Origin of the sequence: Oceanipulchritudo coccoides (genome assembly GCF_010500615.1) — a bacterium.
Classification (GTDB): domain Bacteria; phylum Verrucomicrobiota; class Verrucomicrobiia; order Opitutales; family Oceanipulchritudinaceae; genus Oceanipulchritudo; species Oceanipulchritudo coccoides.
This window is the reverse complement of sequence record NZ_JAAGNX010000002.1, coordinates 2,490-57,886: the sequence shown is the minus strand read 5'-3', so window position 1 is coordinate 57,886 and position 55,397 is coordinate 2,490. Positions and strand designations below refer to the sequence as shown.

The window sequence follows — 55,397 nt, the reverse complement described above, 5'->3', positions numbered from 1 at the left end:
CTCGTTGCCGGATAATTTCCAGCCCCTCAACAAGATCCTCGCGATCCTCAGGCTCCGGGTCGTCGATTGCTGCGACTCGCTGGAGGCTTTCGGAAAGCGACCGGATCGGGGCCATGGAATTGTTCAGCTCATGGCCGAGGACGCGGATAAGGCGTTTCCAGGCAAGGAGCTCCTCCTCGCGCAGGTTCCGGCTCACATCGATGAGAATGAGGAGCTCGTGTGGTTGGCCAGCGACGCGATAAGTTCCCCTGCGCACAGTAAAACGGCCCGAGCGGTCCGGGTTGGGATGCGGAATGATGGCGTTTGGAGGGCTCTCCAAGGCCTTGTCGAGGTTGAGCTCGGCGGCATAGCGATGGGTGATCTGCTCCTTGCCGATTCCGAGGAGTCTGCGAGCCGCCTCATTGGCCAGTTTTACACAGCACTCCGGATCAAAAGTGATGACGGCGGCGTCTATTTCCTGAATGACCTTGTCCATGAGCGCATGTGCTTCCATGGCATCCATCCGGTGTTCTGAGAGGACATCAGTGAGCATGTTGATCTCCATCATCAACTGGCCCAGCGCATCTTCGTCATTGAGGTAATTCGCCTTCAGGGAGAAGTCGCCCTCGCGCAGGGCCGAAAGCATGTTGGAGGCGGTCTGCAGGGGAAGGATGATGTTGGATTGAATCCGGATGCTGAAGTAAAACCAGGCCGAGCCGACAAGGATGAAAACCGTCAGGTAGACCTTGAGGCCGTAGTCTCCCACGATGAGAAGAATGAGCGCCGCGAGGAGTCCCGGGGCGCCACAAAGGAAGGCCAGCAGCTGGATGCGGTGCTGGTGGCTTAATCGCCGTTTTCCTTTGGAACCCATTTTAAAAAGGACAGTTTAGAGCCCGAAGCGCTGAAGCCGGCGATAGAAAGCGGAGCGGGAGAGCCCCAGATCCTCGGCCGTCTTGGTGGCATTGCCGCCATTGCGCTTGAGGGTGCGTTGAATAAGGTATTTCTCCACGTCCTCGAGGCTCATGTCATCGAGGCTGGGCGTATTCATAGCGGAGTCGTCGCTCGTGGCAGCAGTGGAGACCAGTCCGAGGTCGGAAACCTTGATCTTGTCACCCCCGGCGAGAAGAACGGCTCGCTCGATCGTGTGGTCCAGCTCGCGGACATTACCGGGCCAGCCGTAACGCTTCAGTGTTTCAAGCGCTTGATCGAGGAAGCCGTCGATAGCCTTGTTATAGCGCTTCAAGTGCTGTTTCAGGAATGCATTTGCCAGCAGGGGAATATCCCCTTCGCGCTCGCGCAGCGGCGGCAGGTGAACCGGGATGGTGTTGAGACGGTAAAGCAAATCCTCACGGAACAGGCCCTCCTTGACGGACTTTTGCAGGTCGGAATTGGTCGCACTGACGATGCGGACATTGACCTTGAGGGTACGGGATGAGCCAACGCGCTCAAATTCCCCGGTTTCCAGCACGCGCAGGAGCTTTTGTTGCTGTTCCATCGGGAGGTTTCCGATTTCATCCATGAACAGTGTTCCGCCATCGGCCATTTCAAAGCGTCCGGCCCGATCGGATTTGGCGTCCGTGAAGGCCCCCTTGACATGGCCGAAGAGCTCACTCTCGGCCACTCCGGTTGCCAGGCCGCCCATGTTGATCGAGACAAAAGGTTCGGTCGCGCGTGCCGATAGGCTGTGGATGTAGCGGGCCGCCACGCCTTTGCCAGTGCCGTTTTCCCCGGTGATGAGAATGTTGGCATCAGACGGTGCCACCTTGTGCATAATCTCAAGGACCGGCTTCATGACGTCGGATTTTGCGAGGAAGTCGCGAGACTTGCTCTCCTTCAGGGCCCGGTTCTCATCCGCAAGGACGGTTGCCCGGTGCTTCGCACGATACAATTCAGCCTGGTTGAAAATGGTCGCGATGACACGCGCGTTCTCCCATGGCTTCTGCATGAAATCGGCCGCGCCACGCCGCATGCATTCCACGGCAAGGTCGATGGTCGCCCAGGCGGTCATGACGACCACCGGCAGGTCCGGATCAAGCTTCTGGATCTCTCCGATCAGGTCGAGTCCCTCGTCGCCACTGGTGGTGTCGCGTGCGTAGTTGAGATCGATCAGGGCGACATCAAAAGGGTTATGGGCCAGCGCATCCAGCGCTTCATCGGGGGTGTTGACCGTCTTCACCTTGCATCCTTCCCCACGGAGAAGGACTCGCAAGGCATGGAGAATGTCGCGCTGGTCGTCGGCGACGAGAACGGATGGCGGTTTTTCGAGAGACATGGTAAGAGATCAAAAAGAGGATTTGCTTGATCAATGAATCCGTTTACGGTGGCGGTTTCAAGGATCATTATGCCTGAGCTTCCTGATTTAAACCCCTTTGTTGATCGTCTCGCCGATCTGGATCGCCAGATGGCCGAGCCTGATTTCTTTTCGGATCCCCGTAAATCGGCGGATCTGTCCCGTGAGCACCAGAAACTGACGCGCCTCCTTGAGTTGCGCGATCGCTTCATGGCGGCCGGAAAACAGCTGGAGGAAAACAAGGAGCTGATGGCCGATACCGAAGCCGATGAGGAGCTGCGTGAAATGGCCGCGGAGGAAGTGCCGCAACTCGAGGAGCAACTGGAGAAACTCTATGAAGAGGTCCTTGAGTCGATGCTTCCGCCCGATCCGAGCGATTCCCGCAATACGATCATGGAAATCCGTGCCGGCACGGGTGGCGACGAGGCGTCCCTCTTTGCGGGTGACCTTTTTCGCATGTATTCACGCTTTGCCGAGCGGCAGGGCTGGCGGATCGAGGAACTGAGTTCCAACGAATCGGAAGTGGGCGGCTTCAAGGAAATTATTTTCTCGGTCAGCGGCGATTCGGTCTACCGCGACCTCAAGTGGGAGAGCGGAGTCCACCGGGTGCAACGCGTTCCGACAACTGAGGCCGGTGGTCGCATCCATACCTCTGCCGCGACGGTGGCCGTGCTTCCGGAAGCTGAGGAAGTGGATGTGCAGATTGATCCGTCCGAGCTGGAGATTACAGTTGCCCGGGCCAGCGGTCCGGGAGGGCAGGGTGTCAATACCACGGATTCCGCCGTGCAGATTCTGCACAAGCCAACGGGAATGATCGTGAAGTGTGCCGATGAGCGTTCCCAGTTGAAGAACAAGAACAAGGCGATGAAGGTGCTCCGTTCGCGCCTGCTCGAACAGAAGGAACGTGAGGAACAGGAAAAGTATGCCGCCAACCGGAAAAGCCAGGTTGGTAGCGGTGACCGGTCCGAGCGGATCCGTACCTACAATTTCCCGCAGGGCCGCATGACGGACCACCGGATCAATCTCACCCTGTACAGCCTGGATGAGCTGATGGAAGGCGGCCTGAGCCCGGTGGTTGAAGGCCTTCAGGAGGCGGATAAAAAACAGCGGATTGAAGCAATTCTGGATACAAGTTCTGCCAACTGAGGAGGTGTCTGATGCAGCAGGTTGTCGAGGTTCTCAAGAAGACGGAGTCATTTTTTGACCGGTCGGGAATTGAATCGCCGAAAGTGGAGGCAGAGTGGCTTCTCGCTTCCGTTCTGGACTGTAAACGTCTTGAGTTGTACCTGCAATGGGACAAGCCGTTGCAGGAGGATCTTCTTGAGCAGTTGCGGCCGCTTGTAAAGCGGAGGGCTTCTGGTGAACCGCTTCAGTATGTTCTCGGGTATTCAGAATTTCATGACATCCGCATAGCGGTAGCGCCCGGGGTCTTGATTCCCCGGCCGGAGACCGAGTTGCTGGTGGAGTTTATTCTAGCCCATCTCAGGGAGATTGATTCACCCCGGATTGTTGACCTTGGGACCGGTAGCGGAGCTATTGCTCTTGCGTTGGCAAAAGCCCTTCCAAGGGCGAGAATTCTCGCGGTTGAGAAGAGCTCCGACGCGTTGGTGCAAGCGCGCCAGAATGCCGAGACACTAGGCCTTCGTGAGCGGGTCGCCTTTCGCAGCGGTGACTGGTTGAAGGATTTGTCCTTCGAGGCGGACTGCATTGTCTCCAACCCGCCGTACCTGACCGAAGAGGAATGGCAGGCCGCGCGGCCTGAAGTTAAAGAGTATGAACCGAAGGATGCCTTGGTTGCCGCAGACGGGGGCACTGGCGATTTGCGAAAGATTGTTCGCGATGCGGGAGACCGGCTTGCCCCAAATGGCCTCCTCGCCCTCGAGATGGGGATTGATCATGGGCCAACAATGAGCGCGCTTGCCCGCGATTACGGGTACGGCGAGGTCCTCGTGAAAAACGACGACAGTGGTCGGGAACGCTTTCTCTTTGCCCGCAAGGGATAAAGTGACAAGGAGTCGGGCCTTCAGGCCTGGTTATAGTCACTTTCCCTGCGCCGGAACCGGGCCTGAAGGCCCGACTCCCGGTCGCATGGGATGTGAAAATGAATTTGCCTAGAACTTCCCGCCATAGATGGCGCGGGAGCCCAGCATTTCCTCGATACGGAGGAGCTGGTTGTACTTGGCGATACGGTCGGAACGGCTCAGCGAACCGGTCTTGATCTGGCCACAGTTGGTAGCCACGGCAATGTCCGCAATGGTCGTGTCTTCCGTTTCACCGGAGCGGTGCGAAAGGACAGATGTGTAGCTGTGCTCCTTGGCCAGTTCGACGGCGTCGAGGGTTTCGGTGAGCGAGCCGATCTGGTTGACCTTCACGAGGATCGAGTTGGCCACGCCAAGGTCGATACCCTTCTGGAGGAACTTGGTGTTGGTCACGAAGAGGTCGTCGCCGACGAGCTGGACGCGATCGCCGATTGCTTCGGTGAGCATCTTCCAACCGTCCCAGTCGTTCTCATCACAACCATCCTCGATCGAGACGATCGGGTAGCGGTCGCAGAGGTCCTTTAGGAAGGCCACCATTTCCTTGCTAGAGCGCTTGGATCCATCGGATTTGCTGAAGACGTACTTCTTGCTCTTCGCATCGTAGAATTCGGAGGAAGCCACATCGAGGGCGATGAAGATTTCCTTGCCGAGCTTGTAACCGGCGCTCTTGACGGCCTTGGCAATCACTTCGAGGGCAGCCTCGTTGGAAGCCAGAACCGGGGCGAAGCCGCCTTCATCACCGACTGCGGTGGAAAGGCCCTTGGCCTTGAGTTCCTTCTTCAGGCTGTGGAAACATTCCGCACCCATGCGCAGCGCTTCCGAGAAAGACTTGGCGCCCTTGGGCATGATCATGAATTCCTGGATGTCGATCGGGGCATCCGAGTGGGCACCGCCGTTCATGATGTTCATCATTGGAACAGGCAGAACCTTGGCGTTGGTACCGCCGATGTAGCGGAAAAGTGGCAATTCGAGGGCCAGTGCGGCTGCCTTGGCGGTCGCCAGGGAGACGCCGAGGATGGCGTTGGCACCGAGGTTTTTCTTGGTCGCTGTTCCGTCGAGGTCGAGCATCCGTGTGTCGATGTCAACCTGGTCTGCGGAGTCGCGTCCAATCAGCTCGGGGGCGATGACTTCATCGACATTCTTGACGGCCTTGAGCACGCCTTTGCCGAGGTAGCGTTTGCCGTCAATGCCGCTCTTTTGCTTGGGCTTGAGGTCTCCGTCACGAAGCTCGAGGGCTTCATTTTCGCCTGTGCTGGCTCCGGAAGGAACCGCGGCGCGGCCGATCACTCCTGATTCGAGCTCGACGTCGACTTCGACTGTTGGGTTTCCGCGTGAATCAATGATTTCGCGCGCGCGTATATCTACGATTGTGGTCATATGTTTTTTGATTAAAGGTGAATGCTTCTGCTGCCCCGTCGCGGGGAAGCCCAGACTGATAGAGCGTCATGTACGATTAGGCGTGGATGTCAATAAATTAGGACTGCTTATCGGTTTATCGAGTGCTTATTAATGTTCCTTCTCGCTCACTCGAGCTCTTCCAGTGCCTCGCTGGCAATCTCGGCTGCACGTGTCATGCTTTTGGCTTCCTTGATAAAAAACTGCTGTGCGCAGAAGGGCTCCTCGTTCTTAAGTGGTTGGATCCGCCGGTAGGAGCCATTTGGATAGAGACGGGTTGCCGTCATCGTATCGTTCAGGCAGTTGCCGAGAATAGTGTCTATGATGTAATTCCGCAAATCTTCCTGTTCGACAGGGAAGACCACTTCAATCCGGCGATAGAAATTTCGGGCCATCCAGTCAGCTGAACCGGCGAAAATGAGGGGCTGTTCGGCATGGCCATTCTGAAAGTAGAAAATCCGGCTGTGTTCAAGGTATCGGCCGAGGATGCTGCGCACGCGGATGTTTTCACTGATTCCCTTGAGTCCGGGAACCAGGCTGCAGATCCCGCGGATGATCAAGTCAATTTCCACGCCCGCCTTGGAGGCCTCGTAGAGGTTGTCGATCGTTTCCTTGTCAACCAGGGAATTGCATTTGACGATGATCCGGGCTGGCAGCCCTTTTCGTGCATTCCGCGCCTCACGCCGGATAAAATCGTTCATGCGCCGGTGAAGGGTGTAAGGGGCGACCAGGAGATGGTGGAATTCCGGGGCCTTGGCAAAACCGGTCAGGGTATTGAACACTTCCGCTACTTCATCGGTGATGCTGTCGCGGCAGGTGAAGAAACTGAGATCAGTGTAGAGGCGGGCCGTCTTGGTGTGGTAATTGCCGGTTCCAAGGTGCGCGTAGCGTCGCAAGGTGTCGCCCTCTCGCCGGACGATGAGACAGCACTTGCAATGGGTCTTCAAGCCGACAAAGCCATACACGACATGGATCCCGGCATCCTCCATCATCTTGGCCCAGTTGATGTTGTTGGCCTCGTCGAAGCGGGCTTTCAACTCGATGAGGACAGTGACCTGCTTGTTGTTGTGTGCCGCCTCCATGAGAGACTTCACAATCGGAGAGTCGGAGCTTGTCCGGTAAAGGGTGATCTTGATCGCGAGGACGTTGGGATCCGTTGCGGCCTGTCGTGTAAATTCCACTACAGGATCAAATGAGTCATATGGATGATGAAGAAGGAGGTCCTGCTGCTTGATGGCATCGTAGACAAAGCGGTGTTGCCGGAAAACCGGTGGGGCATGTGCATGAAAGGCCGGGAATTTTAATTCCGGCCGTTCGATCATGTCGTAGACACTCATTAAGCGAAGGAGGTTGATCGGGCCGTTGATGCGGAACACGTGCTGTCGGCCGAGTCGGATGGATTGGAGGAGCTCGCTGAGAAGATCTTCCGGGACATCCGATTCAATTTCCAGGCGGACCGCCGATCCCTTGCGCAGGTTATAGAGCTCCTCCTCGATCGTCTGGAGGAGGTTCTCCACTTCTTCCTCGTCGATGTAGAGGTCACTGTTGCGCGTAATCCGGAAGGCGTGCACCGACATGACCTTGTATCCATGAAATAACTTCTTGGCGAAAATTTTCAGGACATCGCTCAGGAAGATATAGCAATCCGGCACGCGCTTCGTTCCGGGTATTCGCACGACCCGCGGAAGGATCCGAGGGACGGGAATAAAGGCCATCATGCGCTCGGTGGCAGGGGTATCGGGATCATCCAGCCAGAGAAGAATATTGAGCGACTTGTTCCCGAACTGTGGAAAGGGATGGGCAGGATCGATGGCCAATGGCGTGAGGACTGGAAGGACCTGATCCTCAAAATATTCCCTGAGCCACTTCAATTCGCGTCGGTTGAGTTGCTGCCGTGACTTGAAGGGAATGCCATTGTCGGTCAAGTCCGGGACAATCTGTTCATGCCAGCATTTGTACTGTTCCTGAACAAGGGAAGCGACGACTGAGTGAACCCGGCGAAGCTGCTCCTTCGGACCAAGGCCGTCCATGCCCGACTTGGTGAGCCCGGATTCCACTTGCTGGATGAGGCCGGCCACGCGGATTTCAAAAAACTCATCCAGATTGGAGGAGACAAATGAAAGATACTTCAGTCGCTCAAGAAGTGGATTTCGTGCGTCTTCCGCCTGTTCCAAAACCCGGCGGTTAAACGCCAGCCAGCTTAGCTCCCGGTTGAAGTAAGCGGCCTTGTTTTTCTGGGTTCTCTTCTTTTGCGGCATAAACCTTATATAATGGGGCATTTTGAAGGAAGGGCAAGCGCCGACCTCAACCCCTAATCATAGGCATCCGTCGATGTGTTGCCCAATATTTATCCAAATTATTTGTCGATGTGTTGCATTACATCCACCCAGGTATCGGGCTCCGGCTTGCGGAACCCTCAACCTGGGCTATTTACGCCGGCCCTTCGGGCAGCCGGACTGAAAAATGGCCCAACGGGCCGGAAGATCTAGGCCAGGGTGCCGGACCCGCAACGCGGGGACGGATGCCTGGGTGTCGTTACAGTTTTTCCAGCAAGTCGTAGATCCGCTTCACCATGGAGCGTGGATCCTCAACAAAGCCGGCGGCAATCATGGAATTGTCATAGATTTGTTCCGCGACGAGCGTGGCAATTTCGGGATTACCCTCCTTGAGGCCGTGGAGTTTCTGCATGAGTGCATGGCTGGGATTGATCTCCAGTTGGACGGCATTGGGTCCGCCGGCGTCCTGATTCATGGCTTTCATGATGCGCCTCATTGAAGGCGTCATCATCTTGTCGGAATTGAGTGCGGCGGCCGGGCTGTCGACGAGTCGTTTGGAGACGACAACGTCCGTGACCTTGTCCCCGAGAGTTTCCTTGAGCCACTTTGAGAGGTCTTTCTGCTCGTCCTCGGTCAGCTTGTGTTCCGGAGAGCTGTCCGTGTCCTCAAGGGAGACATCCGCACTGTCGGCGGCGACAAGCTTCTTCCCCTCAAACTCATTGAGGTGATTCATGACAAACTCGTCGATCGGCTCGTAAAGGAAGATCACCTCGAGGTTGCGCGCGGTAAAGGCTTCCAGATAGGGACCGCTTTCGATCGAGTCACGTGAAGGCGCATAGAGGAAATAGATTTCCTTCTGCTCCTCTTTCATGCGGCTCACATAGTCGGCCAGGCTGGTGCGCTTGCCCGGCTCGGAGAGGCTGCTCTCGTAGCGGAGGAGCTTGGCAAGCTTGTCCTTGTGCGTGAAGTCGGTGGTGATGCCTTCCTTCAGGTAGATACCGAACTGGTCGTAGAATTCAGTGTAGGCATCCGGATTCTTATCTGCCTCGGTGGCGAGGTGCTTGAGGAAGCGGCCGGTAAGGATCTTGTTTAGTTTCTGAACAAGGGCGGAATCCTGCATGGACTCGCGGGAAATGTTCAGGGGCAGGTCCGCCGAATCGACAACGCCGCGCAGGAAGCGCAGCCACTCGGGCAACAGGCCTTCCGGCTTGTCATCAATGAGGACCTTTTTGCAGTACAGGGAAACGCCCGGTTCCGTGCGGCCAAAGCCAAAACGCTCGATGTTTTCCTTCGGGGAAAAGAGCAGGGCGTTGATGAGCAACGGGGCGTCGGCGGAGAAGTGAAGGGTATGGCGCGGCTCGTCGAAGGCGTTTGCCTGGAACTTGTAGAATTCCGTGTACTCTTCCGGCTTGATCTCGTTCTTGTTTTTCAACCAGAGCGCTTCGATGGTGTTGACGCGGTCACCGTTCAGGTTGATCGGGAACTGCACAAAGCTGCTGTAGCGCTTGATGATTTCCTCAATCTTGGATTTCTGGGCAAACTCCTTCGCATCCTCCTTCAGCTTGACGACAATCTTGGAACCGCGCCGCTGGCTGTCTTCGGTCTGTTCGATGCGGTATTCACCCATTCCATCACTGATCCAAACGAGGTTTTCGCCGTCTTCCTTGTAGGAATGCGTGTAGACGCGAACCTCATCGGCCACCATGAAGGCTGAATAGAATCCGACCCCGAACTGCCCGATCAGGTTGAGGGGATCGCTCCCGGATTCCTTGGCCTCTTTCAGGGCCGAGGCGAAGGCCTTTGAGCCGGACTTCGCAATGGTGCCGATATTCTCAACCAGCTCATCGTGGGTCATTCCGATACCGTAATCCTGGATGGTGATCGTCCCCGCGGTGTCATCGGTGCTGATGTTAACTTCAAGGGGAAGTTTTTCATCGTAAATGGATTCCCCGGTGAGCTGCGTGTGGCGCAGCTTTTCGAGGGCGTCGCTGGCATTGGAAACAAGCTCCCGGACAAAAATATCCCTGTCCGTGTAGAGTGAGTGAATGACGATATCCAATAATTGGCGGGTTTCCGCTTGGAAGGTATGGGTCTCGGTCTTTTTCGTGCTCATGTCTGTCTTCTGATGGTTCTTGTTATTCAAATTGGAAAAAACCGCCTAATGTAGGCCTCGTCTGGCTAAAATCAAGTGCTGATCGAACCCTTTGCGAGAACCACGAGAACAAGGAGGTGCGGGAGGAGGTAAGTGATCCCGGGCAGGGAACGCCCGGACATGCGGAGGCGCTGAAGGAACCATGCGAGGAGGAGCATGCCGACGAGGAGCAATGTCCCGGCTTGAGGCCAGTTCCATGCGCGCTCCCCAACGGCCCCGGGAATGCCCAGACACGCATGGAGAAGCCACTCGATTCCCCGGATGCAGGGCCATGTCGCGACAGCGATCGTTCCGGCTCCGAGCGGTCCGATCAGGGGTGCGGAAACCAGACTGAGGCAACCGGCCATGACGACCAGGGTGACCAGCGGATTCAAGAGGATCCCAAACAGGACTCCACCAGGCGTGAAAAGGCCGAAGTGCTGGACGATCAAGGGCATGCTGGCCAATCCAGCGCTGATTGAGACACAGGCAATGTCACTGCCCCCGCAAAGTAGCTTGAGGAACCGGTCGACGGGCTTGGAGGAAAGGAAGTGTCTTCCGGCGTAGTCGCTCATGAGGATTCGCAAATGCTGTGCCAGGGGGAGGCCCACCAGAATGATTGACAACACCACACCATAGGAGAGCTGGAACCCCAATTGAAACAGCTCCAGAGGGTCGAGGATCAGCACCAGCCAGGCTGACAGGATAAGGGCTGGAAAGAGCTGTGGTTGGCGAAAGACCACTCGCGCGAGCCCGAGGCAACTGATCATGATTCCGGCACGAACGGCAGAGGTGCTGCTTCCGGTCAGCCACACGTAGCTCCATGTTCCGAGAAGCGGAAGGATCTGATGGATCAGGGCGGGGAGGGGAATCCAGCGGACAAGAAGGAAGAGACAGAGGAAGACACTGCCCACGTGAAGGCCACTCACAGCAAACAAGTGGTAGGTGCCTGTCTTGCGATAGAGGGTGATCCGTTCGTCGCTCAACAGGGAACGGTTGCCAAGGAGCATGCTTGCCAGAACGGTTCCCGGATCATCCGGAGATCGGCATCCACTCGTCAGGAGAGCTTGGCTCGAGCTAAAGATTTCCTGTCGGAAGCGTTCCGCTGTCGGGGCTTTGGAAATTGATTGAGTAAGCCATCCTTGGTTCAGCGACAGATGAATGTCGCGATTTTTTAGATACATCTGGTAATTATCCAGGTGTTCAAGGTGTGGCAGGTAGCGCAGGACGGCTTTGCAGGAAAGGGTTTCCCCGGGCGTTGGCTTGGTTGAAGACGGCTGGTCCGTCTCGAGGTAAAAGGCGGCTTGCCGGCCAGTCACCGTATCAACAGGCAGGTCGGTGGAAAGGATTGTCCCGATTCCTGAAACGCGTGCGGGCTTCCGGGCGTTGAAGAGCTCATCAATCCTGAGGACCGCCTGGACTTCCCGAGGAGGCCGCTTCTCCCACGACTCATCCGGCCCCGGGTGGCGTATTGCAAACAGGGACATGCCGGCCAGCAGGCTCAGGCAGGCGACAAGCCGCCGGCTTCGATGAATGCCGGGAAGGAGGGAAACAGGTAGGCAGAGAAGGAGGGCGGCGACCAGCAAGGACAAGTTACCGGACCGGACCACGAAGATACCTCCAGCGAGGGGAACTAGGCTCCAGAGGAGGGGAGCGACGGCACATTGCGGCGGTCGCCGGGCTGCGGATTGATTGTCGGATGCGGGGCTGATCATTGGGGATACTGCTTGCCTCGACGATGATCGACTCACGGCTTGCCAGCAAGCGATGATCAGCGGAGACTCGGAGAAAGAATGCCTGAAAGAGACCAAAAAGAATTCTTTACAGCAGATGCTCCCAAGGCTTCGGCATCCTCCGAATCCCCGGGTTACCGTCCGCTGGCAGCGCGGATGCGCCCGCGCAACCTGAAGGAGGTTGTCGGGCAGGACCACATCCTCGGTGAGGGCTGCCTTCTGCCAAAACTGGTCAAGGCGGATCGCTTTGGAAGCCTGCTTTTCTACGGCCCGCCGGGCACGGGCAAAACTTCCCTTGCACAGGCCATCGCTGACGAAACCGGAAGCCGCTTTGTCCAAGTCAACGCAGTTCTTTCCAACACTGCTGAGATGCGCGATATCCTGCGCATGGCGCGTTACCGTCCGGAGGAGCGGACGATTCTTTTCATTGATGAAATCCACCGCTTCAACAAGGCGCAACAGGACCTTCTCCTGCCCGATGTCGAGGCAGGCCACATTCGTCTGATCGGCGCGACAACGCACAATCCGGGGTTTTATGTGAACGCCCCGCTGCTCAGCCGGAGCCATCTGTTCAAGCTCGAACCAGTCTCCGGGGAGGCCATTGTCAGTGTTCTTAAACGCGCCTTGGCCGATGATGTCCGGGGCCTTGGCGCAATGCGCGTGCAGGCGGACGACGATATTCTCGGGCGTCTGGCCCGCATGAGCGATGGTGATCTGCGACGCGCCCTGAATTCGCTGGAGACAATCGTTCTCTCGTTGGATAAGCCGGGTGGGGACAGGCAAATTGAGCAGGAGGACTTGGAAGCCTTCGCTTCCGAGCGCCAGATTCGGTACGATGCGAACGAGGACGAGCATTACGACACGGCTTCAGCCTTCATCAAGAGCATGCGGGGAAGCGATCCGGATGCGTCCCTTTACTGGCTCGCGAAAATGCTTTCCGGGGGCGAGGATCCACGCTTTATCGCGAGGCGGCTGGTGATTTTCGCCTCGGAGGATGTCGGACTTGCGGATCCTCGTGCGCTTCCAATGGCGGTTGCCTGCAAATCAGCCTGCGAATTTGTCGGCCTGCCTGAATGCCAGCTGAATCTGGCGCATGTCACAGTCTTCCTTGCCACTTGCCCGAAGAGCAATTCCACGACAATCGCCATTGGAAATGCGATGAAATCAATTAAGGAGAAAGGCATGCAACCGGTGCCTCTCTGGTTGAAGGACGCGCACACCAAATTCAACAAGTCCCTCGGACACGGGAAGGATTATAAATACAGCCATGATTTTCCGGAGGCTAACAGCGGGCAGGAGTTCATGGAAAACCCGGAACAATTTTATTTTCCCAAGGACGCCGGCCTCGAAAGCCGCATCAAGGAACATTTGGAAAAACGCCGGCGTAAGCGCTAGGGTTTAAGATAACCAAGGATTGCACAGATTTGTGGGATTTAGAGCGACTAAAAGCTCCCTGATCCTGTGGATCCGTGCAATCCGTGGTTAACCTTACGGCGACCTGCGCGCTCAGACGTCGATCACGTCTTTGTTGCTGATGGAGCGGCGGGAACGGGAGCGCGATGTTTTGGCATTCCAGGAAACCCTTACCTTCGGACGCGGGGAGAGGATCAGGTTGACCCCCATGGTCAGGAGGCTGATGACAAGTGCCCCCAGGAACGCAACGCCAAATCCAGGAACGGAAAATCCCGGGATAAGCTGGCCGGCCAGATAGAGCAGGACCGCATTGATGACAAAGATTCCAAGCCCGAAGGTGAATATCACAAAGGGCAGGGCGAAGAGGACAAGGATCGGCTTCAGGACGACGTTGAAGAGCGCCAGTACAAGGGCGACAAGCACGAGCGTCGTGGTGGACTCCGCTTCAATCGGCTCGATGAGCCATGAGGCGCAGAGGACACCGAAAAAGAGGATCGTAGTGTCCCTGAAAAATATGAATGCGTTGGGTCTGGCCATATTCAGTTGCCCTTACATGTTCCGCGTCAATTCAAGCGGGGTTTTTGGGAATGTGGCGGCGGGACCCTTCGCAAAGCGAACGATAATCTTGGCGCGAAAATTCGGCGGGCCATAAAAGGCGCGCTGACCGGTGAGCTCGATTTCTCCCACCGGCTTGAGGACGGTGCGCCACTTGTCATCACGGTGGGTAGTGTCGTCGATGATCAGAAGAATGGAACTGGCTGGATTTTTCACCAGTTTGTCCTCGGAATCGACAAATTTGGCGACGAGGTGCTTGTCCTTGAGCGTGAGCTGAAGACGAAGACCGTTACCCGCATCAATGAAGGTGCCGACATCCTCCATGAGATCCCCGACAACGGGTTTGGTATCCGGTTCGGCCGCTCCCATGAGGAGGGTGAAGGTGAACAGGCAGGCGGTTGTGATAAGGCTGAATCTACGCATAATAGTTATGTTAGGGCACTCCGGATGATTGGCAAGAACCTAGAAAATCGTTTGCCATCGCAAAAAAGGGCCATCTATTGATGACGATATGGCAAACGAAGTATACGATTTGGTAGTGATCGGTGGCGGGCCTGCAGGCTATGCAGCGGCAATCCGGGCCGGACAGCTGGGCAAAAAGGTGGCCTGTATTGAGGTGGAGCGCGCTGGTGGGACTTGCCTGAACTGGGGCTGTATCCCTTCGAAGGCGCTTCTCAAGGCAGCTGAGACCTATGAAGCCATCCAGCATGCGGGGGATTTCGGGGTGGAGGTCAAGGATGTGAAGGTTGACTTCGCAAAGGTCATGGCCCGCTCGCGTACGGTCAGTGACAAGATGGCCGGCGGCATCGAATTTCTCTTCAAGAAGAACAAGGTCGAGTACCTGCTCGGGACTGGGCACATTTCCGTTCCCGGAATCGTGGAAATTACCTCGGGGCCGGACAAGGGGAAGTTCCTCTCGGCCAAAAAGACCTTGATTGCCACGGGTTGCCGCTCACGCCGTATCCCGGGCCTCGAAGTGGACGGCGAACGCGTCATGACCAGCCGCGAGGCCCTCGTCATGAAAAAGCAGCCAAAGTCGATTGCCATCATCGGGGCCGGGGCCATCGGGGTGGAGTTTGCTTATTTCCTGAACACGCTTGGCACAGAGACCCACTTGATTGAGATGCTCGATCGCGTGGTTCCTGTCGAGGATCCGGATATTTCCCAGGCGCTCAACCGCTCATTCAAGAAGCAAGGCATCAAGATCAATGCCGGAACCAAGGTGGAGAATATCGAGGTCGGCAAGAAGAGTGTGAAGATGGAGCTCGTCAAGGGCGAGAAGCGCACGCCGCTCGAAGTGGACACGGTCCTCCTTTCCATCGGGGTTGTTGCCAACACGGAAGGCCTGCTCTCAGACAAGGTGAAACCGCAGTTTGATGATAAGGGCTACCTCGTCGTCAATGACCGCTACGAGACATCCCTTAAGAATGTCTACGCGGCCGGAGACATTATCGGCCCTCCCTGGCTAGCTCACGTCGCCACCTATGAGGCGGTCCAAGCCGTGAACGGCATGTTCGGACACAGCGAGCCGAAGCGCGTGACCCTCTTTCCCGGTTGCACCTATTGTCATCCGCAGATTGCCAGCGTCGGTATTACGGAGGAAAAGGCCAAGGCTGACGGGTTGGATTTCAATATCGGCAAGTTCCCGTTCTCTGCCTCGGGCAAGGCGGTCGCAGTTAACAAGCCGGAAGGTTTCGTGAAACTGGTCCTTGATGCCAAGCATGGCGAAATCCTTGGAGCCCATATCATCGGCAACGATGCCACGGAGCTCATCACGGAATATGTCCTCGCGATGAAGTCCGAGATCACGGCCGACGAAATCCACGCTACGATCCATGCCCATCCGACCATGTCGGAGGCCCTCGCCGAGGCCGCAGCCTCAGCCCATAACGAGGCGATCCATATCTAGCGTCACCGGGAGTCGGCGCTTCAGCGCAGGTCGCAAGTCCGATATTAAAAAGCGGGACCCCTTGATGGGATCCCGCTCAGTTGTTCTTTTTAGGTGCTTCTAGAAAAAGTTACCCTTGCCACCCGAAGTGGATTTCATCCAACCCGAAGGCCACTAGAAGGATGGTGCTCAAAATTATGGTGCTCAAAAGGATCGTAATCATTGCTGCTTCTCCAAAGTTTGGTGGACCACGCCAGGTCCGGTTCAGGAATCAATCGCTTCCTTGATCTGGACGATTCCGAAGGTCAGTAAAAAGGCGGATGTGAAGATGATAAGTGTCATGGCTGTGCTTTCCTTAAATTTCACCTATCCCTATTGCTTCCAGCGTGCCAATTTACTTTTATAATTCATAAGACACTGAATAACAGCGAGTTAAAATTATTAGGGATTGATCTGTTTCTCCAGCCTTGGCGTTTCTCGCCACGATTTGTGCGGTTCAGGGACACCTTGCGTCCCAAAAACGGGACAGTTCGCCGTTTCAAGGCCGCCTGAAGGCGGAACTCCGGCCCACAAAAAACATTGACCCATCAATCACCCCCGCACAACTTCTCTCCTTCCTCTAAAGGAATGTATCCTGCTCCCATAGTGTAATGGATAACACGCTGCCCTCCGGAGGCAGAAATTGGGGTTCGAATCCCTATGGGAGTACCATGCTGGACATGGTGTAACAGGCGTCCCGCCTGTTTTTTGCTGAAGAGGATCCTCCTCAAAGCGCAAAGCCGCGGATGGCTCAGCAAAAGAAAGAGGTCTATGCGGTATGCACAGACCTCTCCCGATAAGTCGTTTATTGGAAAAAAGGCTAGAACTTCACAATTAAGCCAACTTCCACAAGGTGGTCATCAAGATCATCAAGGTCGTAATCAAACAGCTCTACGGATTCCAGATAAAGATACCTGTATCCAAGGCGCAAAGAAGCAGTTTGGTTCAACTTGAAATCCATTCCCACCATGGCCTGAACGGTCAGGACATTGTCGTCGTCAGAGATCCCAAATACATCGACATCGACATTGCTCGTACCGATCCCAAGTCCGAAATATAAGTCATATGAGTTATTTTCGGTATTTACAGCGCGGTAGTTGAGCATGAGTGGATTGATCTCAAGATCGACGCCCATCTCGCTATCCTCTACATGGCCAATTTCGATCTCGACGTTGTGCGAGACCTTGCCCTTTTTCGCCACCTCATAGCCAAAGTGGACGGTCAGTAGTTCTTCTTCGCTGTCGATCATGTATCCGACACCTGCCCCCAGATAGGCGCCTGCCTGGACGGACTGAAATCCCATCAGGGCAATTAGCGTAAGGGAAGCGGTTAGTATATATTTAGCTTTCTTCATGGTTTGGCTTGGTTTGGTTTTTGGAGCCGGATTTCAACTGATCAATCTTCCGGCCTCAAATACAGGGTATAATAGTAAAACCGTTAAGATACAATCCAAAATCCCCTAAAACCCCGGACCATTAATGGCACGCCCATGCCCGCGCTTCTCTGAAGTGCTTGTCGGTATAAAGGTGCGGTGGTCCCTTACTCCCGATCCGGGTTGATCCTGACACCCTTCACTGAATTGGACACAATCTTGATATCAAATTTCGCATCGTGGTGGTGTTTGCGTTTGATCAATACGTCCTCCCCGTCATCGCGCTCGATATGGAAGTGATCTTTTGGCAATTGCGATTTCAGCGAATCGACAACATCCCGCGCAACATGGTTTTCGCTCCGCCCTTTTTTAATGTCAGTGCGTGTCTCGATCATCTCGCTCCCCTTGGGCGTGAACTGCATCACAATGGTGCCACTGGACTCTGCGTTACCGCTGAACTGCAGGCGCCATTTGTTGGACGGTGACGCTTGAACGGAAAAGGCAAGCAACAGCATGAGCCCGGCCAAGGTGAATTTTAGTGCGGATGAAGGGTTTGTTTTCATAAGTATTTGTTTTGGATTAGGGCCTAATGTTTTCCACGGGGGAGACAGGTTTAATCTGCTGTAATTATTATTTAGCCAAAACACGGACCTTGCAAGTTGGGCCCTAAATAATCCCCGGGGAACCCAAGTTGCCGACCCTTTTACAGAGGGAAGACTATAAGATTCCTCAAGGTTTGGAAATGATAAAGAACGCCGTCAGGTCGATGGAAACAAGGTCGTTGACGAGGTGCATGCCGAGTCGTTCGAAAATTCGCCCCGAGCCGTATAAGGCCCCGACTTGGGTGCGGTCGAACTGGAAGACCGTTTGTAAGACAAAGCCGCCCTCGATGGGGGCCAGCATGGCCTTTGTTTCCAAAGGCATGGATGTGCCACGCGCGGTCAGCTGCCCCTTTACAAGCAGGTTTGGAGCACCGTCCAGGGCGCCTTTAATGGGCTCACCTGAATCAAGGTTGAACCGGGCTTCCGGATGGTTTTCCACATCAAAGAAATCCACGCTGGCAAGGTGCCCGATGAGCGCCTGCGCCATTTTGGATTCTTTTATGTCGTGGCAGACCATTTTCGTCATGTCGGCGATCACTTCGCCTTCGGCTAGTATACCGTTCTGGTCAAACTTGATCTCCCCGCCTGCCAGCTGGATTTCCCCGTTGTGCTGGTTCATCAGGTTCCTCCCGACCCAGCGCAGGTGGCTCTTTTCTGTATCGAGAAAGTAATGACGTGAACGGGGAGCATCATCTGCGGGACCGCTCCCTTCAATCTCCCTGCCTTCCTCCTTCCAGGCCTTCAGGCCGCCTGTAAGAATGGAGACCTCCGTGTAGCCCTGCGATTGCAGGCTGGCATAGGCGGCGAGGTCGGCCTTGAACGGGTGTCCTTCCCCGTAGATGACAATTGGGGCCGCCTTGTCCGCTTCAAATTCCGCCATCTTTTCCGGGAAGGCCGTTTCGTAAATGCAGAGATTGGTGCTCCCCGAAATGTGGCATTCCGACCAGGCCTCCTCTGTCCGTACGTCGATGAGGCGGATTTTCCCGTCCTTGAGCAGGCCCGCAAGCCCCTCGGTTGATATGAATTCGCAAGTGTCTGTTGATGGTAGCATGATGTTCCTTTCGTTGGGTTTTTAGTTTCTTCTCCCGCTCAAACCGGTAGGTCGAAAAGGAGGACCTTGGCCGGTTCGGCGCCAGTATTTTTGATCGATATCCCGCTGGTCCCGCTCAGCGCGACTGTGTCCCCCGCCGCATAGGTCTCTCCGTCGCTCAAGACCGTTCCCTCGACCACAAAGAGCCACAGTCCGCGTCCGGTTCCTGCCGTTTCGTGACCGATTGTACTCCCCGGCTTCAGGCGAACGGTCCGCAGTGTCGCATCCTGTCGGATTTCAATTGATCCATCGCGCCCGTCCGGCGATAGGATCAGGCTCCATTCATCATCTTCCGCTCCAACGAGCGGTTGATCCGCATACTTCGGCTCAAGTCCTTTCGCCTTGGGCTCGATCCAGATCTGCATGAAGTGCACTGGCTCGTCCGCCGAGGGATTGAATTCGCTGTGCACTACCCCGGCTCCCGCACTCATGTACTGGACGTCCCCCGCCCGGATCACCCGGCCGTTCCCCAGGCTGTCCTGATGCTGCAGCTGCCCTTCAAGAACAATACTCACAATCTCCATGTCCCGGTGAGGGTGGGCCGGAAAACCGCCCTCAGGAGCCACAATGTCGTCATTCACCACCCGCAGCGGCCCGAAGCCCATCCGCTCAGGATCATGATGCCCCCCAAAGCTGAAGCTGTGACGGCTGTCCAGCCACTCAAAGCGGCTCCGCATGCGCTCCCCGGAGCGCGTGATTTGTTTGTTCTTTTGGTGTGTTTTCATAGGTCTTTCACTAAGTTAAAGAAATTATCTTGGTATCAAGGTAAATGGGTAAAAATACGATTTGCTACATCAACCGGGCGGCCCGCTCCCCGATTTTCCGGGTGAGGGCAGCGAAGGATTCGCGCTCGGATTCGTCAAATGCCTCAAAGAGCTGGTCGAGGTCGGCCGCATGGAGGGCAAAGGCCTCCTCGATCCGGTTTCTGCCGCTTTCCGTCAGGTGGACCAGGACGACCCGGCCGTCTTCCGCTCCCCGTTCCCGCCTGACGAGGCCCTTCTTTTCCAGACGCTGGACGGCCGTCGTGATGGAGCCGCTGGTCAGCAAGACCTTCTCCCCGATGATGTTAACGGGCAGTGAGCCCTTGTGCAAAAGCACCTCCAGGACCGCGAAATCCGAGAGTGAGCTGAACCCCGCCCGGGCCACGCTGGCCTCGTCATACTGCATCACCGAATACGATGCTTTCCAGAAGAGAAGAAACAGGTGCGTCCCCGAATTGGCGTAGATTTTAGTCATCGGGAAGGAATATCCCTCCCAATTGTCTTGATGTCAAGACACTTCCTCTTCCTCTTCCTCTTCCTCTTCCTCTGAGTCGCCCAATTTAGCGGCGAGCCGGCTGTAGAGATATCCGAGGACGGTGAGGACAATTGCGGCGGCGGCGAAGGCGACGATCCGGTAGAGGGCATCCTGGACATCGACGAGGAAGAGGCGCAGGAGCGGGAGGGCGAGGGCGAGGAGGCCCAGTTTCCGGAAGACGGGATCGGCTCGGAAGAGGCCGAGGAGGATCATGGAAAAAGCGGTGAGGGCGAGGAGCGGGGTATACCAACTCATCCAGCCGAGGCCATGGTAATGGAAGGTGAGGGCCGAATTGAGGAAAAAGAGGACAGCCACGGAAGCGGAGAGCAATGAATCCAGTTGGTCTTGTGATTTGGCTTCCTTGAGCCTCCAGGGATTGGTTTTGAGGAAAAACCAGAGCAGGAGGAGGGCGAAGATCACCCCGGAGCTGATCAGGGCCTCGCTGATCCATGGGATGTAGGCAGCGGGCTCGCTCAGCATGGACTCGGCATGCCGGAGCATGGCGGTTCCTCCGAATACGATGGCCCCGAGAAAGTATCCCGGGACCTTCCATATCTGCGTGCCGACGATGAGCAGTGCGGAAAGGCCCAGAAGGGTGCACTGCCAGACCAGCCAGTGCTCGTGATTATTACTGAAATCGATGGCGAGGATCGCGAGCAGGACCGTGCCGATGACCGCCCACAGTGAGTAGCGTTTGGCCCAGCCAAGGCCGTCGCTTACTCGGCTGATCAATGGCGGCAGGGCCAGCCAGCCAATCCCGACGGCCATTGTCAGGAGCATGGCGGTCTGAGTTGATCCCCGTACGCCCTCGGAGACGTAGAAGACCGCAAAGGGGAGGAAGGCCCATGCCCCTGCATGTCGGAGGCGGGGAAGGGTCCCCAGCGCGCTCAAGGCAATGGCCAGAACCGGCATCAAGGCGACGGTCCAACTCCAGTCACCCAGCAGTTGAAGAATCCAAAGGATGACAGGCACAAAGCTGAGCACATAGACCGCGTTTTCAGCAAGGATGGCCCATGTTTTTTCCTTCCCCGTGAGCCAGATCAGGCTGGCCACAGCGGGAATGAGCAAAAGGACGAGGAGGACGGGTGAAAACGGCTCGGAGCAGAAGAGGATGCTGGCCAGAACGAACAGAATACCCGAAGTCATGAGGCTGATCCAGCGGGCAATCCAAGGGATGAAGGATACAGCGGCCATTCCATACATGACGGCAAGGAACGGTGCCGGAGCGCCGACATTCCCCGCCTGCGTGGCGGCAAAGAGGCGGAACCACAACCAGACAGCAAGGAAGGGCAAGGCGCCGTACAATAGTCGGCGGTCGGCTTCCTTGTAATCGAAGCGGGGCATCTGGAAGGCCGGAAGGACAATCGAGAGTCCAAGGACAATCACACCGGGATACAAGACCATCAACCACCAAAGAAGCGTGCCTGCCTCGGGATTGGTCAGGAAGACAGGAACGAAATAGCCCACGCTGACAAGCGCCACAGCCCATGTAACACATTCCAGGGCGATTGCCTTGGCGCGCCGTGCTGAAAGGGCCACTACAATTGTCTGGATACCGAGCACCATCCAGCGGAGATCGCCGGCAAAGTGGAGGATAGCCCAGACAGCAATCAGGAAGGAAGCCTTGGTAAAAAGTAATTGTGCAAGGAAGCCGCAACCCCGGAGGGCCCATCCGGCGATTGAGCCGGCCAGTAAAGTACATCCAAGGACCAGCGAAGCCCATTCCAGCATGTCCGGATCAAATTCCCTGAAGAACCAACCGGTACCGAGCAGGGCAAGGGACGACCCGATCGAGAACAGCAGCTTTGGGCGCCATCCAGTCCCAAGGCCATTGAGCAAATACAGGATAATTGAGCCTGCCATGACCAGATTAAGGTAGACCTGGACGGATATGCCGGCTGGGACCTCCACCGTGCGCAACAGGGCAAGTAGCGGAAAGGCGATCACCACCAGCATTGAGCCGGGAATGATTATCCACGTCAGGTGACGGAAGAGCTGCATGCGCGAGAGCAGGGCACCTGCCACGAACAGAAGGCCTGCCGCGATCAAGGCTCCTTCACGAAGTCCTTCCCATGCCATGAAAATGCCCAGAAGATAACCAAGGTGGAATGCCAGTAGGACGATCCCCTCGGAGCGTCTCAGGAATCCCACTACAGAGATAACGAGGAGTACAACCGCCTGCAGCAAGGCCCCGACAAGTGGGTTTTCAATAAAGCGCATTGCCGGGAGGACATAGGCCGCCACGCTCGCCAAATAGAGCATGACAAGGCCTGTCACGACAAGGACTCCCCCGAAGGTGCGGAGCTTCTTCTCAAGATACCATCCAAGCCCCGTGATACCCACCGCAGTAGCGGCCAGCTCCATACAACGGATGAATGGTGTTGTCGACTGGTTGACGTAGACCCCGAAGAACAGGGCGCTTAGCAGGGCCAGCAATCCCCCGATACGCGGGAGCCACCACTTCATGAGGATGGCTTCCCGGTCATGCCCTGCGACACTTTCAGGTGGCCACATGCCGATGCCGCGCAGGAAGTCCCGTAGCTTTTCGCCAGTGGTCGGCATCGGGTCCCCGATTTCCCCGGGGAAGTCCGGTTCTTCCGGAAGAGAGGGCTCTTTTGGGATTACCTCGTCGTAAGCCGGTTCCTCAAGCGACTCGACACCCAAAGATTTCTTTGCCACTGCTGCCGGGATTACGGGCACGGCAGTCGGAGCGGGCTCTGGCTCTGCCTCTGGTGCCTTTTCCATTTCAGGCCTTACTGGCTCGACGGATTGTGTCGGCTGCGCTGGCCGGCGCATCAACTCCTCGACAAGGCCGGAATAATGATGGATCTCCTCCTCAAGCCGGTTCAGGCGCTTCCGGTGTGAGACCGCCACTCCTATTAGAATGAATGGCGAGACAAGGATAAAGCCGACGACAAGTAGAAGAAGGGTGATTTCCATGGGAATATCAAGGTTTCGGATGTATGTTCCATTCAGCCGGATAAAGGACTGTGTATTCAGTTTTCAGTACACCCTTGGCTCCGGGATCAAGTGTGCGCTCCCATTTGAAGAGACCCGTGCCCTCTTCGGGTTCGACATCCTTCGGGCTTTGTATGCGGACCTGGATCTTGTTGTCGCGCCCTACCGGGAAGCGGTCCTGCAAGACCACCCGGTGCGCGACCGGCATCCGGTTGGTGACGACTGTTTCGTATTTGATCTCATGCCGTTTGGTACGGTCAATCAAACCGCCCTCAGAACTCTTGCGCTTACGTTCATGCCGCTCGATGGCAATCTTCTCGTTCTTTCCAAGGGCAAACTCGATATCTTCCCCGGCTGGAATTCCGGACAGGTTCTTTCGTGATACCAGCTGTCCGTCAATGTAGGCGTACGCCTCACCGGGAAGGACTGGCCAACCCAAGTCATTGGTTGTTCCAGCCATGAGCCATGCGTCCGTGGATAGTTGTGGCGCCGCCTCCGACCAGAATTCGGCCTTCAGACTACCGGTGAAAGCCTCCCGCACCACCGGTCCCTTTCCGGATGCGATGGTCAGGGATTCCGGGAGTTTGATGAAAAAACTAGCCGTTGTGGATTCCGGCTCGGCCTGTTGCATTGCTTCCATTTCCACAGGCGCGCCTGCCGCGTAACTGACCGAATCCATCATTTTCCGGGCCATTGGCCGGTATTCCATGTGTTCGAGATAAAGCGGTGGCAATTCGGGCAGACCGGATGAATAGAGTGCGCTGGCTGATTTAAGGGAGGCCGCAACCCCGTTCCAATCTTCGCCTGATTGCTGCCAGATCCGTGCCTTGTAAATCCATTCAAGCGTTCCTTTCGCTGGCACCGCCCGGATTTCATAGACAGGATTCCATCCGGCTTCGCGGACTTGGTATTTCAATGCCAACCGGGACCCTTCCTGCAGGTCGCCCCGCACATCAAAGCGCAAGACACCGGCTTTTTTGCGGAGGGAATCGACTTTCTCATCCAGTTCCTTCTGGGCCACCCGGCGGGCAATTTTCAGATCACTCTCCCGCTCGGTCAAGTCGCCCAGCTGCACCTCTCCCTCCTGTGTGACAGATTCGACGTTTGCCCAGATCTTGACTGCGAGGTCAAAGGCCTCCGTGTCAGCCTTTTCCGAAAGGGACTTTCGCAGGCTTTCAGCCATTCCGGTGTAGTGGGAAATTCGCGACTCAATTCCCTGTCGTTCCAGTCGTATATCACGGAGCTGCTCGTCGATAGTCTTCAACGCCTCCCGCTCCTCAATGGTCCGTGGGTCATCCGGCTCGACCGGGTTTTCATTTGGCAGGAAGGTAAAGCCCCCGATGCGCAGGCCCGCATCGTCGAGCGGGCTGATCTGGACCGATGACGGCATCAATGAGGATGGAAGCCCCTCCAGCTCGATTGACACAAAATCTCCTGAACCTGCCTGAAGAATGACTTCCCTCGTGACAGCCGCGCCCGACGGGTAGATCTCAACCGCCTTGAGGGCACTCTCTGTCGCATGTGCCAAAAGGGGTGAAGCAACGATTATTAAAATAAGAAGGGTGGTGCTAATTCGTATATTCATGACTTTTGTATGGAATGTTTTAGTGGGCACCCGGAGCTTTGGCAATTTCCAACTTGTGCGAGTCTTCCTCCACTGGCTTTTGGCTTGTTCCGTTGTGTCCCCGATGCTATCCATGGAGTTGTGAATATCGCAGAAATACAAGCGGGCCGGCGATTCTTCCTGCCCTTGATTTGTTTTATTTTTCTCGTTCTCCTGGGAGGATGTGCGACAACGCCTCCGGCCGAGCCGGAGGAAGTCCGCTTGGAGGAACATTATTTCTACTTGAATCCCAATGAGGAGGCATTCAACGTCTTCCTTACCAAGGCAAGTGTTTCCACCGAGGTCTCAAAGGCCGAATTGGGAGCCTATTACTTCGCGGATTTCCTTGATGCGGTCTTTGTCGCGAGAGCCTCGGAAAAATATGGTTATTCGATTGTCGGGACGGGCTATGTTCCAGAGACTGCGAGAGAGATCCTCCTTGGAGAGTCCGACAAGGCAAGATTTGTAAGCGATGACGACATCGTCGACGTCTTTAAACTGGATGTCTGGTGGGCCAGTTTTTTTGCAACCGGTGAGGACGTGTACCTGACGAAGATCCTTGATTACGCAGTGGGCCGCCAATGGACCGATGAAATGGCGGAAGTCATGGGAAAGGCGCAGCGCTCATTCAAGTCGCGTTGCAAGTGGCACAAACTTGTCAGGAACTTTGCCGAGCAAGCGCTTGGGGATCCCGCTTATGAAGATGGCAAACGCTATTTGCGCGAGTGCCTGTACTAAGGTCCTCTTTCGGCGTGTATGGCCCCTTCTGCACCCAGCCCTGCCAGAAGGATCAGAGGGCTGAAAGCTCGGCCTCGCTTGCAAAGTGTTCCTTCCGATATTCCCTTTGTGGGATGTTTACTAGATCTATGTTTTCCCTTGGCCTGCTGGCTTGCCTGCCAGCGACTCTTGCCCTGCCCTTACAGTTGACTGGTACTATCCCTGTTCCCTATCCGGAAACCCCGGTCCGGGAAGTCGTGCACGAGTACGGAACCGTGCGCCTGCCGGATTCCTTTGCATGGTTGGAGGAGGATGAGACACCGGAGGTGGAGGCGTGGTTTCGGGCACAGAACCAGTTTGCCCGTGAGCGCATTGGAGAAATGCCGGGACGCAAGGAAATCTTTGAACGCATTCAGGAAATCGACACCGCGAAAACCGTTCAGATCTACAGCTTTGGCCGTGCCGCAGAGCGGTATTTCTATTTAAAACGTGAAGTTGATGAAGAGGTGGGCAGCCTCTATTATCGCGACGGAATCGAGAGTGAAGGGCGGCTCATTATCGATCCATCTGAATTTATTGATGATGATGGCGTTCATGCGATCGACGGCTATTCCCCCAGCTATGACGGGTCACTTGTCGCCGTGCAAATTGCTCCCGGCGGTTCGGAGATTCCCAATGTGTATATCTTCGATGTGGAGACAGGTGAGCCGCGCGATGTCATGATACCGCGTATCCGGGGCGGAATTGTCTGGTTGGAGGACCAAAGCGGCTTTTTCTATCGGCAGCTCCGCGAGGGATACCTCGATGAAGATCCGGTCGAGCGGTACAAGCGCACGCCTTCCAAGTTTCATCGCCTCGGGGACAATCCTGAAAATGACCGGATCCTGGCTTCCTACGATGACCGTCCAACTCCCGGGCTTGGGCCTGTGGACGGCGTCTACGTCTACAATTACCCGGAAACAAACCACACCTTCGCCTATGTCTCGCACGGGGTGGATCGCGCCTTCTCCCTCTATTATGCCGAGGATGTGGACCTCGATTCAGATGCTCAGATTGACTGGAAAGAAATTTGCACCCGGGAGGACCGCATCGAGGATTTTGCCCTGAGTAAGGAGTCAATCTTTCTCCTCAGCTCAAAGGATGCGCCGCGCCGGATGATTCTCAAGGGCGATATCGAGGACTTCAGCAAGGATCAGCTCGAGGTGATCCTGCCTGAGTCCGACAAGGTCCTTACAGGTCTCTCATTTTTGGGTGAAAGGCTCTACGCCACCGGCATGCAGGGCGGTATCGATTTTATCATGACACACGATCCCCGCGAACCCGAGTCGGGATTCAAGGAGATCGAGCTTCCCTTGATCGGACGTGTGACAATGCTTCGCAACGATTACCGTGAAAATGATGTCTTCATCAGCTTGACCTCATGGGAACGCGCACCTGCCTATTATCGCTATGACCCGGACAACGGGTCGGTGAGCCTCAGCTCCCTGCGTCCGCTCGGGCCGTTTGATGCGCCTGAGGGGTTGGTCACCAAACGCGTCCTTGTGCAATCCCACGACGGAGTGGAAGTGCCCCTGACGATCATCCACAAGGATTCCCTTGAGCTTGATGGAACCAATCCCACGATCCTCTACGGATACGGGGCCTACGGAATTTCGATGAGACCATCCTTTGGTCCAACCCGCTTGGCCTGGCTTGAACGTGGAGGCGTTTTCACAGTGGCCCACGTGCGCGGGGGTGGTGAATTTGGGAAGGAATGGCATGATGGCGGACTCATTGAGACGAAGCGCAACAGCTGGCTCGACCTGCACGCCTGCGCGGAATACCTGATCGATGAAGGCTACACCTCCGCATCCCACCTTGGGGCAATGGGCGGCAGCATGGGCGGCGTCCTCGTGGGGCGGGCCGTGACGTCAAGGCCCGAGCTGTATGGCGCCATCGTCTCGAGCGTCGGCAACCACAATCCTGTCCGCAACCACCGCCGGGCCAATGGTCCTGCCAACTATCCGGAATACGGGAATCCCCTCGATCCGGAAGAATTTCCCTACGTGCTTGCCATGGACAGCTACTTCGCGGTTCGAGATGGCATCCAGTATCCGCCCGTTTTACTCACTTCAGGCTACAACGATTCCCGCGTCGATCCGTGGATGCCCGGCAAGATGGCCGCTCGCCTTCAACAGGCGGATCCCGAGGGAGGCCCGTTCTTCATGCGGGTTGAGTTTGAGGCAGGCCACGGGGGCGTGGCTCGTTCGGATGTTTGGGAAGAGCAGGCGGATGTGTATACTTTCCTCTTCTGGGCACTCAGCGACAGGCCCGAATAGGCGGCTCCTTTCGGGACGGTTTATCTCGACTCAGGAAGCCCTGAGGGATAAAATGTGCCCATGTCGATAATGGGGATGAGTAGGCTTTCCTTATGGAGTCTCACGCTGGCGACGCTTGCCTCTGCTTCACCTGTTTTTGCCATTGAATCCGCCGATTCTGAAGGCACTCCTCCCCCCGTCCTTGAACAGCCCCTTTACCTGAATGTTCCTCGTGATTTGTGGCACCTGAGTACCTCATGGGATGTTGGAAAGATACGCCTGCGGATTGGTCCCGAGGGGAAGGTAGTCGACTGGGTCCCACTCGAGCTCCCGCATTTCAAGTTAGTCGAGACGATAGACAAAGCCCTCAAGCACGCCCGGTTCACAAAGCCTCTTGTCGATGGCGAACCCGCCACGATCGACATGGCGGCAACTATTCCGCTGCGTGACGTGATTGGCAGCATCGTCCTCTCCGTCAACATTGCTGAGCACATCGAGAGCCGGATGGCGATGTATATGTCGGATCAGTTTAAGCTCGTCGTGAGCCAGCATTCCGAGCTCGACGAGCCCGTCCGGCTGATTTCGACCGGGGAGGCTTTTTCGGTCAAGGATGATAATGGCGTACCGCTTTCAGGAACAGTCAAAGTGGACCTCTATGTCGATCCGGATGGCTTTCCTCGGATGATGGTTCCTGACGAGACGGCCAACCCCTATCTAGCCCAAGCCGCTATCATGACCATTGCAAATATGCGGTTTACTCCTCCCCGGCGCAACGGACACCCCACCGTGACCAAGGTCCGCCTGCCCGTCGTGGTGGGCAATTAGGATTCGGGTGTCAGGATCGCGGCTGCGGATGGTTGAAGCTCGGGTGACTTGACGGCATCGATTTTTTCTTGAGCAGCCTTTGTTTGCCCAAGCTCGACGAGGCAACGCGCTTGATGGAGGCGGACAGCATCCTGTTGAAGCTGAGTCAACCCGGGATGGACAGAGAGGAATTCCCAGTGTTCGAGGGCAAGCTGCCAGTCCGGGCCGTCGACATCGTAAAACGCTTCGCCGTACCGGAATTGAAAGGGCAGGGTGTCTGGCTCCAGCTCACAGGCCGTTTTGAAGGACTTGAGCATTTCGGAATCGAGTTTGTATCCCGTGAAGACCTGTTCGGTGATAAATTCTTCCCTGAAGGCGGCCAGAAGCTGACCCAGCCCGAAATGGTAGATGGCGGTCTCCGGCTCAATCTCGATGGCATTCAGGGCATAGGCGAGGGCGCGCGTGTAATCGCGTTCCTCGGCATAAAATGTGCTCAGTTGCTGGTGGATGACCGCCACATCGGGCTCGATCCTCGCCGCGTTCAGGAACTGGTTTCGGGCACCGGTTCCATCGCCGTAACGCATCAGGAGCTTGCCGTACAAGAGCCTTGATTCGAGGTTGTCGGGATTGCGGGCAATAATCCCCTCGTACTCGCGCGCGACTCGCTGGAACAGCCGCTGAATTTCCCGTTTATCCGCTCCCGGCATTGCCGCTTCCTCCTCGAGCCGGGCTTCCATTTCGATGGTCTCAAGCAAGCGCTCCTCCAGGAGGCTCAGGGACTCGCTGGATTGGCTGCCCTGCTGCGGAGCGGGGCTCCGGCAGGCAGACAGGCTCAAGGCCAACAGACAGAGTAGGAAAGCAGGTAAGCGCATATGCCTTTAATTGAGCCCGCAAGATCCCTGAGGCCCCATGCAGCAACCGCAACCCGGTGAATGCTGGTGCCCTGATCCGGAGGCGCTCCCATGGGTCTCACCGCTGGTTGCGAAAGTGGAAAATTCCTTATGCATCTTCTTGCTGCCACACTCCGGACATTCAGGCTCAGTCTGGCCATTGATGAGGAGTTCCGATCGCTGGTGGCAATCCTCGCAGGTGTATTCGAATAATGGCATGCTGCAAAATGTGGGAACTTTTTTATGGAAGGCAATCCGGGAAGCCACCTGCTTACCGGGTGAGCCGCGGGAGAAGAAAAGCCGCCAGAAAGAGCTGCATCGGATGGTAGCAGAGGAGCGGCAGGAGGATCAGGCTCAGGTTCACATCGCCGAGGTGTCCGTTTGTAGCAAAGATGGCGACCGCCATCGGGGCGCCCGCGGCAAGCGTCTTCTGCGAGCCACAGAAGAGGGCGGCATTCCGGTCGGAAGAGGATTTGAAGAACCAGCCGCTCGAAATCCATACCGCGCCATGAATCATCAGGACAGATAGCAGGGTCAGCATGAGCAGGATGACAATGGATGCGGGAGCAACATGGCTCCAGATATCATTGAGGACGCTCTTTGAAAAGGCGGTGAAGACAATAAAGAGGATAATCCCGTGGTTGATCAGCTTGAATCCCGGGGATATGCGGCCAAACCAGTCGCGTTGGTAAACGAGGGGACGAATGAGCTGCCCGGCGATCAAGGGCAGGAGGATCAGCCATGCCAGCTTCAGCAGTAACGGACCGATGAGCTCGCCCTGGAAACCTCCACCAGTTGAGAAGACCAGCAGGCACCCGGTGGGGACCCAGAAGACGCCGATGACATTTGACAGGGTCGTATTGAAAATGGCTGCCGCGACATTGCCGTTGGCCGCACTGGTGAAGGCGACTGCGCTGGAGATGGTCGTCGGGATCAGGGCCAGATAAAAGAACCCGCCCGCCAGCTCGTTTATGGACAAGGCCCGCATCGCGAGGCCGGCCGAGATCAGGACGATCGGCGATAGAAGGAAAATCCATGCCTGGACAAATCCATGGATGCGCAGATCCCGCAGGCCATGCGCCAGTTGCCGGGTCTTCAGTGAGAGCCCCTGCAGAAAGAAGATGACCATCACTCCGGCCTTGCTCAGCAGTCCCGCATGGAGCGGGCCATCAGGGGCGCCAGCCTGCGGAATCAGGAACGCCACCACCACCGCCCCTAGCAGGGCAAGGATAAAGCCGTTCTTCCGAAGTAACTGGACGAGTGTTCCCATTAATCAAATTCCACGGAAATCTGCAGTTCCACGGTTGAGCCAAGCGGTAGTCCTGTCACCGCTACAGCTGCACGGGCATGCTTGCCCGCATCGCCAAAGACCTCCACAAGGAAATCGCTGGCCCCGTTGATCACCTGCGGACTTTCTGCAAAGCCCGGGACCGCATTTACGAAGCCGTTGACGAGCAGGAATTGGGTGACCCGATCCAGCGATCCCAAAGCGCCCTTGATGGCGGCGAGGGCATTCAAGGCGCAGAGCCGGGCGGCCACATATCCCTCCTCGACAGTCTGTCCATCGCCCACTTTGCCGGCATAGCGGATGTTTCCATTCTCAACTGCCAAAACGCCGGAGAGGATCAGTTGGTTTCCGGAAATCCGGTACGGAAGGTAATTTCCCTTGGGTGCCGGCGGATCGGGCAAGGTGATTCCTTTTTCAGCGAGCGTCCGTTCGATGGGTGTCATGGATTTAGCGAACCGTTGCGGCCCAGTCAGTCAAACGCCTTTTTCAGAGGCTGTGCCACGCTTCCTCTGCGGCAGGCTGTAGACAACCAGCCCGCACCAAATCAGGGCAAAGCCGGCGAGGACGCCACCCGTCACCGGCTCACCGTAAAGCACAGCCAGGCCCAGATGGGCTGAGGGAACGATATATTGGCCCATTCCCATCGTGCTAAGGCGGATTCGCTGGGCCGCAAAGGCAAAGAGCAACAGCGGGGCCGCCGTCAGGAATCCGGCGGTGGTCAGGAAGCCGAGTGCCGCGGATGGAGCGGTCGTGATGGTCAGCGGCCCCTGAAAGGCCATGATGAGCAGGATCACGGCTGAAACTGGTGCCAGAAGGGAAGTTTCCATGCCAAGGCCGACTACCGGACCCAGCGTTGTGCGCTTTTTCATGACGGCGTAGCCACCCCAGGTGAGGGCAATGCAGATTGCCGCAAGCGGAAGCCTGCCGGCAATTATCACGAGGGTCCCGACCCCGGCCGCGGCCAGTCCGACCGCCAGCCAGCGCCGCACGCCAAGGTGTTCATGCTCGATCACCCGCCCAAGGAGGACACTCACCAAGGGGCAAAGAAAGTAGCCCAGGCTGGATTCCATGACGCGCCCGTTGTTCACGGCCCAAATGAAGGCAAACCAGTTGCCGGAGAGCAGGATTGCCGTGAAAAGGCTTGTTGCCAGCTGCTGCCGGTCTTGCCAGGCCGCCCGGAAATCCTTCCAGCTGCCACGCAGAGGGAGCAGAAGCAGGCAGCTCAGGGAGGTCAGGATCAGGCGAATAAACAGGAGCTCAGTCGGCGAAATCCTCCCCAGGAGCTTCCAATACACGGGAAAGAGCCCCCAGATGGAATAGGCCAGAATGATGGCGGCGAGGCCGCGGGTGTGGGAGGAGTAGAACATGACGGACCGCCTGACGAAGATTCCTTTAAAATGATTTGCCAAGAAAAATCAAAGCCCACACTTTAGCGCCTTTGATCTTTAAAATTGACGTACAATGGCTGAAGAACTGACAGGAAACGTATTGGTAGCGCAGAGCGGTGGTCCCACCGCGGTGATTAACGCCAGCTTGGCTGGAGTGATCGAGGAGGCGCTGAATCATGGCTGCATTGAGGAAATCTATGGCGGGCTGAACGGGATTCAGGGAATCCTCCAGGAGCGCTTGATTGATCTCGCGGAAGAGCCCCAGCAGGCGATCCGCGGGCTGCGCCATACTCCGGCATCCGCCCTTGGCACCTGCCGCTACAAGCTTCGCAAGGATGCGGACGTGGAACGCATTGTGGAAGTCTTCAAGGCACATGATATCCGCTATTTCTTCTACATTGGCGGAAATGATTCCCAGGACACCGCTGACCGGATTTCCAAGCATGCTGCTGCCTCGGGCTGGGAAATGCGCGTAATCGGTATTCCGAAGACGGTCGATAACGACCTTGTCGTGACCGACCACACTCCGGGCTACGGCTCCGTGATCAAGAATGTCGCCGCCACCGTTCGTGAGCTGGCTTGCGATGCGGAATCAATGGGCCAGAACGATCTCGTCTATATTCTCGAGGTGATGGGCCGCTCAGCCGGTTGGATTGCCGCCGGGGCCACACTGGCCAAACGCCGTGATTACCCGAATGATCCGCCCCACTTGATTTATCTTCCGGAGGTTGCCTTCGAAACGAACAAGTTCCTCGATGACGTCTCGGATGTCCTCAAGAAGGAAAAATACTGCCTGATCGTTGTTGGCGAGGGCCTTGTCGACACAGATGGCAATTACATCTCCACTTCCTCGGCCGGGCAGGACAGCTTCGGGCATTCACAGCTTGGCGGGGCAGGGGATTACCTCAAGGGATTGATCGACCAGCACTTCAGCGGCCTCAAGACACGCTCTTTCCGTCCGGGTCATGCGCAGCGGGCTTCCGCTGTCAACGCATCCGCCACGGACAACGAAGAAGCTTATCTCGTGGGCAAGGCTGCGGTCGAGGCGGCTCTCAATGGCGAGACCGATAAGATGGTCACGCTGACCCGCGGCGATTCTGATTCCTACGTTTGTGAAACAGGCCTCGCTGACTTGAGTGAGATTGCCAATGGCATCAAGCCGCTTCCGGCATCGTGGATCAATGAGGACGGCGTATCGCTCAGCTATCAGTTTGTGAAGTACGCTTCCCCGCTCATCCAGGGCGAGGCGAAGATTCCTTATGACAGCGGTCTCCCGCACTTTGTGAAGCTGGGCAAGGTCCACGTGGAACGTGTCCTGCCAACTTACGAGATCGAGGTCTGAGGATTCACCCCGGTCATTGGCCGGGTTTGAAGAGTTTGAATGTTCCGGATTCAGTGCGGGCCTCGGCGAAGAGGCTCGCCATCTGTTGAACTATCTCCGGATGGTCACTGGCGATGTCGTTTGCCTCGGCCGGGTCGCTGGCCAGATCGTATAGCTCAATTTTCGCTGAAGGGTCCCGGGACACGTTCAGCCTGACTGCCTTGAAGTTCCCTTGGCGGATTGCCTGCGACCCGCCTCTTTCCGTGAATTCCCAGTAGAGGTAGTCGTGTGGCTTCTGCTGGCCACCCGTCAACGCGGGTAACATCGATACACCATCTGTCTGCGTGGGTGTTTCAATCCCCGCCAGTTCGCAAAATGTTGGCATCATGTCCCAGAACGCGGAGACATGATCCGAAGTCGATCCCGCACGGATATTTGCCGGCCATCGGGCAAGGAACGGGACGCGGATTCCCCCTTCATACAGGTCGCGCTTGAGCCCCCTGAGGGGACCGTTGCTGTCCCAGTATCCGGGGTCGTGACCACCTTCGGAATGGGGACCATTGTCACTGGTGAAAATGACCAGGGTGTTGTCATCGATACCGAGATCCTCGAGGAGGGCCATGATTTCGCCGACCCCGTTATCCAGAGCCTCCATCATCGCGGGAAAGGCGGCAATTGGGTTTTGTACCTCTGTCTTGGCGTATTTCCCCGTTTTGGACTCAAACTGTGGATACAGCTTGCGATATTTCTCATGCAACTCCTTTGGTGCGTGCATGGCCGCGTGAGGGATCGTGACGGGCAGGTAACAGAAGAACGGCTTCTCTTTGTTCGACTGGATAAACTCCAGTGCCGCATTCATGATCAGGTCATGGGAGTGCGTCTTTCCATCCAGCGGAACCTTCTCGTTATTGTGCCACAGGTATTCCGGATAATAGGAGTGGGCCAGCCTCTGGCAATTGTAGCCGTAGAACTCATCGAAGAAGACCATTGGATCACTGGCGGAGCCCGGCGCTCCCAGACCCCACTTGCCAAACATCCCGGTGGTGTATCCAGCCGATTTGAGAAGGGAGGGAATGGTGACGGTCCCGGCTGCCATCGGCTCCTGTCCTTCCGGCCAGACAGGGCTGTTTCCCCGCACCTGGGCATGACCGGTGTGGAGCCCTGTCATCAGAGAGCATCGGGCCGGGGCGCAGACAGTGCTGCCTGAATAATGTTGGGTAAACTTGATCCCTTCGGTGGCCAACTTGTCAATATGTGGCGTCTGGAACTTTTCCTGCCCGTAACAACTTAGATCACCGTAGCCCAAGTCATCTGTCAGGATGTAGATAATGTTGGGTGGCGCGCCTTCCTCCGACTCCGCGACAGCGGCCAGTTGCGACTGCATGATCTGATACTGGTGCGGAAGGGAAAAGTGGATGCTGGTACTCCAGTATGCATCGTCGTGGCCTCCGGGAGAGACACGGGTGGTATGGGTGATCTTGCGGTCCCGCATGAGTTTGGTGAAGGCAATGAACCGCTCATAGAAGTCATCTTCCGTCCCACAGCAGATATAGATGTCAGGAATCTGTTCCGTCGGCACTTTCTGAATCAGTTTCAATTCATCGATGGCATCCAGCCCCTCAAGGCTGGTAACAATTTCGCCGGAAGCCGAACGCTCCTCGAATGTCCCGAATCCAGGAATGTCAAAATCGCTTATCCAGCTTTCCCGCTCGTAGATGAGAGCCGGCTCATCTTTCTTCAGGCGCTCGCGAATTTCATTCTTAAAACCATGACTGCCACTGTGGCTGGCAATGCTGCAGAACATCTCGGGGTGGCGAAGCCCGATGGTCATGGCTCCATCTCCACCCATTGAGAGGCCTCCGATAGCCCGGCCCTCGCGACATGCATGGGTCCGGTAGTGGGCATCCACATAGCTGATGAGGTCCTGGACGATATAATCCTCCCAGTTGTCCTTGAAGCCGTCACCCGGTACGGCCCAGTTGACGTATTCAGCATTTGCCGCATCCGGCATCACAACGATCAGGTCATGTCCGATGGCGGCCTCCTCAACACCGAATTCAATCCACTGAATATGGTTCCCTCCGTATCCATGAAGCAGATACAATACCGGATAGGATTTGTCGGAGTCCTCATAGCCTTCCGGCAGAAGAATGGTGAAGCGCATTTCTCGCGGAGCAACTGACGGGGCGGGGAATACAATGGTTTGCATGGACATGCCTGTTGGTTTTGCGGGGATTTTCCAGAGATCCCCATCAGGATCAACAGTTCCCTGCATTTCCTCTTCAACAACGCGGTCGATGATGCCGATGCCACGTTGCGCCATATGGGAGAAGGTATCGACTGGCCGGGGGAAACCTTGACGGGTTCTGTGAATATTGTACCGGTCGGAAAAGGTTCTCCCGAAGCTTTCCTCAACGCCTGACTTGCCAATCAGGAAACCGATCAAGCCGCCCCAGGTCGCGGTCGGGTTGTCCGAGTCCCAACCGGCAAGAGTCCCGATCTTGATGGTCTCCTTCAGGTCGCCTTCGCCGTAAAAGAGGCTGACCAGGCTTGCCCCAAAGTTGATTCCCCCGGCAAAGCAGCCATTCCCGATCTTGTGGCTCATGTCGTAACCATCCTCGTGCCGCACTTGGTAACGCTCGTGGAGTTCATCGCGCGCCTCTTCCCATGGCACCCCTGATTGGTACTGCTTCCGGACAAAGTCATACATGGCGGCTGCGTAGGATGTATCCGGCAGTCCCTTTCTTGCCTTGCTCGCTGACCAAGCCAGATGCTCACCCACGGGCCTTCCTTTTTCGTGGAAAGCAGCGAGGGCATGCATGGTCACATAGAATTCCGAAATCCATGCCGCATCTTCCCGGGCGGTAGTCCGTATAGGCAGATGGGCCATGCGTTTCGCGACATCCGGACGACCGGGGGCGAAGAGCCCGAAGATTTCCGTCGTCAGTTGTGCGTCGATCATCGCGTATTCCGCATTGATTGCCGGATCACTGGTGTGTGGTGGAAGGACGCCCTCCTGCATTAAATTGAAGGCCCGTTCATTGGAGACCCAGAGGAAGTTCTCCTCTTCCTTTCGGATATGCTTCAACCAGCCATCACGGATTTGTTCCGCCGTGAGAATGCTGACTTCATTGGTATCGAGCAGATGCTGGTACATGTATTCGATATCCGTATCATCATCGGCACCCCAGATTTCATCTTCCCCGCGGAAGACAAAACCGATCACCGGAGATAGCTCACTTGGCTTGTCGGACCAGATGCTGGGCAGGTCCGGCTTGCCCCAGTCATCCCGCGTGTAAAATGCTCCTGTACGGTATTCCCCAGCGTCACCGATCTTGTCCATCTCGGTGACGAGTCCGGTCCAGTTGGCAATGCATTGCCCGAGCCAGAACCCCTCAAGCTTTTCCGCATACGCACTTCGCGAGACAACCAGATTCGGTTCCGCCATCGCAGGTGCAGGAAGCAACAGCAGGCTTACAAGCAAGAACTTCATGATGCGGTAGGCCGCTGCGCTCCTGCCGATTGATTGTGGCCTAATGCTCAAGCAAATCCTCCAGCACTTCCAGTTTTTCAAGGACGCGAATCCCATTCTTCTGAAGAAACCGCATCATGTTTTCGCGTAGCCTGGCTCCTTCATCGTCACCGGTAACGTTGTCATATACGCCCTTGTCCGGCCATTGCGCATAGGCGATGAACTTTCCGGATTCGCTTTTGTGTATACGCGAGCCCTTGCTTCCGTAATTGCTGTAGATGTGAGCTGTCAGTTCCTTCCAGGCCTTGAGGAATTCCTCCTCCTTGCCGGGAACCGGGATGAACTCCAATAGGACACAGTACATCCGGGAGCCTAGTTCTTTTTTGAAGCGAAGAACCCCAGACAAATCCCCATCGCTGAGAGGGATCCGGCTACCCAGGCGGCTGTGCTCATATTGTCGGGTGAAAAGACGCCGACCAATACGATAGCTGAGAGGGTTATGCCCCCAACTATGGCTGCAAGACTGATATATACGCTGTTTTCATTCATAAATTCTGTTCCTTATTTCATAGCTCAGATGGAACGGTGATGCCAGCAATAATCGTCCGGAATTAACTTCCCCGGTTGAAGAACAAACCGACGGCCAGCTCAGCCCAGACATACAGGCAGGCCAGGCCAATCACGAGGCCAAGCAGAAGAGTGTGCCTCCCCTTTGTCATCCTCGCGGAAATGACAAACAGTGCGCCGCCCGACATGAGCAAGGTCCCCATCACGATGAAGTCCATCAGTGACCAGCGAACTTCCTCGGTGAATTGCATGGCGACCAGCGGGACAAGCAGAACCAGACAGGTGGCAAGCCCGAGATAAGCGAAGACGTGGTTCTTTTGAATGATCGTATTAATAGGAGTGCTTTCAATGTCCGGTGTTGAGATTAATGAAAGGCTGTTAGCCGCGGCAAGGGCGATCGTCTTCGAAAACAAGGGCGAGCAGATGAGCTAGGCGTGATTATCCTTCCGGCGATGGATACCAACGAGGTTTCCGTCCGGATCGTGGACAAGGGCCATGTGGCAGACGGAGGTTTCAATCGGACCAAAGTTGAACTCCACTTCAGCGGCCTTGAGCTCATCAATGGCGGCATCAAAGTTGTCCACTTCAAGCCACACGCTGCAGCCGGTCCTTCCCGGCTCCATTCCGGGTGTCTTGCCGAGGGCCAGGGTCCCGGGCCCGATGTCGTATTCGATCCAGTGGGAACCACCCTCGAAGGCTTGGTCCACCGTAGGCTTCAGGCCCAGCAGTCCCTCATAAAAGCCGCGGTCGCGGTCGATATCGGTGACAGGGTAGCAGGAAAAGGCGATTTCTTGTACTTTCATGATGTCTTGTCTTCAGGTTGATGGATTAAATACGCAGTCGCGGCGTCGAGTGAAGCCATAAAATCTTCCGCGGTGTCAAAATACTGCATGCCGGTCTTTGCACAGCCTTCCTTGATCATTCGGCTGTGGTTGACCATGTTTTCGACGTGCTGGCGGACATAGTTATCAGGCTCCTTTGTCAGCCAGTCTAATTCACCAGCGCTATGTTTCCTGATCTCGGTCACCTTTTGTTCGATGTCGACATCGGTATAGCCCAGAAAACAGATCCGGACCTTGCCCGGATGCTTGTCGAGGAATTCGCAGATCAATTCGGGCAGGATCGCTTCGCCTTCAATGACGTAGTCAATCCCGGACCAGATCATGCTTTCGCATATGGCGTTCAGGAAGCTCCACAAGCGTTCAGCAATCTCGTCTGGGAACAGCTTGTCGTGCAGGCCGTATTCCGGGATGCCGTTTGTGAACCCCATGACCAGCCAGTCGAGGGACATGTAGGGAATATGGTGCTCCCGAAAAATTCGCTCCGCGACCAGCGTTTTCCCGGACCGTGAGGCGCCGCTTATAAAATATAGCATGGCGAGTGGCTGATTTATGCTGGTCCGGATGCCACATCCGGATGGTTCGGCTTCTTCTGGTGCAGGGCGATCGTGTTGCCATCAGGATCGGCGATCAGGGCAAGGCGGCAAACCGGATAGTCCTGGATCCCCATGACTACCTTTACGCCGTTTTCCTCAAGATGCCTGACGGCCTTATCCAGGTCCTCAAGGCCGAGGATTCCGCCATAGAATGCCCTCGCGGCATCAAAGTCTGTCACGGGGTATCCCACAAACGCCAGTTCCCTTAATCCAATACCTTTCATGATTCCCGGATTCTGTGCAGTTTCAAGAAGCAGGTCAAAGCCCGAGTGAGAAGGCCTTTGGAAATTTCTCTTTTGATCACGTTCCTTTGTCTCGGCACCCGATGACCAGCGGTGGAACTCTGATGCCATTTTCCGAGGACTCAATGAGTATGCGCAAGCGCCTTTCACATGTATCTTCCCGTTTTGCACTCATCTTCATGGTCATGGTTGCCTTTATATCCTCACCAGTATGCCGGATCGCTCAATGCCTCGACGCAGATGCAGTCCCCCGACAGCTTGTCGATGGATTCGTCCGTGAGCGACTGGCCGATCCAGCCGTGCGGAAGGGACAGCTTGAGCGGCGGTCGTATGACTTCCGGTGATATCTGCTGGAAGCCAACCTTGCTGTAGTAATTTGGATCCCCATAGGAGATGACGAACTGGACAGTCTCCTTCCTGAGCGTATCGAGGCCATGTCGGATCAATCGCTGCCCGATGCCCTTTCCCTGGTAGTCGCAGTGTACGGCCACCGGTGCCATGATGAAGGATTCCGTGTTTTCCCGGATGGTGATGCGGGTGAATAAAATGGCTCCGATGATCCGCGCACCATCGGTGGCTACGAATCCATGCAGGTCGGTTTCGCTTGTCCCGCTGATCAAGTCACTTGTCAGCTTGCCGATTAATTCCCCTTCCGCCTCGCCTTCTGAACTGCCAAAGACTTCCCGGACCAGCGACACGATAGGGGCTGTCTCATCCGCTGTGAACCGCCTGAAAATCATCCCTTCCCGGCTCCATTTCTTGCCAGTCCCCAAAGCCAGAATGGAATTGGCCGGATGAGGTGATAGATGGCGGCGGAGAGAACCGCGACAATGAGCGCGAACACCGTGGGCAGGACTGCACCAAAGGTGTAGGACATGCCCAGTACAAAACCGAGGTAGTACTCGGGCCTGTAGATAGGAAGAAGGAGGGCAAGGATCAACAGGGCAGGGCCCATCAGCGATGCGAGGCTTTCCAGGCCAAAGGAATAGGAGACGGATAAGCCGATCCCGTACAACAGCGCCCCAACAAAGGAAATAACAACAACCTTCCGGATGCTTCCGGATTCGCGCCTGACAATCCAACCGACGAGAAACCATGACAATCCGGGAAGGAGAACTGCCCCCCACCAGTTGGAGATCGCCGCCAGGTCGGACCGGTGCAGGATGTAGTGATTGGGAACGCCTCCATTGAAATGCTGCCAGATCAGCAGGCCCCAGACGATCACTGTTACCAGCAGGGTAAATTTGATTTGGAAACTGGAATGTAATGAGTTTTTCATGCTCTATTCTTCCCTGTCAAAGTAATCAATTGTTTCCGATCGTAGGCACCTTCTCGTGGGCAAGGGAACATTCCACTTGTTGCTGTCCGGATAGTAACAGGATTCCCCAATTGGATTGTCCGCAATCACATAGAGAATCAAATCCCTGTCCGAATCATTTTGTAGCTGATGATTTTCACCGGGTTTGTAGATAAAGGCATCCCCGGCTTCCACTTCGTTCCATCCGTCGTCGTCGCGCACCTTGCCGCTGCCTGAAATCACATGATAGAATTCCCACTGAGCGCTATGGGAATGAAACGGGTAGGGGATTGCTCCCGGCGGTATCCTCAGTATTTCCACATCGAACGGATGACGCTTCATCAGGTCCATTGATTTTGGATCACGTCCAAGCTCGATGGATACATTCTTTGAGGCGGCCTTGAAGTTTCCCTTCGGAGATTCCCATGCATGCTCGGATAGTGTGTTGGTATTGATTTTGTTCATTTGATTTTCCTGATGTTAAAGATGGAATTAGTCACCGGCGTGTTGCCTGAAGCAAGGAGGCGATTCCATCCATTGGCCCCCTGCCCATGGATTTTCCAAAGCGGCCAAGGAACCCGATCAACAGCTTCACCCAATAAGGCAAAGTTGATTTACTAAAATCCACCGTGTGGATCAGCAAAGTTTTACCCCTTTCGGCTGGAATGATTTCAAATACCTCATCCACTGTCCCAACCTTTGCCTTATCTTCGTAGAAATACCGGAAGTGAATCAGTTTCTCCTTCCTGCTGGAGATCAATTCACCTACGGCGTCGGTGTGCTTCCCTTTCATCTTGTAGGTTACGGCAAACTTTCGCCCTGGTTCACTTTGGATAATATCCTTGCAGGTAAGGCACTTTGGATTCCATGCAGGCATGTTGCTGGGATTATGGATAATTTCCCACAGCTCTAGCGGTAATGCCCTGAATGTTCTTTTTGTAATAATTTTCACCGTACGTTAGCCAACCTCGCCGACCACTCTTTCGTCATTCACGCCGATTATCTTCTCAATTTCCTTTTCGATAAAAAGCCCCTGTGCCTTGTCGTCCAGTCCCTTGACCAAGGTCTTTTCCTTGTTTTGTCTGTCCAATATCCGGACCTCATAGGTGATTGATGTTCCGTTTTTTGTCCGTGTCACTTTCTCGTAAGTGTATAGCTGCTTTAACTCAAGGATCGGGAATGATCCCTCCCCGGGCCATTTGATTGGATAGATTTTAACACTCAAGTTGTCCGGCGAAATGACGATGTCCGTCTTATTCACATAACAGGCAATGACATAGTAGGTGATGCCGATACCTGCTGCCACATGAATCAAGGGAAATAGAAAATGGGCCAGGGGCATGTTCCCTTGTTGTGAACCGATCCAAAACCAGGCGACGAGAAAACCATCCCAGAAAATACAGAAAATTGTCAGGAATATAACCCTTGGACCAAACCATTTCCTCCTGATGATTAGATTTCCATGGTCTTCCAGTAATTCAATGTTCTTTGGTATGGGTGCAATCATGGGCTTGTTTGAATGATGGGTTTGGCCAATTCGAAAACCATGTCTCCATCGTCCAGGGTTCCGGCCTTGGAAAAACCTAAGGAAGAATAGCAGGCTTGTGCAATTTGATTATCGGGGCGGCACATGGTCCTGATTTGGATGGCACCTTTTTTCCACATTTCCTCGACTGCCAATTTAATCGCCCGCTTTCCATAGCCCCGACTTTGATAAGCCTTGTCTATCATGATGCGAAACAACCAGTAAAGCCCTTGAATGGGTTCATCGACTTCCGGGCAATACGCCAACATTCCGACAATCTTGTTTTCAGCCTTTATTGCCCTCAGTTGGTAGTGTGGCTCAAACGCGGATTCAGCTATTGTTTTCAGGTTTGAGGCAAGGTGCCCGGCTTGATCTGGCTCGACTTCCAGCTCGGCGCATTCAATCCAGTTTTCTCGGTCGACGGGTTCAAGGATCAGGTCGCTGTTCATAAACTTAATTTTTTTTTGCACCACTATTGGTTGGTTCAGTTAGTTGCTGGCTATCAATATAAACCCATGCGCTAAAACCTGATCTAAACATTTCCATCACCCGCTTGTAATCATCCACCTCATATTGATCCGCCTTCATTAATTCTGCCTGGGTAATTTCAAAAACAGTTCCTTGCACCGCATCATTCGGGTTTCCCGATTTCCTGAGCATTGGATGAAATATTTTTCCACTCCTCTTGATAACTTCCGGGTTCTTGATTGCTATTTCTTCAAGCGTGTACCCTGGCAGGGCGTCCTTAATTCCGAACAACTTTCGGCCAAAGGTTTCGAGCTGAACATTCTCCTGCTGGAGCGTTCCATATGAAAAAAGTCTCTCCATTGGTGTTGTCTTGAATTACTGGGTTCTTCGCTTCCACTTCGAAGCCATCCTCATCATGGATTCTTCTTTTGTATAATCCTGAATCTTTTCTATCTCCACCCACTTCAGGTCATGGGACTCATCGCTGATCACAAATTCCTCAGAACCGGACACCTGGAATGCAAATCGTATGTCGTAATGGAAATGTGCCTCTTCACTTTTGCGTGCTGGAATGGGATGGATATCGATATCAAAAATGCCATCACCAAGATGAGCCAAATCTGATAACCCTGATTCCTCCTTCACTTCACGATAGGCCACCCGCAAGGTATTCGTGTCACCGTCCGAATGGCCACCTAACTGAAGCCATCGATTCAGTTTTTTATGGTGGGTCAACAAGACATGGCTTTCGGCCTTATTAACCACCCAGGCTGATCCGGTCACGTGGCCAACGGATAAGGATCTTTCACAACAGTCCTCGTATTGACGGACAAAACTTAAAAACCGCTCAACGGTTTCATTTTCTTCCCTATGGGTTCGTCCATACCTTTCCAGTTGTTCAATAATGTTTTGTCTGTGCATGTCTTTGATAGTTTTCCCGCAGCTTCGTTTATCAGTCTTCGTTTGCCGGCTTCGTTGAAGATGGAATAAACATGTTTTTGCCCTCGAATCTTTTTGTTCCATTCACATAGCTGAAGTACTTCCGGCACTCGCAGGAGAGGTATTCGATGTCAATGGGCATGAATTGTCTTCGCGCTTCCGGCCAGTAGACGGGCTGAAGTTCAATCATCCTGTCCGCGGCCTCCTGGTGACTGCGGCATTTGAGATGTTGCTGGAGCAGGTCAAGAAACGGTGCCGCACCGATGCCTGTCGGCACCGGGCTTTCCGGTCTGATCAAGTCCGCCCTCAGCAAGGCCAGATCAACAAGCGCCATGAAGATAGGGAAATCGTTGCTCATCTGAAAACGCGCATTGATGCGATTGTTCGCCTCCATTACGTTTCCGTGAGCTGAGCGGATACAATCCTCGAGGAAGTCCAGACATTCTGGAAACAGGTCCACACAGGCTTCCAGTCGGTTGTATGTGCGGCCTTCCCACTGAATTGGCACTACGGGATAGACCTCTGAATCCCACGGCTGGGGCACAAGCTCCAGAAGGGCATGACGAAGATCGTGTGGCGTTTTCAGGATGTTGGCATTGAGAATAGTCAAGGTGGAATACTGATTGCACCATCGGGCAAAGAAGAGAGCGTAAATCAGGTCGGGGACCGACTCCTTTGTCGCCTCGGCAAAGCGCAGAACCGCTTTGGTGCCCTTGTCGTCCTCCCTGAATACATTCAGAAAACGTCCTTTCTGAAACACAGGATCTTTCGTCCATGGTAGGGGTTCCCCGGCCTCACGCTTGCTACGGATGTTCTCCCTTTCGATGCACCATTCAAAAAAGGCCTTTACGGGGTCCTTGATTTCCAGTCCTGCCAAAGCGTTTAGATAAGGATTATCCGTATTTGTTGTCATTGTATGCCCGTTTAATGGTCGAGATGAAATCCAAGGTAAGCCGTGAGCGAGTGTGGACCGAAGCCCATCGGTGCGTGGTTGGAGGTCTATGAGAAAAGCGGTTCAATACCAAACGCACTCATATCCCTTTCCATGATGTCATCCGAAGTTTTATCTTCGAAGTTTTCCGCTGCCTCGATCACCTTTGGCAATAGGGTTATATCCGCTGGTGTGTTGAGAAACACCTTCGGATTACCAAGCACCCAATGCACGGCATGATCAATTGCCTTCTGGTCGTCCAACGGGGCATACCACATGTTGTAGACTTTGGGTTGGTCGCCCATGGGTCCCCGTGAAATTGATTTGATGGTTTGCATTGCCACCTTCCGGTCCGTGCAAATCTCTTCAAGTTTACTGAAACCTGCGGCATACTGCGGGTGTTGCATTTGGGCGTAGTTGTATGGGAGCAAAACGCTGTCAAAATCAAACCGTTCCAAACTCTTCAGGTGCATGTCCGCAGCATCAATACCATGTCCGGTGACACCGAGGTACTTTACCAGACCTTCTTCACGGGCCTCCAGAAATGCTTCAAGTGCGCCATTGGGTCCCATGGCCGTTTCCCATTCTTGAGGGTCAATCAGGCAGTGCATCTGCCACAGGTCCACGTGATCGGTCTTGAGCCTTTCGAGAGACTGGTAAAGCTCCTCCTTGGCCTCCCTCCGGGTACGGATTTCGGTCTTGGTTGCCAGGAAAAACTGGTCCCGGTGGTGTTTCAGCCACGGCCCCATCAACCCCTCCGATTTGTTATAACCCACCGCTGTATCGATATGGTTTATGCCTTTTTCAAGGACAAGATCGAGTGTGCGGTCCGCATCGTCCTGCGTGCAGTCATAAAACGCGCAGGCACCAAAAATCAGCCGGGAGCTCGTGTGCCCGGTTCTGCCGAATTCAAGGGTTGGAAGCATGACAGTTTACCTATCGGTATTATTCACCCGCTTCAACGCCAAAGTAAACCACCCTGTCAGGCGCTGTCTTGTTCGCCTTAGAAATTTATGGATCCCTTCAGGTAGGGGATGGCTCTCCCGGAAATGAGAACTCGATCGTCCTTTAGACTGCAGCGCAGATGACCTGTCCTCTTGGAGATTTGTATCGCCCGCAACTCATTCTTCCCAAGCCTTTTGGCCCAGTAGGGAGTCAATGTGCAGTGGGCCGAGCCCGTGACAGGATCTTCGTCAATTCCAAAGTTCGGTGTGAAAAAACGGCTGACAAAATCCGAGGAATTCCCGGGAGCCGTTACGATCACGCCGCGCAAATCCAATTCCTTTAGTTTGGCGAAATCCGGAGACAGGGCATTGACGCACGCTTCAGTTTCATAAACTGCCATGTAATCCTTCGCCCTGAAGCACTTGGACGGAACCTGGCCCAATCCCTCGATCAGTTCGGGTGGCGCTTCACATTCAACGCCTGTTTGTAAGGGGAAATCGAGCTCCAACAGATCGCCCATCCTTGAAACGTGGAGGGGGCCACTTTTTGAGTGGAATGTAATCTTCTGCAAATCACTTCCGGTAGTCTCAAATATGACATATGCAGCGGCTAGTGTCGCGTGTCCGCAAAGGTCCACTTCCTTCGTTGGGGTGAACCAGCGCAGGTCATGGATTTCACCTTCTTTCACATAGAACGCGGTCTCCGACAGGTTGTTCTCTTCTGCAATTGCCTGCAAGGTCTCGTCGGGCAACCAACGGTCAAGAGGGCATACTGCGGCCGGGTTCCCCTGGAAGGGCTTTTCGGCGAAGGCATCGATTTGATAGAGGGGAAGTTTCATTTTCCAGTTTCTTAAGAACGCCCTGACAACCAGTTTAGTTGGTATCAGCCAGGCGGGCAGTCAACCTGTAGAAACGAGCCTGCCCGGGACCTCCCGGGATTTCAATCTCGAAGCTCTTGTAGGGTAGGGCATCGATGACCTCATCCGAACCGGAGAGCGGGATCATTGGGACTTCCATATACGTGCCATCGGGAGATTCTGCCATTTCCAGGGACATGACAGTATCCAGGGCAAAGGGATTCACCGGTGCGCGGAACCTCACCGTTTGCGGCGTCTGCTCGTCAAAGGAAATGATTTCCATTCCACGTCCCGTGTCCGGGTTGCCAATGTCTGTCCCGAAAACCCACTCGAGCAGGTCCGACAGGCCGTCGCCATCCGAATCTTCATCTACGAAATCGTTCAGGTCGGCTCCCGCCGAAATGGGGTTGCCCGTTGCCTGTTCGACCGCCCTCCGGAATCCGATGAACTCATAGTGTATCGAAACACTCGTGGCATTGTAATCCGCGAAAAAGCCAAAGCCGTCAGCCGTGTCGGGGGCGGATATCATGTCGAAGCTTCCACTGACCGAGCTGGCTTCAAGGATTGTCCAGCTGTCACCTTCAACTGGCGTATAAGCCCCCTCCAAGGTCACGGCCAGCGTGCCGTCGATGGTCGCATTGCCTGAGACTGCCAGCTTGTCTGCCGCACCTGCCGCACCGAGCTCCACATCGAAGGTTGAGGTCTCCTCGAAGGAGCTGTTGCCGGTCACGGCCAGCGTGCCGATCGACATGCCGGGAGCGGTCGTTCCGCCGAAATTCACAAATGTGGAACGGATTGTCCCTTCGCCGCTTACAGTTGTCCCGGGGGCAAACTCCAAGGTCGAGGCTCCGCGCAGGGTCGCCCCCGGCAGGATCTCCACGGTGCCCGTGAGCTCGTTCCGGCCACTGATTCCGCTCATGCGAATGGTCCCCGTCTCCACTCGCAGCAAACCGCTTCCACTGTAATCCCCGAAAGCGAGAAAAGAGTCTCCGGTCCCTCCTGTCTTCAGGATGCTGCCGTTGTTCTCGATTGCTGTGAACGAGGCCTGGCTCAACGGGCCGTTGTTGGTGATGTCACCGTCATTCGTCAACTCGATTATTCCTTCGTTGCGAAGGGTTGTCAGGCCGGAGTTGGTGAATGCGGAATTTGTCTCGCTGAGCGTGATCAGGCCACCGGCATCATTGACCAGCGTGGTGGTATCATAGAGGGTGAATCCACCGGTGACTGCCAGCGAGGCCCCGTTGAGAATTCTCATCGTCACCGTGTCCTTCGACTGGCCGCCCTTGAACTCAAGGGCATTGCCGCTGAACTGGAATTCGCCTTCGCCGCCCAGGCGTGAACCGGATAGATCCGAAAGGAAATTGTTGACTGCCACCGTGGCCCCCGAGGCTGCCTGGATAAAGCCACTCGAGAGTTTGGTCGTGCCGGTGCCAGTAATCGAGCTGCCATCCTCGAAGACAAGGCCGCTGGAGCTGATCCGGATAATACCGTCTCCTTCTGTAGTGAAAGTTCCGCGACTAATACCGGTGGAATTCATCTGGATTGTTCCCGATCCGCAGAACAGGTCCCCGTCATTTTCAAGGACATTGGCAAAGAGCGAGGTCCCGGTGCCGCCGGTCTTCCGGATTACCCCGTCATTGTCCAGCGCCATGAAGGAGAGCTCGCCGAAGGGGCCGTTATTGGTCAGGTCACCGTCATTGGTCAGCTCGATCGTTCCCAGGTTCTGAAGGGTCGTGATGCCGTTGTTGGTGAAAGTTGAACTGGCCGCACTCATTGTGATCATCGCCCCGGCTTCATTGACGAGCAGGGAAGTATCCTGGAGCCAGACGCTTCCGGATACGTCAAGGGACGCGCCCTCCTTTATCCGGATCGTTACACTGTCCTTGAACTGGCCCGCCTTGAACTCAAGGGCGTCTCCGCTGAGCTCAAAACTTCCTTCCCCGCCCATGCGGGAACTCGACCCCTCCATTGTGAAATTGTTTACCGGAACCGTCACGCCCGCATTGGCTGTGATGTGCCCGCTGGCAACCTTTGTTGTCCCCGTGCCGGAAATTGAGCTACCATCACCAAATTGGATCTCCCGGCTCGCCATCCGCACGATGCCATCACCCTGGGTCCGGATGGATCCGTTGTTGATTCCGCCTGCAGGGATTTGCAGGGTGCCGCTCTGGGAGAAGATTTCCCCGTCGTTCACAAAGCGGGCGCTGAAGATTGCCGTGCCGGTGCCGGTCTCCTTGCGCAGAAATCCTGTGTTGAAGAAGGTCGTCGGCAAGGGCTCATCCATGGTGATCAGATTGGTATCCCCGATCGAGTCATTGTCGTCGAAGACCATCGTGTCCTTGTTCTCCACCGTCGGGGAATTGTTCAATGTGAGGACTTTCACATCAAAGGACCCGTCAACGATCACCGTTAACCCGTCCCAGGTGTGGCCGATCGAGCCGCTCATGCCCCCGCCGTTACGAATGCTTACCGTTCCCGTCCCGGACAGGGTCCCTCCCGCCGTGACAAGCCGGTCCACCGTCATCACATTCGACTGGTTCATGACCACGTTGCCGGACCCGATTATCTCTAGAGCCCCCAAGGTGAAACTGCTCCCCACATTCACGACGGATCCGCTCACCCGGGCCCCCTCCGTGATCGTGTCCGGGACAAGGTTCGGGTTCCAGTTTGTCGGGCTCTCCCAGACCGCTGTGCTCTCCCCAACCCATTCACGGAATTCCTGCCCGTCCACAAGGCAGACAGCCCAAAGGCTGATCGTCATAATAGCTGTGATTTGATGGCATTTCCGGCTTTTGTGTCGCATGGCGCCCATTTTTATCTTTCGACTAGCTTGGTCAAGCTAATGCGACCTATTAGGCAAACTTATGTGATGCCGTGAAGAAGGAAAAGTGCCGCCGCACCGCATAAACGCCACAGGCGACACCATCAGCGCCCGCTCATCTTGTGCGCGGGATGGATTATAATTTGAAAAGAACTCTGTTTCTCCTGAAATATTTTTGAATCACAAAGAACAGGATAGCCGCAAAGGCACCCCCAAGGATTGTTCCATACACATCTTTCCAATCGAATGTTCCTTTAGGCAAAACTGGCTGTAGGATCTCGTAGAAAATATATCCCACCACAAGAAAAACGATCAATTTGAATCCTTGTTTTAAATGTGAATTGAACAGTACTAAGGCAAAGAAAACCTGGACCACGATGCCTCCCATGTTGCCGATGGAATCCGCCAGCCCGAAATCGTTAATCTCATTTCGGTAAATTATCGGCCTGTAGGAATGTCTCCCGATTTCTGTCACAATAAATGAAAGAATCATTATGACTACGTAGCTTACTCGCCTGACATCGACGGTCCTCCATTGCTCTTTGCTCGTGAACTGTTCGTAGAGAGGTTTCATTTGCTACCAAGTGTAAATTATCGTGTACCGAGGCATAGAATAACTTCAACCAACACTAATGGTGTGGTATGCCAGCGAGTCTCAGTTACCGGCGTCATCGCGAGCAATTGGTCCGGGATTGATGCAATTATGTCCACTCTAATTCCCGAATATCAGGATCGTTCGATAAAATCTCATCCAATGCCTTGGTAAGCCTTTCAAGCTCTCTCGATACATCAATCTTCCTGAATAGCTTTCGGACTAGTGGTTTGCTTGGATCAGTGAAACACAAAAACTCATCCTCTTCTCCATCCTGGTGGCCACAGCAAATTGCTAGACGGAATTCCTTGTTCTTGATCGGAATATAGTAACCCCAGTCCTCGGCGATCGCCTCCTCGACTTCGATTCCCTTTTCCTTCAAGTTCTGAATCAAATACTCCGCGAGCCGGCGACCCCATAATCCTGGATTTATTTCCTCTTCTTCCTTTTCATAGGGTGGAAACTTGTTCGAACGGAACTGTACTTGTGTTTTCATATTATCATTAACGAATGTTCAAGTTAAGGTGTCTGAGGTTTCAGTTTGAGGTGGCATAGATCTCCAACTGCTCTCCCCAACGGTATGTTGCAGTTTGAATATGTGTCGTTACTTTGACGTCCTTGGCTGGGAACCCGGTGTCGATCTGCCGCAATCCTCTGGTTCGAGTTTAAGCTAAGAAAGCTTTAATTCCAGATAGAATAAACTGAACCCCCATAGCGATGACAATAACCCCCATATAACTAGTGATCATCCTTTTTGCCATTGAGGGTTTTTGAGTCTTCTTAGAGAACATTGCACAAAGAAGTAACACCATTCCCAGAACCAATGAAGTTGTAAGAACGCCGAGAATTGCAGGAATTGGTAATAGCTGGTGGCCGTGAAATGCGGATACAGTAATCACGCCTGTGATTGTCCCCGGACTCGCACCGAACAATATTAATGGAGCTAGTGAAAACGTCTTGCGTGTGTCGTCTTTGGACAGCGATTCGGGCTCTTTCTGTGCCGACTTGATCATGCTGGCGCCAATCCATACCAGGATTCCCCCGCCCGCACAGGAAAATGCATTTAGGGAAATTCCAAATATATTTAAAATGGAGATTCCAGCTACTGCAGCGAGAAGTAAGATGATCGTGATCGCAACGACAGACTTTATAGCCGCCGTAGTTCTTTGTTCTTTCGAAAGGCCTGCAGTGCACTCGGAGAACATCTGTGCGCAGATTGCTGGATTCACCAGTGCAACGATTGTTACAAATGCCTGTATGTAATCATTCATCTTAAATGGTTAATTAATCTTTACGTTAAAACTGTGGCAAGTTATTGGGTTCCGAAGCTCGACTTGTCCCGCGAAGCCTGTAAGGCAAAGAGGGAAGAGCGTAGGCCCATCAGCGAGCGGCGTTGCCACCAGCGGGTGGTTCTCCCAATATTACCTGTATACATCTTTTCTATTCCCTACCTTTACAACTGTGACCGTAATGATCGAGTCCTCGACTTTGTACAAAATCCGGTAATCTCCTTGGCGAATCCTGTACTTCTCTTCTCCACTCAATTTCTTAACACCCAAAGGGCGGGGTTCCTTCGATAACTCTTGGATCTTGGAAACGATTCTCTTTCGGTGCGATTTGGGAATTCTCTCAATTTCTTTCGTCGCTGAACGTTTGATGACAATCTTATAGCTTTCCATCTTCTTTCAGCTTCTTGAGAAACTGTTCAAAATCCATAGTAGGTTCATTCTTTCGATCCTCGAAAGCCTGCAAGTCCTCAAGGTCCTCCTGGAGGCTGCTACGAATTGCTTCGTTTACTAAATCAGATACGGATGTAGACACTTCTGCGGCCTTAACTTTCAAGGCCTTGTGGATGTCTTCTTCAAAATAAATTGTCGCTCTTTTCATGGGTATGAGATTAAACGCTAAAACGTCTTAACGTCAACTGTCTTTTTTGGAGAACGTTAAAGCTGTGGCACGCCTGCGAGCGCTTGGGCTCCGAAGCTCGGCTTGTCCCGCGAAGGAGGCTCAGCGAGCGCGGTCACCTCCAGCGACTGGTTAGGGTTTTGCAGGAATCAAATATTCGACACCACATTAATTACCTCGATCTATAGAGCGAACTGATCCGTTTAGTATAACAGTGGTAAAGGGCCAACTTGATGCGATCCAGGATAGCAAAAAATTTTCGAGTTGATCCTCAAATCCACTCAACAACTCGCTTTGTCTACCCCAAAACCATATCTCTGCTTCGATTCCATCCTCCATAGGTGGATCAATATATACACAACCAAGTAGTTTTGATTCATCTAGGGACATTACTGCGTAATCAAACGAGGATCTAAGTTGGAATTCTTTCTGATGCCATCCCAAATCTATGATATCTTGTTCAATTGTAAGATCCTTGCTAGGCCACCCCCAGATTTCGCCAAACCGTTGCCATAGGTGCTCATGGCTAGACATCACTGCGTCGTAATCCTTGAAAACATCATGAATTGTTATCGATCGCATTCGAAAATGATCGGTTTCCACTAGTTCTGGAACTTGAAAATCTTTCGGTAAAAAGCTCATATTATTATCTCCCTAACGTTAAAGCTGTGGCACGCCTGCGAGCGCTTGGGCTCCGAAGCCCGGCTTGTTCCGCGAAGCCTGCAAGGCGAAGCGGGAAGGGCGCAGGAGGCTCAGCGAGCGCAGTCACCTCCAGCGACTGGTTAGTGCTTCTGAAATTGAATCTAATCGCTTATCTAATGTCCAAAGGGGAGTCTCAAAGATTATTGCTGAGCACAAAATGGCAGCATCAAAATACCCAATTCCTTTCCCGTACAACTTTCTTTCCTCGATAAAGTAAAGCACCTCAGTGTGTGAACATTCTCTGATCGCTGGCAAATCATCCAACAATTTTATAAACTGCTTTCTCTTCGAAATGTTTCCAATGTGTAACTCTCCGATCACCAGGGGATGTGTTACTACTTCCCCATCTTCGAGAAGTTTCTTTAATTTCTCATTCCCTTGTCGTAGGAAATCTATCCATACCGATGTGTCTACAAGGACCATTATCTTCTCCTGATCTGTTCAGCCTTAGGTGAACTTCCTCCAAGCTTCGCCAACCTCCTGGAACTTTCTCTTTCTATCAAGGTCCTTAATCCTTCGTGAAGTAACTGGGTCTTTTCCCGGATTCCCGTCAGTTTGGCAGCCTTTTCGTAGATGGTGTCGTCAATGTTTAATGTTGTTCTCATGCAGACATGTATGCATATACAGTATGCACTGTCAATACTATTCACTAACGTAAAAGCTGTGGCACGCCTGCGAGCGCTAGCGAGCGGCGTCACCGCCAGCGACTGGTTGAAATAAATATATTCATTTAATTGGAGGTCCAAGCAGCTTGAGACCATGCTCCTCAAATAAGCTGGGAATATCTTCAAACCTTCCTGCCACTAGCCTCTCGAAAAACTCCTCAGACTTTCCAGAAGGAAGCAATTCAAAGTGAATAATAGAATTCTTTTCAGACTTATTAACGAACGCATGTTTCTTCCCAGGCGGAATTGTTGCTGTACCACCAGTGTAGACGTCTATTCTTTCCCCTTCCAATTCAAACTGAATATGCCCGGATATTACATGAAAGATTTCTAACTGCTCTTCATGTGTATGCAAAGGAGGTCCAGATCCCGGGGTTACGACTTCTTCAAATACTGAGACTTTGCCTCCAGTCTCTATACTAGATACCAAACATTTTATATTAAACTTACTCATTTTGTCTGCTATGCCATTTCAACGTTAAAGCTGTGGCACGCCTGCGAGCGCCAGCGAGTGGCGTCACCAACAGCGACTGGTTGGCATATTTATTCATAGTGAGTCCACATTCTAAGGACATGAACAATTTTCTCTTCTTCTAGGATCTCGTAAACTAGACGGTGCTGGATGTTTATCCTTCGGGAGTAGCAGCCCTTCAGTTCACCTCTCAAAGCTTCATATCGTGGTGGATTCTGTAAGGGATTCTTTTCTAGAACTTTAATTAATTCTAAGGCAGATTCTTTAAGATTACTCTTTTTTAATTTCTTGGCGTCCTTCTGCGCCTGCCTCGAATAAATAACAGTGTATTTCACCACTTTAATTCCTTGGATGCTTTACCAGGCCCTTCCTTTCGAGCTTTCTTAATCGAGTCCACCATGCCGGGAATAGATTGCAGATACAGGCTCTCCTGAATGGCTCGCCAATCATCCTCTGAAACTAGAACTGCATTCCCCCTCTTGCCGGTGATCTGAATCGGCTCATGTGATTCATTCGTTTCATCAATCAGGGTGTACAGGTTGGCTCTCGCCTTTGTTGCTGAAATTGTGGTCATGGATTAATGCGTACGCTTTTACGTACTTCTGTCAAGAAACTCTTTTTGCCAACGTTAAAGCTGTGGCACGCCTGCGAGCGCTTGTGGGCCGTAGCCCGGCTTGTCCCGCGAAGCCTGCAAGGCGAAGCGGGAAGGGCGTAGGCCCATCAGCGAGTGGCGTCACCACCAGCGACTGGTTGGCCCTTTATTCTCTTAAGTTCTTCAAAATCGATTTTATCTTTTGCCCGCGGCGAGGCCTTCTTGTTTCTCAATAAAGATTCATATCCGATAAACGGAATTTTCTTTTTCTCATCCAACTCAAGAAATACCTTCTCTTTGTAACAATCCTTGAAAGTGACGCCATCGATCCCTGTCAGGATTTGGATTTTCATCGGCTCTCGACCAATCTCGATTACGATTTCTTCCTCCAGGAAATCTGCCGGTTCCAATCCCAGATCTGAGAACCCAAAATCGGAAAAGACTTTTAGTATTCTTTTGGAGTTTTCTTCACTGATGCCAATGAAAACATCCAAGTCTCCGGTATATCGGGGAAATCCGTGAAACCCCACCGCATAGCCACCGACTACGAGGTACTCAACCTCGTGCTTTTCTAATAACTCTATGAATTCTTGGAAATGCTTGTTTAGCATATTGAGGTTCTCCAAGTCGATTAATCACTTCTACGGCCTTAAGTCTTTCCTGCGGAGATACTTCCGCCCAACGATTAAGATCATCGGATGGCTCTCTGAGTCTTCTTTTTACTACCGTGGACATGCAAAATATTCTTTCAGGAACCCTGTGGGTCATCAATAACAATTTTACCCGGCCAACGTTAAAGCTGTGGTGCGGCGCGAGCGCTTGTGGGCCGAAGCCCGGCTTGTCCCGCGAAGCCTGCAAGGCGAAGCGGGAAGGGCGTAGGCCCATCAGCGAGCGGCGTTGCCACCAGCGACTTGTTGAGTGTTTATCATCGTCGCCTTTTCAGTGCCTTCTTGTAAACCTGTGAGTTGTCTCTCTTCCCCACCGCTATGACAAATATGCTAACCGTCTTTTTTTCTACTTCGTAAACTAAGCGGTAACCTGAACTCCTGAGTTTAATTTTATAATAATTCTTTTGTCCAGTTAGCCGATCACTAGGGACAACTGGGTCCGAAATCCGCTCCGCAAGTTTCTTCTTAAACTGCTCCCGTACTGTGGAACCGAGTTTATCCCACTCTTTCCGCGCTGATGGGAGGAATAACAGCTTATAGCTCATCAAGGGAAACTTCCTTGGCCCGAGATTTCTGACCCTTCCTGGACTCCACGATCTCCATCAATTCCGCGTCTTCTAGACGCTCAAGCATTTCTTCATATGTGCTTGCCGGTATAAGATAGGCAGTTGGACGGTTGTGGTTCAATATTGCAACCGGTTCTCCGTCAGACTGTTGCAACAAACCGCTCGGATTCTTTTTTAATTCCGAGACACTTGCTGAAAATAGACTTAAAACAGTATTCATTAAAGTACTATATTCTGGTCTTTTTAGGTTTCGCAAGAAAATTCTTTGTCCACTCAACCGTTAAAGCTGTGGCACGCCTGCGAGCGCTAGCGAGCGGCGTTGCCACCAGCGACTGGTTGTGCCCCTTTCACTTTCTCTCGGTTCTTGTTCATT

61 protein-coding genes and 1 tRNA gene (1 of these 62 only partly in view) are annotated in these 55,397 nt (G+C 54.1%); 9 read left to right on the top strand and 53 right to left on the bottom strand.

Annotated elements, in window-relative coordinates:
- Both G0Q06_RS05930 and G0Q06_RS05925 read right to left on the bottom strand, forming a co-directional pair.
- A protein-coding gene (locus G0Q06_RS05930) for a sensor histidine kinase (protein WP_163963471.1) crosses the window boundary here: on the bottom strand, nt 1-850 show its 5' portion. 488 nt of this gene lie to the left of the window's left edge; only the first 850 of its 1,338 coding nucleotides appear in the window; the start codon lies at nt 848-850; its stop codon lies beyond the left edge, outside the window.
- Nucleotides 851-865: 15 nt separating this feature from the next.
- Nucleotides 866-2,251, bottom strand: coding sequence for a sigma-54-dependent transcriptional regulator (locus G0Q06_RS05925; RefSeq protein ID WP_163963469.1), 1,386 nt, complete (start codon nt 2,249-2,251; stop codon nt 866-868).
- Nucleotides 2,252-2,320: 69 nt separating this feature from the next.
- Between G0Q06_RS05925 and prfA the strand changes: the two genes are divergently transcribed.
- Nucleotides 2,321-3,415, top strand: coding sequence for a peptide chain release factor 1 (gene prfA, locus G0Q06_RS05920; protein WP_163963467.1), 1,095 nt, complete (start codon nt 2,321-2,323; stop codon nt 3,413-3,415).
- 11 nt (nt 3,416-3,426) lie between these two features.
- On the top strand, nt 3,427-4,272 hold the full coding sequence (gene prmC / locus G0Q06_RS05915; RefSeq protein ID WP_163963465.1) for a peptide chain release factor N(5)-glutamine methyltransferase: 846 nt from the start codon (nt 3,427-3,429) through the stop codon (nt 4,270-4,272).
- A 108-nt stretch (nt 4,273-4,380) separates the two neighbouring features.
- Here prmC and eno read toward each other — a convergent pair whose 3' ends face one another.
- The 4 genes from eno to G0Q06_RS05895 form a co-directional block, all read right to left on the bottom strand.
- The gene (gene eno, locus G0Q06_RS05910; RefSeq protein ID WP_163963464.1) at nt 4,381-5,685 is read right to left on the bottom strand and encodes a phosphopyruvate hydratase; all 1,305 of its coding nucleotides are present in this window, start codon (nt 5,683-5,685) and stop codon (nt 4,381-4,383) included.
- A gap of 146 nt (nt 5,686-5,831) precedes the next feature.
- On the bottom strand, nt 5,832-7,961 hold the full coding sequence (ppk1, locus tag G0Q06_RS05905; RefSeq protein WP_238710363.1) for a polyphosphate kinase 1: 2,130 nt from the start codon (nt 7,959-7,961) through the stop codon (nt 5,832-5,834).
- Between the two features lie 277 nt (nt 7,962-8,238).
- On the bottom strand, nt 8,239-10,092 hold the full coding sequence (htpG, locus tag G0Q06_RS05900) for a molecular chaperone HtpG (RefSeq protein WP_163963460.1): 1,854 nt from the start codon (nt 10,090-10,092) through the stop codon (nt 8,239-8,241).
- 71 nt (nt 10,093-10,163) lie between these two features.
- Entirely contained in the window at nt 10,164-11,825 is a 1,662-nt protein-coding gene (locus G0Q06_RS05895; RefSeq protein WP_163963458.1) for a ComEC/Rec2 family competence protein, read from the bottom strand.
- A 78-nt stretch (nt 11,826-11,903) separates the two neighbouring features.
- On the opposite strand from G0Q06_RS05895, the gene G0Q06_RS05890 reads away from it, so the two are divergent.
- Nucleotides 11,904-13,238 carry a replication-associated recombination protein A gene (locus G0Q06_RS05890; protein WP_163963456.1) on the top strand — a complete coding sequence of 445 codons (1,335 nt, stop codon included), beginning with the start codon at nt 11,904-11,906 and terminating at the stop codon, nt 13,236-13,238.
- Nucleotides 13,239-13,349: 111 nt separating this feature from the next.
- Here G0Q06_RS05890 and G0Q06_RS05885 read toward each other — a convergent pair whose 3' ends face one another.
- Both G0Q06_RS05885 and G0Q06_RS05880 read right to left on the bottom strand, forming a co-directional pair.
- A complete protein-coding gene (locus G0Q06_RS05885) occupies nt 13,350-13,793 on the bottom strand; it encodes a phage holin family protein (protein WP_163963454.1) in 444 nt (147 codons plus the stop codon).
- A 12-nt stretch (nt 13,794-13,805) separates the two neighbouring features.
- Nucleotides 13,806-14,234, bottom strand: a complete 429-nt coding sequence (locus tag G0Q06_RS05880) for a hypothetical protein (RefSeq protein ID WP_163963452.1) — start codon at nt 14,232-14,234, stop codon at nt 13,806-13,808.
- 88 nt (nt 14,235-14,322) lie between these two features.
- Here G0Q06_RS05880 and lpdA point away from each other — a divergent pair, with 88 nt between their 5' ends.
- The gene (lpdA, locus tag G0Q06_RS05875) at nt 14,323-15,720 is read left to right on the top strand and encodes a dihydrolipoyl dehydrogenase (protein WP_163963450.1); all 1,398 of its coding nucleotides are present in this window, start codon (nt 14,323-14,325) and stop codon (nt 15,718-15,720) included.
- 615 nt (nt 15,721-16,335) lie between these two features.
- Nucleotides 16,336-16,410 (top strand) — tRNA-Arg (locus tag G0Q06_RS05870).
- A gap of 148 nt (nt 16,411-16,558) precedes the next feature.
- Here the strand turns inward: G0Q06_RS05870 and G0Q06_RS05865 are convergent.
- The 7 genes from G0Q06_RS05865 to G0Q06_RS05835 all read right to left on the bottom strand — a co-directional run bounded on the left by G0Q06_RS05865 (nt 16,559) and on the right by G0Q06_RS05835 (nt 24,641).
- Complete coding sequence (locus G0Q06_RS05865) at nt 16,559-17,092, bottom strand: outer membrane beta-barrel protein (RefSeq protein ID WP_163963448.1); 534 nt, start codon at nt 17,090-17,092, stop codon at nt 16,559-16,561.
- 185 nt (nt 17,093-17,277) lie between these two features.
- The gene (locus G0Q06_RS05860) at nt 17,278-17,673 is read right to left on the bottom strand and encodes a hypothetical protein (protein WP_163963446.1); all 396 of its coding nucleotides are present in this window, start codon (nt 17,671-17,673) and stop codon (nt 17,278-17,280) included.
- A gap of 166 nt (nt 17,674-17,839) precedes the next feature.
- On the bottom strand, nt 17,840-18,763 hold the full coding sequence (locus G0Q06_RS05855; RefSeq protein WP_163963443.1) for a rhodanese-like domain-containing protein: 924 nt from the start codon (nt 18,761-18,763) through the stop codon (nt 17,840-17,842).
- 38 nt (nt 18,764-18,801) lie between these two features.
- A complete protein-coding gene (locus G0Q06_RS05850; protein WP_163963441.1) occupies nt 18,802-19,527 on the bottom strand; it encodes a pirin family protein in 726 nt (241 codons plus the stop codon).
- 64 nt (nt 19,528-19,591) lie between these two features.
- The gene (locus G0Q06_RS05845) at nt 19,592-20,038 is read right to left on the bottom strand and encodes a MarR family winged helix-turn-helix transcriptional regulator (protein ID WP_163963439.1); all 447 of its coding nucleotides are present in this window, start codon (nt 20,036-20,038) and stop codon (nt 19,592-19,594) included.
- A 33-nt stretch (nt 20,039-20,071) separates the two neighbouring features.
- Entirely contained in the window at nt 20,072-23,038 is a 2,967-nt protein-coding gene (locus G0Q06_RS05840) for a DUF2339 domain-containing protein (RefSeq protein ID WP_163963437.1), read from the bottom strand.
- 7 nt (nt 23,039-23,045) lie between these two features.
- On the bottom strand, nt 23,046-24,641 hold the full coding sequence (locus G0Q06_RS05835; RefSeq protein ID WP_163963435.1) for a DUF4139 domain-containing protein: 1,596 nt from the start codon (nt 24,639-24,641) through the stop codon (nt 23,046-23,048).
- A gap of 120 nt (nt 24,642-24,761) precedes the next feature.
- Here G0Q06_RS05835 and G0Q06_RS05830 point away from each other — a divergent pair, with 120 nt between their 5' ends.
- The 3 genes from G0Q06_RS05830 to G0Q06_RS05820 all read left to right on the top strand — a co-directional run bounded on the left by G0Q06_RS05830 (nt 24,762) and on the right by G0Q06_RS05820 (nt 28,498).
- Nucleotides 24,762-25,397: a hypothetical protein gene (locus G0Q06_RS05830; RefSeq protein ID WP_163963434.1), complete on the top strand. Its 636-nt coding sequence runs from the start codon at nt 24,762-24,764 to the stop codon at nt 25,395-25,397.
- A gap of 113 nt (nt 25,398-25,510) precedes the next feature.
- Entirely contained in the window at nt 25,511-27,694 is a 2,184-nt protein-coding gene (locus tag G0Q06_RS05825) for a prolyl oligopeptidase family serine peptidase (protein ID WP_163963432.1), read from the top strand.
- A 75-nt stretch (nt 27,695-27,769) separates the two neighbouring features.
- A complete protein-coding gene (locus G0Q06_RS05820; RefSeq protein WP_163963430.1) occupies nt 27,770-28,498 on the top strand; it encodes an energy transducer TonB in 729 nt (242 codons plus the stop codon).
- Here the strand turns inward: G0Q06_RS05820 and G0Q06_RS05815 are convergent.
- From G0Q06_RS05815 to rarD, 5 genes are read right to left on the bottom strand one after another with little or no spacing between them, the layout of a single operon-like run.
- Nucleotides 28,495-29,349, bottom strand: a complete 855-nt coding sequence (locus G0Q06_RS05815) for a tetratricopeptide repeat protein (protein WP_163963428.1) — start codon at nt 29,347-29,349, stop codon at nt 28,495-28,497. The genes G0Q06_RS05820 and G0Q06_RS05815 overlap by 4 nt on opposite strands.
- Nucleotides 29,350-29,355: 6 nt before the next feature.
- A complete protein-coding gene (locus G0Q06_RS05810) occupies nt 29,356-29,586 on the bottom strand; it encodes an FmdB family zinc ribbon protein (protein WP_163963426.1) in 231 nt (76 codons plus the stop codon).
- 52 nt (nt 29,587-29,638) lie between these two features.
- Entirely contained in the window at nt 29,639-30,637 is a 999-nt protein-coding gene (locus G0Q06_RS05805) for a bile acid:sodium symporter family protein (protein WP_163963424.1), read from the bottom strand.
- Nucleotides 30,637-31,098, bottom strand: coding sequence for a RidA family protein (locus G0Q06_RS05800; protein WP_163963422.1), 462 nt, complete (start codon nt 31,096-31,098; stop codon nt 30,637-30,639). Before G0Q06_RS05800 ends, G0Q06_RS05805 begins: the two co-directional genes overlap by 1 nt.
- Nucleotides 31,099-31,128: 30 nt before the next feature.
- A complete protein-coding gene (rarD, locus tag G0Q06_RS05795; RefSeq protein ID WP_163963420.1) occupies nt 31,129-32,022 on the bottom strand; it encodes an EamA family transporter RarD in 894 nt (297 codons plus the stop codon).
- 94 nt (nt 32,023-32,116) lie between these two features.
- Between rarD and G0Q06_RS05790 the strand changes: the two genes are divergently transcribed.
- Nucleotides 32,117-33,385 (top strand): 6-phosphofructokinase, encoded by a 1,269-nt coding sequence (locus G0Q06_RS05790; RefSeq protein WP_163963418.1) that lies wholly within the window; start codon nt 32,117-32,119, stop codon nt 33,383-33,385.
- Between the two features lie 13 nt (nt 33,386-33,398).
- Here the strand turns inward: G0Q06_RS05790 and G0Q06_RS05785 are convergent, their stop codons facing one another.
- The 33 genes from G0Q06_RS05785 to G0Q06_RS05630 form a co-directional block, all read right to left on the bottom strand.
- Nucleotides 33,399-36,857: a sulfatase-like hydrolase/transferase gene (locus tag G0Q06_RS05785; protein WP_163963416.1), complete on the bottom strand. Its 3,459-nt coding sequence runs from the start codon at nt 36,855-36,857 to the stop codon at nt 33,399-33,401.
- Nucleotides 36,858-36,897: 40 nt separating this feature from the next.
- The gene (locus G0Q06_RS05780; RefSeq protein WP_163963414.1) at nt 36,898-37,200 is read right to left on the bottom strand and encodes an antibiotic biosynthesis monooxygenase family protein; all 303 of its coding nucleotides are present in this window, start codon (nt 37,198-37,200) and stop codon (nt 36,898-36,900) included.
- Between the two features lie 8 nt (nt 37,201-37,208).
- Nucleotides 37,209-37,385, bottom strand: a complete 177-nt coding sequence (locus tag G0Q06_RS05775) for a hypothetical protein (RefSeq protein ID WP_163963412.1) — start codon at nt 37,383-37,385, stop codon at nt 37,209-37,211.
- A 62-nt stretch (nt 37,386-37,447) separates the two neighbouring features.
- Entirely contained in the window at nt 37,448-37,816 is a 369-nt protein-coding gene (locus G0Q06_RS05770) for a hypothetical protein (protein WP_238710361.1), read from the bottom strand.
- 15 nt (nt 37,817-37,831) lie between these two features.
- Entirely contained in the window at nt 37,832-38,206 is a 375-nt protein-coding gene (locus G0Q06_RS05765) for a VOC family protein (protein ID WP_163963410.1), read from the bottom strand.
- Complete coding sequence (locus tag G0Q06_RS05760) at nt 38,203-38,778, bottom strand: hypothetical protein (RefSeq protein ID WP_163963408.1); 576 nt, start codon at nt 38,776-38,778, stop codon at nt 38,203-38,205. The genes G0Q06_RS05765 and G0Q06_RS05760 overlap by 4 nt, the downstream gene beginning before the upstream one ends.
- A 14-nt stretch (nt 38,779-38,792) precedes the next feature.
- Nucleotides 38,793-39,191, bottom strand: a complete 399-nt coding sequence (locus tag G0Q06_RS05755; RefSeq protein ID WP_238710359.1) for a VOC family protein — start codon at nt 39,189-39,191, stop codon at nt 38,793-38,795.
- Nucleotides 39,192-39,283: 92 nt separating this feature from the next.
- The gene (locus G0Q06_RS05750; protein ID WP_163963406.1) at nt 39,284-39,820 is read right to left on the bottom strand and encodes a GNAT family N-acetyltransferase; all 537 of its coding nucleotides are present in this window, start codon (nt 39,818-39,820) and stop codon (nt 39,284-39,286) included.
- Nucleotides 39,817-40,359, bottom strand: a complete 543-nt coding sequence (locus G0Q06_RS05745) for a hypothetical protein (RefSeq protein WP_163963404.1) — start codon at nt 40,357-40,359, stop codon at nt 39,817-39,819. Before G0Q06_RS05745 ends, G0Q06_RS05750 begins: the two co-directional genes overlap by 4 nt.
- Nucleotides 40,360-40,362: 3 nt before the next feature.
- Nucleotides 40,363-40,842, bottom strand: coding sequence for a dimethylsulfonioproprionate lyase family protein (locus tag G0Q06_RS05740; RefSeq protein ID WP_163963402.1), 480 nt, complete (start codon nt 40,840-40,842; stop codon nt 40,363-40,365).
- A gap of 31 nt (nt 40,843-40,873) precedes the next feature.
- Nucleotides 40,874-41,329: an SRPBCC family protein gene (locus G0Q06_RS05735; RefSeq protein ID WP_163963400.1), complete on the bottom strand. Its 456-nt coding sequence runs from the start codon at nt 41,327-41,329 to the stop codon at nt 40,874-40,876.
- A 6-nt stretch (nt 41,330-41,335) separates the two neighbouring features.
- Nucleotides 41,336-41,884, bottom strand: a complete 549-nt coding sequence (locus tag G0Q06_RS05730; RefSeq protein WP_163963399.1) for a hypothetical protein — start codon at nt 41,882-41,884, stop codon at nt 41,336-41,338.
- Entirely contained in the window at nt 41,881-42,375 is a 495-nt protein-coding gene (locus tag G0Q06_RS05725; protein WP_338045113.1) for a GNAT family N-acetyltransferase, read from the bottom strand. Before G0Q06_RS05725 ends, G0Q06_RS05730 begins: the two co-directional genes overlap by 4 nt.
- Entirely contained in the window at nt 42,356-42,730 is a 375-nt protein-coding gene (locus G0Q06_RS05720; protein WP_163963395.1) for a gamma-glutamylcyclotransferase family protein, read from the bottom strand. Before G0Q06_RS05720 ends, G0Q06_RS05725 begins: the two co-directional genes overlap by 20 nt.
- 15 nt (nt 42,731-42,745) lie before the next feature.
- Complete coding sequence (locus tag G0Q06_RS05715; RefSeq protein ID WP_163963393.1) at nt 42,746-43,291, bottom strand: NUDIX hydrolase; 546 nt, start codon at nt 43,289-43,291, stop codon at nt 42,746-42,748.
- Between the two features lie 31 nt (nt 43,292-43,322).
- Entirely contained in the window at nt 43,323-44,222 is a 900-nt protein-coding gene (locus G0Q06_RS05710; protein WP_163963391.1) for a nucleotide kinase domain-containing protein, read from the bottom strand.
- A gap of 86 nt (nt 44,223-44,308) precedes the next feature.
- Nucleotides 44,309-45,166: an aldo/keto reductase gene (locus tag G0Q06_RS05705; RefSeq protein ID WP_163963389.1), complete on the bottom strand. Its 858-nt coding sequence runs from the start codon at nt 45,164-45,166 to the stop codon at nt 44,309-44,311.
- A 77-nt stretch (nt 45,167-45,243) separates the two neighbouring features.
- On the bottom strand, nt 45,244-46,023 hold the full coding sequence (locus G0Q06_RS05700; protein WP_163963388.1) for a PhzF family phenazine biosynthesis protein: 780 nt from the start codon (nt 46,021-46,023) through the stop codon (nt 45,244-45,246).
- 34 nt (nt 46,024-46,057) lie between these two features.
- Nucleotides 46,058-48,802, bottom strand: coding sequence for an autotransporter outer membrane beta-barrel domain-containing protein (locus G0Q06_RS05695; protein ID WP_163963386.1), 2,745 nt, complete (start codon nt 48,800-48,802; stop codon nt 46,058-46,060).
- A gap of 196 nt (nt 48,803-48,998) precedes the next feature.
- A complete protein-coding gene (locus G0Q06_RS05690; RefSeq protein ID WP_163963384.1) occupies nt 48,999-49,436 on the bottom strand; it encodes a VanZ family protein in 438 nt (145 codons plus the stop codon).
- A gap of 127 nt (nt 49,437-49,563) precedes the next feature.
- On the bottom strand, nt 49,564-49,950 hold the full coding sequence (locus tag G0Q06_RS05685; RefSeq protein WP_163963382.1) for a hypothetical protein: 387 nt from the start codon (nt 49,948-49,950) through the stop codon (nt 49,564-49,566).
- 169 nt (nt 49,951-50,119) lie between these two features.
- Entirely contained in the window at nt 50,120-50,725 is a 606-nt protein-coding gene (locus G0Q06_RS05680; RefSeq protein WP_163963380.1) for a MarC family protein, read from the bottom strand.
- A 150-nt stretch (nt 50,726-50,875) separates the two neighbouring features.
- Entirely contained in the window at nt 50,876-51,133 is a 258-nt protein-coding gene (locus tag G0Q06_RS14775; protein ID WP_163963378.1) for a type II toxin-antitoxin system RelE/ParE family toxin, read from the bottom strand.
- Nucleotides 51,120-51,341, bottom strand: a complete 222-nt coding sequence (locus tag G0Q06_RS05670; protein ID WP_163963377.1) for a CopG family transcriptional regulator — start codon at nt 51,339-51,341, stop codon at nt 51,120-51,122. Before G0Q06_RS05670 ends, G0Q06_RS14775 begins: the two co-directional genes overlap by 14 nt.
- Nucleotides 51,342-51,527: 186 nt before the next feature.
- Nucleotides 51,528-52,001: a hypothetical protein gene (locus G0Q06_RS14465; RefSeq protein WP_238710358.1), complete on the bottom strand. Its 474-nt coding sequence runs from the start codon at nt 51,999-52,001 to the stop codon at nt 51,528-51,530.
- Nucleotides 52,002-52,124: 123 nt separating this feature from the next.
- A complete protein-coding gene (locus tag G0Q06_RS14770; protein WP_163963375.1) occupies nt 52,125-52,484 on the bottom strand; it encodes a PIN domain-containing protein in 360 nt (119 codons plus the stop codon).
- Nucleotides 52,484-52,666 carry a type II toxin-antitoxin system VapB family antitoxin gene (locus tag G0Q06_RS14765; protein ID WP_163963373.1) on the bottom strand — a complete coding sequence of 61 codons (183 nt, stop codon included), beginning with the start codon at nt 52,664-52,666 and terminating at the stop codon, nt 52,484-52,486. Before G0Q06_RS14765 ends, G0Q06_RS14770 begins: the two co-directional genes overlap by 1 nt.
- A 121-nt stretch (nt 52,667-52,787) precedes the next feature.
- Nucleotides 52,788-53,180, bottom strand: coding sequence for a cupin domain-containing protein (locus G0Q06_RS05655; RefSeq protein ID WP_163963371.1), 393 nt, complete (start codon nt 53,178-53,180; stop codon nt 52,788-52,790).
- Nucleotides 53,181-53,269: 89 nt separating this feature from the next.
- Nucleotides 53,270-53,536: a Txe/YoeB family addiction module toxin gene (locus G0Q06_RS14760; RefSeq protein ID WP_425496120.1), complete on the bottom strand. Its 267-nt coding sequence runs from the start codon at nt 53,534-53,536 to the stop codon at nt 53,270-53,272.
- Nucleotides 53,530-53,772, bottom strand: coding sequence for a type II toxin-antitoxin system Phd/YefM family antitoxin (locus tag G0Q06_RS05645; RefSeq protein WP_163963367.1), 243 nt, complete (start codon nt 53,770-53,772; stop codon nt 53,530-53,532). Before G0Q06_RS05645 ends, G0Q06_RS14760 begins: the two co-directional genes overlap by 7 nt.
- A 146-nt stretch (nt 53,773-53,918) precedes the next feature.
- Nucleotides 53,919-54,401, bottom strand: coding sequence for a hypothetical protein (locus G0Q06_RS05640; RefSeq protein ID WP_163963365.1), 483 nt, complete (start codon nt 54,399-54,401; stop codon nt 53,919-53,921).
- Nucleotides 54,402-54,715: 314 nt separating this feature from the next.
- Complete coding sequence (locus tag G0Q06_RS14755) at nt 54,716-55,003, bottom strand: type II toxin-antitoxin system RelE family toxin (protein WP_163963364.1); 288 nt, start codon at nt 55,001-55,003, stop codon at nt 54,716-54,718.
- Nucleotides 54,993-55,244, bottom strand: coding sequence for a type II toxin-antitoxin system Phd/YefM family antitoxin (locus tag G0Q06_RS05630; protein WP_163963362.1), 252 nt, complete (start codon nt 55,242-55,244; stop codon nt 54,993-54,995). Before G0Q06_RS05630 ends, G0Q06_RS14755 begins: the two co-directional genes overlap by 11 nt.
- Between the last annotated feature and the right edge of the window lie 153 nt (nt 55,245-55,397).

Excerpts from the sequence above, each read along its gene's own strand:
- G0Q06_RS05925 (WP_163963469.1), bottom strand. The coding sequence starts at position 2,251 with ATGTCTCTCGAAAAACCGCCATCCGTTCTCGTCGCCGACGACCAGCGC.
- prfA (WP_163963467.1), top strand. The coding sequence starts at position 2,321 with ATGCCTGAGCTTCCTGATTTAAACCCCTTTGTTGATCGTCTCGCCGAT.
- prmC (WP_163963465.1), top strand. The coding sequence starts at position 3,427 with ATGCAGCAGGTTGTCGAGGTTCTCAAGAAGACGGAGTCATTTTTTGAC.
- eno (WP_163963464.1), bottom strand. The coding sequence starts at position 5,685 with ATGACCACAATCGTAGATATACGCGCGCGCGAAATCATTGATTCACGC.
- ppk1 (WP_238710363.1), bottom strand. The coding sequence starts at position 7,961 with ATGCCGCAAAAGAAGAGAACCCAGAAAAACAAGGCCGCTTACTTCAAC.
- htpG (WP_163963460.1), bottom strand. The coding sequence starts at position 10,092 with ATGAGCACGAAAAAGACCGAGACCCATACCTTCCAAGCGGAAACCCGC.
- G0Q06_RS05895 (WP_163963458.1), bottom strand. The coding sequence starts at position 11,825 with ATGATCAGCCCCGCATCCGACAATCAATCCGCAGCCCGGCGACCGCCG.
- G0Q06_RS05890 (WP_163963456.1), top strand. The coding sequence starts at position 11,904 with ATGCCTGAAAGAGACCAAAAAGAATTCTTTACAGCAGATGCTCCCAAG.
- G0Q06_RS05885 (WP_163963454.1), bottom strand. The coding sequence starts at position 13,793 with ATGGCCAGACCCAACGCATTCATATTTTTCAGGGACACTACGATCCTC.
- G0Q06_RS05880 (WP_163963452.1), bottom strand. The coding sequence starts at position 14,234 with ATGCGTAGATTCAGCCTTATCACAACCGCCTGCCTGTTCACCTTCACC.
- lpdA (WP_163963450.1), top strand. The coding sequence starts at position 14,323 with ATGGCAAACGAAGTATACGATTTGGTAGTGATCGGTGGCGGGCCTGCA.
- G0Q06_RS05865 (WP_163963448.1), bottom strand. The coding sequence starts at position 17,092 with ATGAAGAAAGCTAAATATATACTAACCGCTTCCCTTACGCTAATTGCC.
- G0Q06_RS05860 (WP_163963446.1), bottom strand. The coding sequence starts at position 17,673 with ATGAAAACAAACCCTTCATCCGCACTAAAATTCACCTTGGCCGGGCTC.
- G0Q06_RS05855 (WP_163963443.1), bottom strand. The coding sequence starts at position 18,763 with ATGCTACCATCAACAGACACTTGCGAATTCATATCAACCGAGGGGCTT.
- G0Q06_RS05850 (WP_163963441.1), bottom strand. The coding sequence starts at position 19,527 with ATGAAAACACACCAAAAGAACAAACAAATCACGCGCTCCGGGGAGCGC.
- G0Q06_RS05845 (WP_163963439.1), bottom strand. The coding sequence starts at position 20,038 with ATGACTAAAATCTACGCCAATTCGGGGACGCACCTGTTTCTTCTCTTC.
- G0Q06_RS05840 (WP_163963437.1), bottom strand. The coding sequence starts at position 23,038 with ATGGAAATCACCCTTCTTCTACTTGTCGTCGGCTTTATCCTTGTCTCG.
- G0Q06_RS05835 (WP_163963435.1), bottom strand. The coding sequence starts at position 24,641 with ATGAATATACGAATTAGCACCACCCTTCTTATTTTAATAATCGTTGCT.
- G0Q06_RS05825 (WP_163963432.1), top strand. The coding sequence starts at position 25,511 with ATGTTTACTAGATCTATGTTTTCCCTTGGCCTGCTGGCTTGCCTGCCA.
- G0Q06_RS05820 (WP_163963430.1), top strand. The coding sequence starts at position 27,770 with ATGAGTAGGCTTTCCTTATGGAGTCTCACGCTGGCGACGCTTGCCTCT.
- G0Q06_RS05815 (WP_163963428.1), bottom strand. The coding sequence starts at position 29,349 with ATGCGCTTACCTGCTTTCCTACTCTGTCTGTTGGCCTTGAGCCTGTCT.
- G0Q06_RS05810 (WP_163963426.1), bottom strand. The coding sequence starts at position 29,586 with ATGCCATTATTCGAATACACCTGCGAGGATTGCCACCAGCGATCGGAA.
- G0Q06_RS05805 (WP_163963424.1), bottom strand. The coding sequence starts at position 30,637 with ATGGGAACACTCGTCCAGTTACTTCGGAAGAACGGCTTTATCCTTGCC.
- G0Q06_RS05800 (WP_163963422.1), bottom strand. The coding sequence starts at position 31,098 with ATGACACCCATCGAACGGACGCTCGCTGAAAAAGGAATCACCTTGCCC.
- rarD (WP_163963420.1), bottom strand. The coding sequence starts at position 32,022 with ATGTTCTACTCCTCCCACACCCGCGGCCTCGCCGCCATCATTCTGGCC.
- G0Q06_RS05790 (WP_163963418.1), top strand. The coding sequence starts at position 32,117 with ATGGCTGAAGAACTGACAGGAAACGTATTGGTAGCGCAGAGCGGTGGT.
- G0Q06_RS05785 (WP_163963416.1), bottom strand. The coding sequence starts at position 36,857 with ATGAAGTTCTTGCTTGTAAGCCTGCTGTTGCTTCCTGCACCTGCGATG.
- G0Q06_RS05780 (WP_163963414.1), bottom strand. The coding sequence starts at position 37,200 with ATGTACTGTGTCCTATTGGAGTTCATCCCGGTTCCCGGCAAGGAGGAG.
- G0Q06_RS05775 (WP_163963412.1), bottom strand. The coding sequence starts at position 37,385 with ATGAATGAAAACAGCGTATATATCAGTCTTGCAGCCATAGTTGGGGGC.
- G0Q06_RS05765 (WP_163963410.1), bottom strand. The coding sequence starts at position 38,206 with ATGAAAGTACAAGAAATCGCCTTTTCCTGCTACCCTGTCACCGATATC.
- G0Q06_RS05760 (WP_163963408.1), bottom strand. The coding sequence starts at position 38,778 with ATGCTATATTTTATAAGCGGCGCCTCACGGTCCGGGAAAACGCTGGTC.
- G0Q06_RS05755 (WP_238710359.1), bottom strand. The coding sequence starts at position 39,191 with ATGGCATCAGAGTTCCACCGCTGGTCATCGGGTGCCGAGACAAAGGAA.
- G0Q06_RS05750 (WP_163963406.1), bottom strand. The coding sequence starts at position 39,820 with ATGATTTTCAGGCGGTTCACAGCGGATGAGACAGCCCCTATCGTGTCG.
- G0Q06_RS05745 (WP_163963404.1), bottom strand. The coding sequence starts at position 40,359 with ATGAAAAACTCATTACATTCCAGTTTCCAAATCAAATTTACCCTGCTG.
- G0Q06_RS05740 (WP_163963402.1), bottom strand. The coding sequence starts at position 40,842 with ATGAACAAAATCAATACCAACACACTATCCGAGCATGCATGGGAATCT.
- G0Q06_RS05730 (WP_163963399.1), bottom strand. The coding sequence starts at position 41,884 with ATGATTGCACCCATACCAAAGAACATTGAATTACTGGAAGACCATGGA.
- G0Q06_RS05720 (WP_163963395.1), bottom strand. The coding sequence starts at position 42,730 with ATGGAGAGACTTTTTTCATATGGAACGCTCCAGCAGGAGAATGTTCAG.
- G0Q06_RS05715 (WP_163963393.1), bottom strand. The coding sequence starts at position 43,291 with ATGCACAGACAAAACATTATTGAACAACTGGAAAGGTATGGACGAACC.
- G0Q06_RS05710 (WP_163963391.1), bottom strand. The coding sequence starts at position 44,222 with ATGACAACAAATACGGATAATCCTTATCTAAACGCTTTGGCAGGACTG.
- G0Q06_RS05705 (WP_163963389.1), bottom strand. The coding sequence starts at position 45,166 with ATGCTTCCAACCCTTGAATTCGGCAGAACCGGGCACACGAGCTCCCGG.
- G0Q06_RS05700 (WP_163963388.1), bottom strand. The coding sequence starts at position 46,023 with ATGAAACTTCCCCTCTATCAAATCGATGCCTTCGCCGAAAAGCCCTTC.
- G0Q06_RS05695 (WP_163963386.1), bottom strand. The coding sequence starts at position 48,802 with ATGACGATCAGCCTTTGGGCTGTCTGCCTTGTGGACGGGCAGGAATTC.
- G0Q06_RS05690 (WP_163963384.1), bottom strand. The coding sequence starts at position 49,436 with ATGAAACCTCTCTACGAACAGTTCACGAGCAAAGAGCAATGGAGGACC.
- G0Q06_RS05685 (WP_163963382.1), bottom strand. The coding sequence starts at position 49,950 with ATGAAAACACAAGTACAGTTCCGTTCGAACAAGTTTCCACCCTATGAA.
- G0Q06_RS05680 (WP_163963380.1), bottom strand. The coding sequence starts at position 50,725 with ATGAATGATTACATACAGGCATTTGTAACAATCGTTGCACTGGTGAAT.
- G0Q06_RS14775 (WP_163963378.1), bottom strand. The coding sequence starts at position 51,133 with ATGGAAAGCTATAAGATTGTCATCAAACGTTCAGCGACGAAAGAAATT.
- G0Q06_RS05670 (WP_163963377.1), bottom strand. The coding sequence starts at position 51,341 with ATGAAAAGAGCGACAATTTATTTTGAAGAAGACATCCACAAGGCCTTG.
- G0Q06_RS14465 (WP_238710358.1), bottom strand. The coding sequence starts at position 52,001 with ATGAGCTTTTTACCGAAAGATTTTCAAGTTCCAGAACTAGTGGAAACC.
- G0Q06_RS14770 (WP_163963375.1), bottom strand. The coding sequence starts at position 52,484 with ATGGTCCTTGTAGACACATCGGTATGGATAGATTTCCTACGACAAGGG.
- G0Q06_RS14765 (WP_163963373.1), bottom strand. The coding sequence starts at position 52,666 with ATGAGAACAACATTAAACATTGACGACACCATCTACGAAAAGGCTGCC.
- G0Q06_RS05655 (WP_163963371.1), bottom strand. The coding sequence starts at position 53,180 with ATGAGTAAGTTTAATATAAAATGTTTGGTATCTAGTATAGAGACTGGA.
- G0Q06_RS05645 (WP_163963367.1), bottom strand. The coding sequence starts at position 53,772 with ATGACCACAATTTCAGCAACAAAGGCGAGAGCCAACCTGTACACCCTG.
- G0Q06_RS05640 (WP_163963365.1), bottom strand. The coding sequence starts at position 54,401 with ATGCTAAACAAGCATTTCCAAGAATTCATAGAGTTATTAGAAAAGCAC.
- G0Q06_RS14755 (WP_163963364.1), bottom strand. The coding sequence starts at position 55,003 with ATGAGCTATAAGCTGTTATTCCTCCCATCAGCGCGGAAAGAGTGGGAT.
- G0Q06_RS05630 (WP_163963362.1), bottom strand. The coding sequence starts at position 55,244 with ATGAATACTGTTTTAAGTCTATTTTCAGCAAGTGTCTCGGAATTAAAA.